Origin of the sequence: Allobosea spartocytisi (assembly GCF_014764685.1) — a bacterium.
GTDB lineage: Bacteria > Pseudomonadota > Alphaproteobacteria > Rhizobiales > Beijerinckiaceae > Allobosea > Allobosea spartocytisi.
In genome coordinates this window covers 165,387-221,120 of sequence record NZ_JACXWY010000004.1, presented here as the reverse complement: position 1 = coordinate 221,120, position 55,734 = coordinate 165,387, and the positions used below count along the sequence as shown (strand labels likewise).

The following is a 55,734-nucleotide window of genomic DNA, read 5'->3' as shown; positions in this document are numbered from 1 at the left end:
CCTCTTCATCGGCGACGGAATGTCGGTTGCCAACCGCACCGCCGCGCGCATCCTGGCGAAGGGCTGGGAAGAAGGCCGCTACAATGGCGAGCTCGCGATGGACGACATGCCGAACATGGCGCTGATCTCGACCTCCGGCACCGATTCCATCGTGACCGACAGCGCCAATGCGGCCCATGCCTACACCACCGGCCACAAGTCCTGTGTCAACGCGCTCGGCGTCTACTGCGCCAAGAACGCGCTGACGCTCGACCACCCCAAGGTCGAGACCATCGCCGAGCTGGCCAAGCGTCGCACCGGCATGGCCGTGGGCGTCGTTACCAATTCCGAGATCGAGGACGCGACCCCGGCCTCGATGGTCGCGCATACCCGTCGCCGCTCCGACTACAACGACATCGTCAAGATGTTCTACGACGTGAAGCCGGACGTGATCATGGGCGGCGGTTCGCCCAACTTCCTCGCCAAGACGACGCCGGGCTCGAAGCGCACCGACGGCGAGGACTTCATCGCGAAGTTCAAGGAGGCCGGCTACACCCTCGCCACCACCAAGGCCGAGATGAACGCGGCCGCCGCCGGCGGAACCAAGAAGCTGCTCGGCCTCTACAATACCGGCAATATCGACGGCGCCTTCGACCTGCGCCTCGCCAAGAAGGGCACGCTCTCCAAGTTCCCGGATCAGCCCGATGTCGTCGAGCAGACCAAGGCCGCCATCGACATGCTGAAGGGCAATCCCGAAGGCTTCCTGCTGATGGTCGAATCCGCCCGCATCGACAAGTACAGCCACTCGCTCGACTGGGAGCGCTCGGTCTTCGACACGATCATGCTCGACAACGCCGTCAAGGTCGCCAAGGACTTCGCCGGCGACCGCAACGACACGCTGATCATCGTCGTGCCGGACCACGCCCACCCGATCTCGATCATCGGCACCTATGACGACGACCGCCCGGGCCAGCTCCTGCGCGACAAGCTCGGCGTCTACGCCGACTCCGTGCCGCCGAACTACGGCCCGGTCGATGCCGAGGGCTATCCCACCAAGGTCGACACCTCGCGCCGCCTCGCGGTGGTCTACGGCTCCTACCCCGACACCTGCGACACCGGCCGCCCCGCCATGGACGGCGAGCGCGTCCCGGCCGTGAAGGGTCCGGACGGCAAGACCAACATCGCCAACGAGAAGGACTGCTCCGGCCCGCTCGCAGCTCGCAAGACCGGCAACCTGCCCTTCGACGCCAATAGCGGCGTGCACTCCGCCGACGACGTCATCCTGACGGCGATGGGCCCGGGCGCGGAGAAATTCCGCGGCCACAAGCCGAACACCTACGTCTTCCGCGTGATGGCGGAAGCGCTGGCGCTCGGCGGCAAGTAAGCCGCGAGGCGCAAGACCGCACACCGACGTGGTACGGTCCCGAGGGCCGTACCACCTTAGCCAGACGAGGTCGCGATGCAGCGCATCCTCCCCCTCCCGTCGTTCTCCCGCCGCGAAGCCCTGCTCGGCCTCGCGGCGGCAAGCCTTTGCGGGCAGGCGCACGCCGCCACGGAGGCCGAGGCGATCGCCTTCGACGGGCTCTACAAATCCTTCGGGGTGCTGGGCTTCCAGTTTTCCGATCGCGTCACGGCGCTGCGTGGCCACGCCGTGCGCATGCTCGGCTACATGGCCCCGCCGCTGAAGGCGGAAAGCCATTTCTTCGTGCTGACGCGCGAACCGTTGGCGATCTGCCCCTTCTGCCAGTCGGATGCCGACTGGCCGGTCGACATCGTCGTGGTGTTCATGAAGGCCGAGACGCCGATGGTCAGCGCCGGACGCAAGGTCGCGGTCACCGGCCGGCTCGAGATCGGCTCCGCCACCGACGCCGAAACCGGCTTCGTCAGCCAGATCAGGATCGTGGATGCCGGCTTCACCCTCGCCTGAACCGGCCTCCGGGCGCCTGACGCTGGAGAACCTTGCGCTCGACCATCGCGACGCCGACGGCCGGCCCTTCCGCCTGATCGACATCCCCCTGCTCGCCATCGAACCGGGCAGCCGCTTCGGTGTCAGCGGCCCTTCGGGCTGCGGCAAGAGTTCGCTGCTGCATCTGGTGGCCGGGCTCCTGCGCCCCTCCCGAGGCCGCATCCTCTGGAACGACCGCGCCGTTTCCGAGCTGTCCGAATCCGGCCGCGACCGCTGGCGCCGTGAGACCATCGGCTTCGTCTTCCAGGATTTTCACCTGATCCCAGAGCTCGACATCGCCGCCAACATCGCGTTGCCGGCGAGCTTCTCCGCCTGGCGGCTGAGCGGCACCGAGAAGGAACGCGCCGCCGCTCTCGCCCACCGCATGGGCCTGCCCGATCCGCGCCGCCGCGCCGCCCTGCTTTCGCGCGGCGAGCAGCAGCGCGTCGCCATCGCGCGCGCCCTTTTCAGCCGGCCGGCTCTGATCCTCGCCGACGAGCCGACCGCGAGCCTCGACGCCGCCCACGCCGCCGAGGTCGCCGACCTCCTGCTCGAAACCGCCACCGAGAGCGGCGCCACGCTGCTCTGCGCCACGCATGATCCGGCGCTGCTCGCGCGCTTCGGCCAGCGCCTCGACCTCTCCCGAACCGCACAGCGCCAAGCCGCCTGATGAACCCTTTCCCCATGATGCTGGCCGATCTGCGCGCGCTGCGCTGGACCGCTCCGGCGATCGTCCTGCTGATCGCGCTCGCGATCGCCACCGGCGTCGCCATCGGCGCGCAGGAACGCGCCCTGCGCCATGGCTCGACCAGCGCCGCCAATGACTTCGACCTGATCATCGGCGCGCCCGGCAGCCAGACGCAGCTCCTGATGTCGGCGGTCTATCTGCAGCCGGACGCGCTGCCGCTGCTCGACGGGCGCCTGCTCAACACGCTGTTCAAGGACGAGCGCGTGGCGCAGGTGGCGCCGATCGCTTTCGGCGACGTCAGCCGCGGCTATGCGATCGTCGGAACGACGGCCGCCTTCGCCGGTCGCTGGGGCTGGATCGCGCCGAGCGAGGGCCGGCTCTTCGCGGCGGAGGGCGAGGCCGTGCTCGGCGCCGACGTTCTCTACAGGCTCGGCGACACGATCACCCCGTCCCACGGCGTCGCCAGCCACGCCGCCACGCCCGGTCAGGCCGACGCAGAAGAGGACGGCCACAAGCATGAGGGCCATGGCTACACCGTGGTCGGGCGGCTGCCCCGCCTCGGCTCTCCCTGGGACCGCGCCATCCTCGTGCCGATCGAGAGCGTCTGGGAGGTCCACGGCCTCGGCAACGGCCATGCCTCCGAGGAAGCCGCGAGCGACGCGCCATTCTGGAAACAGGGCTCGGTGGCCGGCAGCGGTCCCGCGAAGGCGGAAGACAGGATCGGCCCGCCCTTCGACGGCAAGCGCGTCCCCGGCGTGCCGGCGATCGTCGTCAAGCCGAAGAGCGTCGCGGGTGCCTATCAGCTGCGCGCGCAATATCGGCAGGGCGGCACCATGGCCTTCTTTCCCGCCGAGGTGCTGGTCTCTCTTTACGGCGCGCTCGGCGACATCCGCGACATCCTCGTCATCGCCTCCGCGCTGAACACGGTCCTGATCCTCGCTTCCGTGCTGCTGCTCCTGCTCGCCGTCGCCGGGCTGCGCCGCCGACGCTATGCCGTGCTCAGGGCGCTCGGCGCGCCGCGCGCCTATGTCATGCTCGTCGTCTGGCTCGGCATGGTCGCGCTGATCGCGCTCGGCTGCCTGCTCGGCCTGGGTCTCGGCGCGCTGGCGACGCAAGTCCTCGCCGGCTTCGTCGCGCAGCGGACGGGGCTTATGCTCTCGCCGGCCATCGGCCTCGGCGAAATTCTGCCGGCGCTCGGGCTCGCGGCCATCGGCGGCCTGTTCGCCGTTCTGCCGGCCGCCCTCTCCTATCGCCGGCCGGTGGTGGCGGGGCTGCGCGGATAAGGCGGCGCGGACGGAAAGCTGTTCGCGACAGCTTGTATAGCGAGGTCCATGACCTTCGCTTTCGGCACGAGAGTCGCCGCTCACATCACTCGGTTTGTCGCGGCGTGCCCGTATTGCCTTGCGTGATGAGCCGGGCGCTGCGGTGGCCGGTGAAGTAGATCCACAGCCAGTTGAGCGACACGGCGATGCGGTTGCGCAGGCCGATCAGGAAGAAGATGTGGGCGACGCCCCAGATCCACCAGGCCAGGCGGCCCCTGAGCTTGATCCAGCCGAAATCGACGATCGCCGCCCGTTTGCCGATCGTGGCGAGGTTCCCGGCGTTCTTGTAGGCGAAGGGCGGCAGAGGAGCCTTGCCGGCGAGCCGCGCCTTGATCACGCCAGCGACATAGCCGCCCTCCTGTTTCGCGGCCGGAGCGACGCCTGGAACCGGCTTGCCATCCGCCCCTTCCACGGCAGCCGTGTCGCCGATCACGAAGATCGCCGGATCTCCCGGCACGGACAGATCGGGCTCGACGCGCACCCGTCCTGCCCGGTCCGCCGGCGCCCCGAGCCACTCGGCCGCGGGCGACGCTGCCACGCCGGCCGCCCAGAGGATCGTTTTGGCGGCGAGGAATTCGCCGCCGAGCTCGACACCGTCCGGCCCGCATTGGGAGACCGGATGGCCGAGCCTGATCTCGACGCCGAGGCGCGCAAGCGCCCGCTCCGCATAAGCCGAAAGATCGGGCGTAAAGCCCGCCAGGATGCGCGGGCCGGCTTCGATCAGCACGACGCGGGCGCTGCGCGTGTCGAAATTGCGGAAATCGCCGCGCAAGGTGTCATGCGCCAGCTCCGCGATGGTGCCGGCGAGCTCCACCCCGGTCGGCCCCGCGCCGATGATCGCGAAGGTGAGGAAGGGCGCGCGGGCAGCCTCGTCCGGCTCCCATTCGGCCTGCTCGAAGGCCGACAGAATACGGCGCCGAATTCGCGTCGCATCCTCCAGCGTCTTCAGGCCCGGCGCGTAGGGCTCCCATTCGTCGCGGCCGAAATAGGCGTGGCGGGCGCCCGTTGCGACGATCAGCGTATCGAAGGCGATGGGCTGCTCGCCCTCGAGCAGCACCGTCTTCCCCGCCTTGTCGATCCCGACGACGGTGCCCAGCAGCGTGGTGACGTTCTTGTATCGGCGCAGCAGCGAGCGGGCGGGCCAGGCGATCTCGGAGGTCGGCAGCGAGGCCGTCGCGACCTGATAGAGCAGCGGCTGGAAGAGATGGTGATTGCGCCGGTCGATCACCGTGATGCGCAGGCCGGTGGGCGCAAGATGGCGTGCGGCTTCGAGGCCCCCGAAACCGGCCCCGACGATGACGACATGATGGTCCGCGGCGGCTGTCATCGCTGGGCCGGCGCAAGCGCGACGGCGGCCTCCGAGGTGAGCATGCGGAAGGTGAAGCTCTCCTGGAGATAAAGCTCGACCGTGGTCGCGGAGTGGCTGAGATAACCGATCGAGAGGTCCTGGCCGATATCGAGCGCGAAATCACCGCCGCGGGTGGTGAGCAGGAAGCCGCCCTCGATCGCCGGCGCCCAGATCACCCCGCCATCGACGATGCGCTCGAGATGGTGGAAGATCGGGTAGCCCTCCTCGTTGCCGCCGCTCGCCGCCCGATAGGCCTCGCCGCCCAGCACCAGCGCATAGGGACCGTTGCAGCCGGCGAGCTTGAGGTCGCTCAGCGCCCTGGCAACCGCCTCCGGATAGTCGTCGAGATCGGCCGGGAGCGGTACCGCGGCATGGCTGCTGCCGGCGCGGATGCCGCCGATCCCGGCCGCGGCATAGCCTTCGAAGACGGCATGGTCCTCGGCGAAGGCGATCGTCCTGGCCGCATCCTTCAGCGGCTGCCAGTCGGAATCCTCCGAGCCGCGCTCGACATCGTCGATCGCCTGTCGCGTCAGCGTGAACGGAACGCGCAGTTCGACCAGCGGCTGCGCCTCGCGCAGCAGGGAGCGGATGCCCTCACCCGGCGCCTCGATCGGGCGCGTATGCCCGGTCCCGACAGCGGCGTAAGCCGTTCCCTTCGGCCCGTCCACGTCGACGACGCGCCGCGCCGCCAGATAGCGCTTCAGCGTGCGCGACGCCTCGTCTTCGATCTCCGCCCAGGCGGCATCGGAGATGGGCGCGAGGTCCCGGTGCAGATTATTCATGGCCTGCCTCTTCCTTCAGGGAGCCGATGCCGAGCGAGCCGTCGCCGGATGGTCTGGATGGAGCGGGCGCCGGAACCGGTTCGGGAGCGGTCAGTTCGGCCTCGGGCTTCTCCGCCGTGACGGCATCGAGAAAGCTCGCCGTCGGCACGAAGAACAGCGAGCCGGTGACCGCGCGGCTGAAATCGAGCAGCCGGTCGTAATTGCCCGGCGGCGACCCGATGAACATGTTCTCCAGCATGCGCTCGATCCGGCGCGGCGTGCGGCAGTAGCCGATGAAATAGGTGCCGAACTCGGCCGTTCCGACTTTGCCGAAAGGCATGTTGTCTCGGAGGATGTCGACCGGCTCGCCATCCTCGGTGATGCTGGTCAGGACGTTGTGGGCATAGGGCTTCTTGACCGTGTCGGCCTGCTCGATGTCGGAGAGCTTGTAGCGGCCGACGATGTTCTCCTGCTGCTCGACCGGTACCTTCTCCCAGCCTGCCAGGTCATGCAGGTATTTCTGCACGATGACATAGCTTCCGCCGGCGAAATCGGCGTCCTCGTCGCCGATGATGGCAGCCTTGAGCGCGTCCGGCCCGGCCGGGTTCTCGGTGCCGTCGACGAAGCCGATCAGGTCGCGATCGTCGAAATAGTTGAAGCCATGGACCTCGTCGATCGCCGTGACCGCGCCATCGAGCCGGAGCATGATCTGCCGTGCCAGCTCGAAGCACAGATCCATCCGCTTGGTCGCGCGGATGTGGAACAGGATGTCGCCGGGTGTCGAGACGGCGTGATGCACGCCGCGGATTTCCCGGAAAGGATGCAGCTCCTTCGGCCTTGGCCCGTCGAACAGCCGGTCCCAGGCGACCGAGCCGAAGGCCATGACGCAGGACAGGTTGCCCTCAAGGTCCCGGAAGCCGACGGCCCGCAGCAGCGCGGACAGATCGGCACACAGACCCCGCACCGTCTCCTCGGGCCCGCTGCCGGGATTGATCGTCACCACCAGGAACATCGCGGAACGCGTCAGGGCTGCCACGACCGGCTGCGAGATCACGGATGGAACGCTCAAATCCATGGAAGACCCGCTCGACAACCTTACGCGAAACAACCCCGGTCGCCCGGATGGTCTTGCCGATGATTGCGCGGAGCGGCGCTTATGGGAAGAGCGTCGGCAGCGTGCCGACCTTGCCCTGGCGCGGAAGGTCGGGGCCGCGTCGCTCCCGGCAGGTCTCAATCCATGTCGCGGAAAGCATGGCCGGCGCTGGCCACGCCCTCGATCACGCTCGGCGGGAGCAGGTCCGCGGCGGCAGTTCCGTCGAAGATCCATTCCTTCGGATCGGCGAAATCCGGAAGTTTCGCGCCGCTGGCGACATAGAGGCCGACCGCGGGCTTCCCGGCATTGATGTAGAGGTCGTATTGCTGCATCGCTCCCGATCCTCCCAAAGTGCGGCGGCCGCAGCCGGCTTGCGGTCGCGGCCGGCGCCCGTCACAGATCGACCGGTTTTCCCGTCGCTTCTTCTTCGAGCGTCACGGCGATATCCGCATTGGCGGAGAGGCGGACCTTGTTGCCTTCGACACCGGCAACGAAACCGAGCTCGATATAGTGATGGTGGCCCTCATGCCGGCCGTAAGCATCGCTCTTCTTGAGCTTGATGCGTTGCGCCTCGACGCGATCGACCGTTCCGACATGGACGCCGTCCGCGCCGATGACATCCATGTTCTCCCTGACCTTGTCGTTCATCTCGAGCGTCCTTCTGGGTTGAAGTCTGTCCCCGCTCAGGCCAATCGGCGCGCCACGACGGACAAGGGCCATAACCGCCTGTCCTGCAGCTCTGTTCCATCCCGCCGCCAGCTTTCGGCGCCCGCACCGCCTGGCACGGGTGGGTGCCTGCCATCCCGCTAGTCCTGCCGCCCCTTCATGCCCTCGCGCAGCTCGACAAGGACGCGCCGCAGGCCATGGACCTGGTCGACGAGATGCAGGATCACGTCGATGCCCGCATCATTGGCGCCGAGATCGTCCTTGAGCTGCCGGATGAAGTGTGCGCGCGCCACATCGGTCTCGCTGAAGAACATCCCGGCCTCGGCCTCCTCCGGGAGGAGCCAGCGCTGCTCCAGCCAGAACTCCAGCACCTGAACCTGCAGCCCCGAGGAGGTCAGGAACTCCTGCTTGGTCATCCTCATCACGCCCTCGCCTCGCGCGGATCGTAATCCCTGTCCTTCCAGCTCGACACGAACGCCTCCAGTTCCGGCCCCGGCGATTTCGGCAGGACCACCTTGAGCGTGACGAACTGGTCGCCCTGGCCGCCGCCGCGCCGTGGCGCGCCCTTACCGCGCAGGCGCAGCTTCGTCCCGGTATTCGAGCCCTTCGGCACCGACATCGTCACGTCGCCCGTCGGCGTCGGCACCCGCACCTGCCCACCGAGAACCGCCTCCGTCAGCGAGATCGGCAGCTCCAGCGTGATGTCGTCACCCTCGCGGGTGAAGCGCCGATCAGGCCTGACCTCGACCTCGATCAGGGCGTCGCCCGGCCCACCCTTGCCAGTGCCGGGCGCGCCCTTGCCCTTGAGCCGCAGTGTCTGGCCGTCGACGAGACCCGGCGGGATCGTCACGTCGATCGTGCTGCCATCCGGCAGATTCAGCCGCTTGGTCGCGCCGGCGATCGAATCTGCGAAGTCGACGGCCAGATGGTAGTGCAGATCCTGCCCGCGCCGGTTCGCCCGCGCCCGCTGGCTGCGCCGCAGAAGCTCGGCGAAGGCATCGTCCTCGTCGATGAAATCGGCGAAGCCCGACGCATCGGCATAAGGATTGCCCTGGTCCGAGGTCGCGAAATCCCGGTAGAAGTGCTGCTGCGGCCGTTCCGCCCCGGAGGCGTCGATCTCGCCGGCGTCGAAGCGCTTGCGCTTATCGGCGTCGCTCAGCAGGTCGTTCGCACTCGCCACCTCCTTGAACTTATCCTCCGCCGCCTTGTCGCCGGGGTTGAGATCCGGATGCAGCTTTTTCGCCAGCTTGCGATAGGCGCTCTGAATCTCGGCGGCCGAAGCCGTCGGGGCGACACCCAGAACCTCGTAAGGATTTCTCACGGGCTACTCCGCAAACATCTCGTCGACAGCGCTATCGCATCGGACCGAGAACCGGAATCCACGTCTCGAAAGAATCCGATGCGATAACAGATACATGGACCACCGTTACCGCGTCCGGCAGGACGCGCGACGATCCGGGCGCGAGCGCAATTTCTGCACGGAAGGGCGCGGTTTCAAAGCCTGTTCTGCCGGATGGGGGCCAAGGCCTCGTCATGAGCGGCCATTGACGCGTCGTGCCTCAACCCGGAGGCGCCCCAATCAGGACTTCGCAGCCCAAAAGCACCCGTTGGAAAATCCGCTGCCGTCAGATCATCCCTTGCGCAGGCGATTCAGTCATGGTCCAGCCGCGGAGGCTGGGCGGAAGCGACCTGGGCGCGGGCGACGGCATAGGCTGCGCGCAGGCAGATATCCTCGCGCCAGGGCGCCGCGATGAGCTGAACGCCGATCGGCAATAAGCCCCCGAAGACGGGCACGGCCGCCACCGGCAGCCCGACGCAGGAGATCGGCTGCGTGAACAATCCGATATGGGGCCTGAGCGGCACCGTGTTGCCCTGCAGCACCATGGCCTTCTGACCCAGTTCCGGCGCGGTGCAGGGGGTCGCCGGCGCGATGATCAGGTCGACGGTCTCGAACAGCCGCATCATCTCGTCGTGGAACCAGCGCCGCGCCCGCTGCGCCTGGAGATACCAGGCCGTCGGCTGCAGCGCGCCGGCCAGGAAGCGGTCGCGCGTCTCGGGGTCGAAATCATCGGCGCGCTGCTGCAGCCGCTGGAGATGGAAGGCCGAACTCTCGCCATTCGTGATCAGGAAAGCGGCCGCACGCGCGATGCCCGCTCCGGCGACATCGATCACGCGCATTGCGCCGAGCGCCCGGGCGACCGCGGTGACGGCGGACTGCGCTTCCGGCATCGCATCCGTCGCGAAATACCCTCCGGCGATCGCGATGCGCAGGCCGGATACGCCGTCCTTCAGCGTCGGCAGCGTTGGCTCGATCGTCCGGACCGCACAGGCCGGATCATGCGCGTCGTGGCCTTGCATCAGGTCATAGGCCATCGCGAGGTCGGTCACGTCGCGGGCGAAAGGGCCGAGATGGTCGAGTGAGTCGCAGAATGGAAAGCTGCGCGTGCGCGGCAACCGGCCATAGGTCGGCTTCAGTCCAAAGACGCCACAGAACGAGCTCGGCACGCGGATCGAGCCATTGGTGTCGGAGCCGAGCGAGATGGGCGCCAACCCCGCGGCCGTCGCAGCACCCGAGCCTGATGAAGATCCCCCCGCCATGCGGGCGAGGTCGTGAGGGTTGCGGCAGGGACCGTCATGGGCGTTCTCGCCGGTGAAATCATAGGCGTATTCGCCCATGTTGAGACCGCCGAGCAGGATCGCGTCGGCCTGGGTCAGGCGCTCGATCAGCACCGCATCGCGTTCAGAGGGCAAACGTGCGCGGTTGATCTTCGAGCCGGCCCGGGTCGGCAGACCCGTGATGTCGAACAGGTTCTTGGCAGCGAAAGGCACGCCGGCGAGCGGCCCGAGCGTTTTGCCCGCGGCGCGGCGGGCGTCGATGGCTGAAGCCTGCGCGAGGGCGCGCTCGGCTGTGACGTCGGTAAAGGCGTTGAGAGCTGGGTTGAGCTTGTGGATGCGCTGGAGAAAGCCGCCGACGACCTCCTTCGCGCTGATCGCGCCCTCTCGGATATCGGTGGCGATACGATGGGCCGGAGCGAAGGCGTCGAAACTCACGCGGGTTCTCCGCCGCCGGAACGCCCGGCACGGAACACGCCGGCCGGTTCGAAGGCCGCCTCGTCGAGCGGAGCGCGGAAGACGATCGCGGCCATGGCCTCGGCGATGGTCAGGAATTGCAGCACCGCCGGGCGCTGATCCTCGGTGATCGTCAGACCGAGCGCGGGCGCCATCGCATCGCAATGGCGCGCCGCATCGAAGGCCGGCTTGGCGTCGTTCATTCGGCGGGCTCCAGCTTGCCATGCGGCTCGGTGGTCAGCAGGTTGACGAGGATATGGGGGCCCAAGCCGAACAGGGCGTTCCAGTCGCCCGGCGTCCAGAGCTTCGGTGAAGAGCCTGTCGTCGCAGTCGCCGCCATCGTACCCTCCGGTCCCCGTTTTTCAGCCGTGGTTCACGCCGCCTTCATCGTCCGGGCGAGCGCCGTCAGCACCTCGCCGGTCGTCGAGACCCAGCCGAAGATGCCGCCCTGGGCCGCGATCATACGCAGGCCCACCTCATGGAACTCGGGGAAATACGAAGCGCAGGCATCGCCCAGAACGAGGCAGCGATAGCCCCGGTCGTTCGCCTCGCGCACCGTCGTATGGACGCAGACCTCGGTGGTGACGCCGCAGACCAGCAGCGTCTCGATGCCGCGGTTGCGCAGGATCAGGTCGAGATCGGTCTGGTAGAAGGCGCCCTTGCCAGGCTTGTCGAGCACGGGTTCGCCGAGCAGCGGCGCCAGTGCCGGCACGATGCCGTGCCCGGCCTCGCCGCGGATCAGGATGCGCCCCATCGGCCCGTCGGCACCGATGCGCTTCTCCACCGGTCCGCGCTGCACCTTGGCCGGCGGCGCGTCCGAGAGATCGGGCCTGTGCCCCTCGCGGGTGTGGATCACCAGCAGGCTGGCGGCGCGCGCACCCTCCAAAATTCGGCGGCAGGGCGCGACCGCCTTGACGAGCAGCGAGACGTCGTTGCCCAGCACCGCGCCGAAGCCGCCCGGCTCTAGGAAATCGCGCTGCATGTCGATGATGACCAGGGCCGTGCGAGCGAAGTCGACAGGCAGAGCTCTCGGCTTCGCGGCAATCTCGACGGCTGGCATCAGGCGGCGCTCCCCGCAAAGCGAACGGAACAGGCTTTGCAAGGGCTGTGCCTGCTCCGGCTCGCAACGCGCGGCCACCATCGGAAGGAGCAACGGCGACGGGCGGGCCGCTTCATCATGCTGATCTGGAAAGGAAACTTGCGATCCCGAAGATCATTTCCGCCCGCAGGACCTGCGGCGGACAGCCCTGCCTTTCCCGGGAAAGCTCCAAGCGGAGGCTCATTGCATAATCCTTGCATGCAACGACGCGCCGATTGATCAATTTTTAGCCAGCCAACCCATCCCATCAAATGGAAAGCCTGCCCGTGCGGACCCTGAGCGACATCCTCTCCGCCCATCTCGACGGGAGCCGCGACCTCGCGGAGACCATCGCCGCGAGCTATGCCCGGTTGCGCGCGGTCGACGATCCGGCGATGTTCATCGCGCTCCGGCCCGAGGCCGAGGCGCTCGCCGAGGCCGAGCGGCTGCAGGCGGAGGGGCCGCGCGGCCGTGCGCTCTGGGGCGTGCCGGTCGCCGTCAAGGACAATATCGACGTCGCTGGCCTGCCGACCACTGCGGCCTGCCCGGCCTTCGCCTACACACCGACGCAGGATGCCGCCGCGGTCGCCCGGCTGAGGGCCGCCGGTGCCATCGTGATCGGCAAGACCAATCTCGACCAGTTCGCCACCGGGCTGAACGGCACGCGCTCGCCCCATGGCACGCCGCGCAATGCGCTGCGGGTCGATCTGGTGCCCGGCGGTTCCAGCTCCGGCTCCGCCAGCGCGGTCGCTTCCGGCATCGTCCCCATTGCGCTGGGCACCGACACCGCCGGCTCCGGGCGCGTGCCGGCCGGCCTCCAGAACCTCGTCGGGCTCAAGCCGAGCCTCGGCCTGGTTTCGACGACGGGCGTTGTGCCGGCCTGCCGCACGCTCGACTGCGTCTCGGTGTTTGCACTGACGGTCGACGACGCGACGGCGGTTCTGGAGGTGATATCGGGCGCCGATGCCACCGACCCGTTCTCCCGGCCTGTCGCGCTTGGGCAATCCGGCGCATTGCCGCCGCATCAGAAGATTGCCGTCCCGCGATCCGCCGATCTCGATTTCGACGGCGATGCGACGGCAGCCGCCAGCTTCGCGCTGGCGGTCGAGCGTGCGCAGGCCTTGGGCGCGACGATCGTCCCCCTCGATATGACGCCATTCTACGAGACGGCCCGTCTGCTTTACGACGGCCCCTGGGTGGCCGAACGCTTCCTCGCGATCCGCGAGCTGCTGACGCGTGACCCCGAAGCGATCCTGCCCGTCATCAAGCAGGTGATTGCCGGCAAGCCATTGCCCGATGCGGCCGAGACCTTCGCGGCGCAATACCGGCTGGCCGAGCTTGCACTCGCCGCCAGGGCCGCGCTGAAGGGTATCGACGCGATGATGGTGCCGACGGCGCCGCGACCGGTCACTCTCGCGGAGATGGCCGCCGACCCGATCGGCAGGAACTCGCTGCTCGGGCGCTACACCAATTTCGTCAACCTGCTCGACATGTGCGCCCTCGCCGTGCCGGTGAGCCTGGCGAAGGATGGCACTGCGGCGGGCGTCACCCTCATCGCGCCGTCCGGCCGCGATGCGGCGCTGGCCACGTTCGGCCGCGCCTTCCATCACGCCTCCGGCTTGACGCTCGGGGCCTTGGACGCGCCGATGACGCCGCTTGCGGATCTTCCGATGGCCGCTCCACAGGGCACGATTGAGATTGCGGTCGTCGGTGCGCATCTGTCGAGCATGCCGCTCAATGGCGAGCTGACCGGGCTTGGCGCGACATTCCTGCGCGCGACCACCACGACGGCGGACTACCGGCTCTTCGCCTTACCCGGCGGCCCGCCGGCGCGGCCGGGCCTGATCCGCGTTCGCGAAGGCGGGGCAGCCATCGCGCTCGAGGTCTGGGCGCTGCCTGCCGACGGCTTTGGTCGCTTCGTCGCAGGCATCCCCTCCCCGCTGGGCATCGGCACGCTGGCACTGGCCGACGGCACGCGGGTCAAGGGATTCCTCTGCGAACAGATCGCGACCGAGGCTGCGCGCGATGTGACCGAGTTCGGCGGCTGGCGGGCTTTCGTCGCGGCGCAGGCCAAGCCTCAGGACGCTCCCGCATAGGTCCTGAAAGCGTCGCGCACGATGCCGATATGGGCGCGCATCGCCTCTGCCGCACCGGACTGGTCGCCCCGCAGAATCGCCTGCACGATCAGGTCGTGCTCCTGATAGGAGCCTCCCAGGCGCCCGGCCGCCCGGAACTGCGCCCTGCGAAACGGCGCGACCCGGGCGCGCGTCATCAGGGTCAGTTCGGCAAGGTAGCCATTGTGCGAGCCCGAGTAGATCGCGGCGTGAAAAGCCTCGTTGGTCTCATGATAGCGCAAAGGATCGCCTTCATGGACGAGCGCGCGCAGCACCTGATGCAACTCCTCCAGACCGCGCCGTTCGGGCACGGTCATGTTGCGGGCGGCGAGTCCCGCACAGAGCGCCTCAAGCTCGGCCATCGCCTCGAACATGTCGTCGAGCTGCGTCGGAGTGGGCAAGGCCACGACCGCGCCGCGATGCGGCCGGACGCTGACGAGACCCGAGGCCGAGAGCTGGCGTATCGCTTCGCGCACCGGAGTACGCGAGACGCCGAACCGCGCCGCAAGCTCCTGCTCGTCGAGGGGCGTTCCCGGTTCGAGCGCGCCCGACACGATCTCGTCGGCGATCTGCAGACGAAGTGCTTCGGTCCGCGTCCGCGGTGGCGCTGCAGGTTTGGATATCGCCAAAGTGGCGGCAGGGCGCGGCGGCATGATCAGGATCGGAAGGCAGGTGGGATCGCCGATGCCTGCATAGCAGGCAGAGCGATGCCGGTCACGGCGTCATGAAGAATGCGCCGCCGCCTGCCGTTCATTCGGGGATGATGCTGACATGGGCGCTGACGATGCGCCAACCTTCCGCAAACTTGACCCAGGTCTGGCTCTGCCGACCGACCTTGCCGACCATGCTGTCGCGCCGGAACATGGTGTTCGCCGTGGCCGCTGTGTCGCCATAAGTCGTGATGACGGTGCGTTCCAGCGTCCGTTCGAGTCCGACCGGCGAGCGCGCCGAGCGGAAGGCGGCGATCTCGTCATGGCCGTAGAGGTTCTCGGCGACGCCGTAACGCAAGGTCTCGGGCGCCTTGCGGAAGATCGCATCCAGCGTTGCGACGTCGTTGCCGGTAAGCGCGGCCTCATAGGCTGCGAAGGCGGCTTCCACCTCGGCCAGCACGGCAGGGTCGTTGATCTTCATCTGCAGGCATCTCCAGAGAACTATCCCGCGATGGCGATCGCGGGCAGGACGCGCTTATAGCGGCGGGTGCGGAATCGCGGTCAGCAATTCCCTCGTATATTCCGCCTTGGGATCGCCAAGCACCTCCTCCGCCGTGCCTTCTTCGACGATCGAGCCCGTCTTCATCACGATCACCCGGTCGCAGAGCAGCCGCACCACGTTGAGATCGTGCGAGACGAAGAGATAGCTCATGCCGAGCCGTCCCTTGAGCTCTTCGAGGAGATTCAGCACCACCGCCTGGACGGAAACGTCGAGCGCGGCCGTGGGCTCGTCGAGAATAACCAGATCCGGGTCGAGCGCGATCGCGCGCGCAATGCCGACGCGCGCCTTCTGCCCGCCGGAAAGCTGGTGAGGAAAGCGGTCGATCAGTTCGACCGGCAGGCCGACGAGCCTCGCCAGATCCTCGCAGCGCGCACGCAGGGCATCGCGTCCCTTGACCGCACCCATCCGCATGATCGGATCGGCGATGGCGCGCTCGGCGGTGAAGCGCGGATTGAGGCTGTCGGTCGGGTCCTGGAACACCATCTGGATGCGCCGGCGATACGGCGACGCGGCGAACTGCTTGGCGGGAATCGCACCGATATCGATACCGTCGAAGACGATCTTGCCGCCGCTGGGGTCGATCAGTCGCGTGACCATCATCGAGGTCGTCGATTTGCCGCAGCCGGATTCGCCGACGAGCCCCAGCGTCTCGCCCCTGGCGATACTGAAGCTGATGCCATCGACGGCGCGGAAGGCCGGCTTTTCCGGCTCGGCCTTGCCCATCAGCTTGGCGAGGAGCGCACCGGTCGCGGCCCGCGGATATTCCTTGACCAGATTCTCGACCTGCATCAGGGGACCGGCCTCGGCCGCCGGTTTCGGCTCAGTCACGGCTGTCCTGGCTTCGGCGGGCACGGTTTGCGGCGCGTCGAGCAGCAAGTCTGCGAGGCTCGTGCCCAGTCGCGGCGTCGCCTGCATCAGCCTGCGGGTGTAGGGATGCTGCGGGTTGCGGAAGATCTCGCTGGCCAGCGCGGTCTCGACCACCTTGCCCTTTTCCATCACGACGACCTTGTCGCAATAGGCGGCGGCGAGGCCGAGATCATGCGTGATCAGGATCGTCGACATGCCGCGCTCGCGGGTCAGCTCGACGATGAGATCCATCACCGCCTTCTGCGTGGTGACGTCGAGGCCCGTTGTCGGCTCGTCGGCGATCAGCAATTGCGGCTGGCAGGCCAACGCGAGCGCGATCACGACACGCTGGCACATGCCGCCCGACAGCTCGAACGGATAGGCGTCATAGCGCTCCTCGGGGCGGGCGATCTTGACCTTGGTCAGCGCCTCGACAGCCTTCTCCTTGGCCGTCGCACGCGTCGCCTGGACATGCTGCAGCAGCACGTCCTCGATCTGCTTGCCGACCTTGCGGATCGGATTGAGCGCCGCGCGCGGGTTCTGGAAGATCATCGAGATCTCGCGCCCGCGCAGATCGCGCATCTGGGCCTCGTCGGCCGCGACGAGATCAACGCCCGAGAACGAGATCGTGCCTTCGGCGACGCGGCCGGCGCGATCGAGAATGCGCACCACGGCATAGGACGTGACCGACTTGCCCGAGCCGGACTCGCCGACGATCGCCACCGTCTCGCCCTTGGCGACGCTGACATCGATCGATTTGACCGCCTGCACCGCGCCGCGCCGGGTGGCGAATTCGACGGTGAGGTTCCTGATCTCGAGCAGAGGGACTGCCGTCATGTCAGTTCCTCCGTTGGGGGTCGACGAGATCGCGCACGCCGTCGCCGAGCAGATTGAAGCAGAACACGGCGATCATCAGGGCGAGACCGGGGAAGAAGGCGATCCACCACTCTCCGGAGACGATGAAGCTCGCGCCCTCGGCCACCATGATCCCCCATTCCGGCGTCGGCGGGCGCACGCCGAGCCCGATGAAGGAGAGGCCTGCCGCATTCAGGATCGCGTAGCCCATGGTCAGGGACATCTGCACCGCCATGATGGGCATGATGTTGGGCACGATCTGGGTGAGGAGCAGCCGCCAGTCGGAATTGCCCGAAAGTCGCGCCGCCTGCACGAAGCCGGCATCGCGGCGCACATTCGCCTCGGCACGCGCGACGCGGGCATAGAGCGGGAAATTGATGATCGCGGTCGCCAGCACGATGTTGCCGACCGAGTTGCCCAGCGCCGCCACGATGCCCATCGCCAGCACGAAAAGCGGGAAGGCCATGATCGTGTCGGCGACGCGGCCGACGACCTTGTCGATCCAGCCGCCGTAGAACCCGGCCATGACGCCGGCAAGCCCGCCCATCAGGAAGACCAGCGCCACCGAGAAGATCGCGATCGAGAAGTCGAGCCGCGTCGCAGCCACCACGCGGCTGAAGATGTCGCGGCCAAGCTGGTCCGTGCCGAACCAGTGCGCCCGGCTCGGCGCCTGCAGGGCGGCGTTGGTGTTGCTCGCGAGCGGATCGTAGGGGACGATCGAGGGGCCGAAGATTGCCGCCAGCAGGATCAGCGCGAACAGCCCGAAGGCGAGCCCCGTCACCGGGTTCTCGGCGACGATATGGCGCGCATGCGCCCACAGGCTGGTGGAAGGCGGCGCCTCGAAGCGCAGCGTCGGAGCGGGTTCGGCAGGGATTGCCTGGGCGGGTGCCGGCTCGACCTTGGCCATGTCGTTCACGCTCTTCAACCCTCCAGCCTGACACGGGGATCGATGACGCCGTAGAGCACGTCGATCATCAGGTTCAGGGCGACGTAGAGAATCGCCATGGTCAGGACGAAGCCCTGGATCGGCGCGTAGTCCGACGCGATCAGCGCCTCGACCGCATAGGAACCGACGCCGGGCCAGGCGAAGACCTTCTCGACCAGCACATTGGCGCCGAGCAGGAAGGAGAACACCATGCCGAGCGTCGTCACCACCGGCAGCATGGCGTTGCGGAAAGCATAAGTGCCGATGACCTTGCGGTTCGTCAGGCCGCTGGCGCGGGCGGTGCGCACGAAATCGGCGCCGAGCACGGCCAGCATCGAGGCCCGCGTCATGCGGGTGATCGGCGCCAGCGAGAAGATGGCGAGCGTCACCGCCGGCAGGATCAACTGAGCGAAAGCGCCCCGGAAGGTCTCGAAATCCCGCGCCACCAACGTGTCGATCAAGAGCAGGCCGGTCACGCGCGGCGGCTCGGAGGCGAAGACGTCGAGCCGCCCAAGCGGCGCCGGTGACCAGCCAAGTAAAAAATAGAAGACATAGACGAGCAGAAGCCCGGTGAAGAACACCGGCAGCGAGACGCCCGCGGTCGCCACGACGCGGCAGAGATGGTCGATCCAGGAGCCCTGCTTCACAGCCGCCAGGATGCCGAGCGGCAAGGCGACCGCCATGGCGAGCAGCAGCCCGGCCAGCGTCAGTTCGGCGGAGGCTGGCAGGCGCGCGGCGAGGTCGGCCGTCACCGGCTGGCCGGTGGTCAGCGAGGTCCCGAGATCGCCCTTCACCAGCGCCGTGACATAGGACACGAACTGCACGGGCAGCGGCTGGTCGAGCCCGAGCTTGGAGCGGATCTCGATGATCGCCTGCGGCGATGCGGCAGGGCCTGCGAAATAGGCCGCGGTGTCGCCCGGCAGCACCCGCGTCAGCAGGAAGGTGACGATGATCACGCCGATGACCGAGGGGATCGTCGTCATCAGACGCTGGCCGATCATGCGCAGCATGGGAGAGCCTCCTTCGTGGCGTTCGGCCTCGTCCTCATCATCGGGCGGAGCGAAGCGTAGGCCCCAGTATCCTGGGCGGGAGATGCTCGGGTCTGCGCCCGAGCATCATGCATCGCGGTGCGACGGTGCCGCCTCACCCCTTGGTCAGGTAGCGGAAGTCCGGCTCGCGACAGGGCTGGAACTGGTAGCCGCCGATCGCCTTCTGCAGCGCGACGTCATGGGTCGGCTGGTTGATCGGCACCATCGGCACCTCGTTTTCCACCAGCTTGACGAAGTCGATGACGTTGGCGTCGTAGGAGGCCTTGTCGGGCGCGAAGCGCGCGGCATCGACGAGCTTGTCCAGCGCCGGATTCTGGTAGGCGGCGATGTTGAAGATCGAGTTGTTGCCGTGCATCGTCCAGAACAGATAGTAATCGGGATAGTCGAGCCAGCCGGCGAAGCGGTTCAGCACCATCGGGTTGGTCTTCTTGGCGATCTCGGTGCGGAAGTTGGCGCCGGGCACCTTGTTGATCTCGACGGTGATCCCGATGCCGGCGAGCGCTTCCTTGATCAGCACCGCCATCGGCTCGGCAACGGTCGCGTTGCCGGCGTCGAAATACAGCGTCGTCGAGAACGGGCCGCCGGCCGCATCGACCAGGGCCTTCGCCTTGGCAACGTCGGAGGTGTAGGGGAAGGGCTGCGGCCAGGCGACCTTGGGATCAGTCCCGCCCGCCATCGAGACGCCACGGCCGAACAGCGAGGCCTGGAGGATCTTCTCATAGGGCATCACCCAGGCCACGGCCTGGCGCAGGCGCACGTCCTTGAACGGGCCGACCTGCGTGTTGAGATAGCAACCCCAGACGCCGTTGGGGATCGGAACGCCGACGACATTGACCTTGCCGGCATCGAGCAGGTCCTTGAAGTCCTTCGGCGGCAAACCGTACGAGACATCCGCGTCGCCGCGCTCCATCAAGGCCCGGCGGGTCGAGGGCGAGGCGATGTCGCGCGCGATGATGCGGCGCAGCTGCGGCAGCTTTCCGCATTTCCAGTCGTCATTGCGGACGTAGATGGTCTCGACACCGGGCTTCCAGCTCTCGACCTTGTAGGCGCCGGAGCCGGCGATGTTGTTCTTCAGCCATTCCTTGGCATGAGGGTCGCCACCGCCATTCTTGATGGCGAGCTCGGAGTCGAAGACGAAGGGGATCGTGACCGCGAGGTTGGGCAGCGTCATCTTGTCCTTGCGGATGAAATCGACGCGAAACGTCTTCTCATCGACGACGACGAACTGCTCGGGTTTTTCCAGCGAGCCGGCATTCATCTGCGTCGTGGCGAAGCCGCCGATCGTGCAGGCGCGGTCGAGCGACCATTTGACGTCGGTCGCCGTGACCTTGCGGCCGGAATGGAAGGTGGCGTCGCGCAGCTTGAAGGTGCAGCTCATGCCGTCGGAGGCAACCTGCCAGCTCTCGGCCAATTCGCCTTCGAGTTCGCCCATCGAGATGGTGTTCCCGCCGCCGCCGGGGATCGGCACCGGCTTGAAGCGCAGCAGGCGGTCATAGCAATTCAACGCGACGCCATTGACGGGCTGCGAGGAGCCGATGCCCTGCATGTCGAGGCTGTTCGGCCCGTACTCCTGAACCAGCAGCAGGGTTTCGGCCCGGCCCACGGCCTGGGCTCGTGCCTGGCTTCGCGCCACGAATGGCGCCGCGAGACCTGCAGCGATAGCGGTGCGGCGTGTGATCATGACTCGGAAACCCCTGATTTTGCCAATCGGATGTCGTGACGCGCCGGATCTTCGGAGGCGGGCCCGCAGACCGCGCTTTCGGCTGTCGCGAGAGCGCGGTCGCGGCGCATGGCGGCTCTGACGGGGCTCGGGCGTGAAGGCGGTTCAGCGGCGGCGCACATGGCGCTGCCGAAGCACGTAGCGTGCCAGCAGATAGTGAATTGAAATCCCTTGGGAAAAACGCGCTTTGGCGAGCGCTTCATCCCACATTGTATGCAATGAACAAAAAATGCCTATGGAATAGGCGATCTTACGATCGACTCAAGCGGCATGGGCCATAAGGTCGCCAGCGATCAGATTCCAGACCTGTCGCTTGAGCGCGGCATAAGCGGGGAGCGACTGAGCCTCGATGTCACGCGGGCGCGGCAGGTCGTTGTCGATTACCGCGGCGATGCGGCCGGGACGCGGCGACATCACGACAATGCGGTCGGCCATCACCAGGGCCTCGTCGATGTTGTGCGTCACGAAGACGATGGTCTTGCCGCTCTGGGCCTGGATGCGCATCAGCTCACCCTGCAGCACCTCGCGGGTCATCGCGTCCAGCGCCGCGAAGGGTTCGTCCATCAGCATCACCTCGGGGTTGGCGGCGAGGCAGCGCGCCAGCGTGACGCGCTGCTGCATGCCGCCGGAGAGCTCGACGGGATAATGCCCGGCGAAGCCCGACAGCCCGACCATGGCGAGGAACCGTTCGGCGATGTCGCGCCGCTCGCCCCGGCCGATGCCCTTCATCTTGGGGCCGAAGGCGACGTTCTCCCGCACTGTCTTCCAGGGAAAGAGCGCATAGGACTGGAAGACCATGCCGCAGCGCGGGTCGATGCCGGTGATCGCCTCGTCGCGCAGGCGGATCTCGCCGCCGCTCGGCGCGACGAAGCCCGCGAACATATTAAGCAGGGTCGACTTGCCGCAGCCGGACGCGCCGAGCAAGCAGAGGAATTCGCCCTCGCGGACCTCGAGCGAGATGGCATCGAGCGCCAGCACGCCGCCGCTGCCCTGGTGGCCGGCGAAGCGCTTCGAGACGCCGCGTGCGGACAGGATCGTGTTCATCTCTGGTCTCCCTTCCGTATCTCTCGCTTCAGTTCAGCCGCCGGTGGCGTTCCCAGGGCAGAAGCCAGGCCTCCAGCCGGTTCGCCAGGAGATCGGCGATCAGGACGGTCGCGGAGATGCAGACCATGCCGACCAGGACGAGCGGCATGTTGCCCCAGTCCTTGGCCGACCAGATCAGCGCGCCGAGCCCGGTCTGGGCCGCGACCATCTCGGCCGAGAGCACACAGGACCAGGCGATGGCGAGGCTGACCTTCAGTCCGGCCAGGATGCCGGGCAGCGAGCCCGGCAGTACGACCTCGCGCATCACGGCGAGATTGCCGGCGCCGAGATTACGTGCGGCCTTCACCAGCAGCGGATCGACCCGCTTGGTGCTCTCGACCGTGTAGAGCAGGATGTAGATCCAGGAGCCCATGAACACGATCGCGATCTTCTGGCCCTCGCCGATGCCGAGCCAGAGCATCGTCAGCGGAATCCAGGTGATCGAGGGCAGAGGACGGAGCAGCGAGATCAGCGGGTCGATCACGGCCTTGGCCGGCCACCAGGCGCCCATCAGGATGCCAAGCGGCACGCCGACGAGCGCCGCCAGCCCGAAGCCGATGAAGACGCGCCGGGACGACGCGGCGATCGACATCCAGAGATCGGCCGTGCCGGCGATGCTCTGCGCCTCGGCCGCCACCATCGAGGGCGAAGGGAAGAACAGGGGCGAGACGAGGCCGGACTCGGTCGCCAGCGCCCAGAGCCCGTAGAGCGAGAAGATGCCAAGCAGGTTGAGCAGCAGGACCGGCCGGCCGAGGCGCGGCCAGCGCCATTTCGGGCGTTCGCCGGGGCTGGCGGCGGCGGGCAAGACGAGATCGCTGGTGGCTGGCGTCGACATCGGCACGGCTCCTTGCTTTTGGATCAAGGCTTCGGCACGAAGCTGGTGTTCTCCCAGGCCTTCACATCTGGCTTCATCGGAATCTTGCCGTTCTCCGCAAGCCAGCCCGCGAGATGGTCCATCTGCGCGCCATGCCTGCGCATGTGCTCGGGCCAGTCCTTGGTGCCGTAATAGGTAAAGCCCCTGATGCCGGCGAGGACGGTCTCCGGCGGTTGGCGGAAGTAGTGGGCGACCGTCTTCGCCGTCTCTTCCGGGTTGGCGTTGACGAAGTCGGCCGCCTTCATCACGGCGGCGGCGAGCTTGCCGGCCGAGGCCGGATCCTCCTGCACCAGCTTGCGCGAGATGATCATGATGTCGGGCGCCGACATCGTGCCGAAGCGCTGGAACATGTCGGTATCCCTGTCGGTGCCGAGCAACACGCCGTCCGGCACGGCCTTCTTCAGCCCGTCGAGGATCGGCTGCCATATGCAGGCGGCATCGACATCGCCACGCGAGAGCGCGAGCTGCATCTCGTTGGGTGGCAGGTTGACGTAGGAGATGTCGGAGGATTTCAGCCCGACCTTGGCGAGCAGCCCCGCCATGGTGATCTCGGCCGAAGTGTTGGCTGCGACCTTCCTGCCCTTCAGATCGGCGAAGCTCTTGAAGCCCGAGCGCGCCCAGCAGCCTTCGCTGCCGGGCGAATCGTCGATATTGGCGAAGTAGTAGAAGGAGGTGTTGCCGCGGGCCATTTCGCTCAGCACCGTGGTGCGGCCAAGATTGCTGAAAGCAACGGAGCCGGCGGTGAGCGCGCGCACCCGGTCGCTCGAATTCAGCACCACCTGCAGGCTGACATCGAGTCCGGCCTCGGTGAAATAGCCCTTGTCGACGGCGAGCAGCACGGGGACCATGCCGAGCCAGGTCACCGAGCCCGCGAAGTCGAGCTTGGGCCGTTTGGCCTCCTGGGCGATGCCAGCGGCAGGGACGGCGGCGAGGCCCAGGCCGAAAGCGGCCGTGAACGCTGCCTTGGCGAGGAAACGCAGTCTGGTCATGGTCGCTCTCCTGTCGTGCTGGTGTGCGGGGTGGAGTTCAGTAGCCGGCGACGGTGTCGACCTCGTTCAGAAGCTCGGCCCCGGCGCGGAAGCGGCGGACGTTCTCGGCAAAGGTGTCGACGATGGTTGCCAGGCTCGCCGTCGATGAGCAGTGCGGGGTGACGTAGAGGTTCGGCGTCTTCCAGAGCGGGCTGTCCTTCGGCAGCGGCTCGACGGGAAAGGCGTCGATCGTGGCGGCGCGCAGCGTTCCGTCGTTCAGCGCGGCGAGGAGATCGGCCTCGACGAGATGGCCGCCGCGTCCCGCCGAGATCACGACGCCGCCCGGCGGCATCTGCGCGAAGGTCCCGGCACTCAGGATGCCGCGCGTCGTCTGCGTCAGCGGCAGCAGGTTGATCAGGATTTCCGTCCGCGCGAGAAACGCGCCGAAGCCCTCGGAGCCGGCGAAGCAGGTGACGCCCGGCACTTCGTGGAGCGAGCGCGACCAGGCGGCGGTGTCGTAGCCGACGCCGGCCAGGCGCTCCGCCGCCAGCCGGCCCATCTGGCCGAGCCCCATCACGCCGACGCGGAGCTCATGGGCCGAGCGCATGATCTTGTAGGCCCAGTCATGGCGCGACTGGGCGGAGAGGAAATGCGCGACGTCGCGATGATGGAAGAAGGTCCAGGTCAGGACGTAGTCGGCCATGCGCGCGGCGAAATCCTGGTCGACGATCCGCACCATCGCGATCCCTTTCGGGAAGTCGGGATCGAGGAGGTAGTGGTCAATGCCGGCGCCGGTCGCCGACATCAGCTTGAGATTGCGGAACGGCTTGAGGAAGCCATGCGGCATGCGGAAGATGAAGCAGATGTCGATCTCGTCGGGGTCGCCGGCATCGGGCCATTCGCGGATGTCTTCGCCCGGCAGCGCGGCGCGGACGCCCTCGATCAGGTCGCGCCCATAGGCGTTATGGAGCCAGGTGAGAATAGCCATCAGGGTCGCGGTCCGTTGCTGGTTGGAAGCCGTGGGGCGTCGGCCTGGCGCGCCTGCCAGGCGTCGATGCGGCGGATCGAGGCCGCGGCTGCAGCGACCGCGAGGCTGGAACCCGGCAGCCAGCGCGGCGGCCGGCCGGCCATGCCCGGAAAGGATGTCTCATCGGCTCGGCTGCCCAGGGCACGTCGCGCCAGGGCCTGGCCGAGCGCGGTGCCGAGCCCGAGGCCACGCCCGCTGAGGCCGTAGCCGACGAAAAGGCCGGGGCGCGGCTCGACGAGGCGCGGATACTGGTCGGGCGCGAGATCGACCCAGCCGGACCAGCTCTCCGCGAAGGCGGTGACGTCGAGGCGGGGAAACAGCGCGCGAAGCCGCGCGAGCCCGCCCCCCAGATCGCCGGCTCGTCCGCCGCCCGCAGGCCCCGACAGCGTGACGACGAGGCGGCCGTCGCCGGTGCGCCTGACGCCGGAAGGGAGCCGGCGCGTGTCGGTGAGCGCGCGCTGGCGCGGGAGGATACCCGCGAGCGCATCGGCCGAGAGCGGTGCGGTCGCCGCCTCGTGAACGCGGAAGGGCAGGATGCGGCGGCGCAGCTCCGGCAGGATGCCGCCGATCGCGACACCGGCCGCGACGACCAGCGTGTCGCAGGCGATGCGTCCTTCAGTCGTCTCGACCCTCCAGCCGCCGTGGCTGCTGGACATGTCGACGACGCGGCTGCGCTCGTGCAGCGTCGCACCGGCAGCCGAAGCGGCGCGCGCAAGCCCCCGCGCATAGGCGAGCGGATTGAGCGAGAGGCCGCGCGGCTCGACCAGGGCTGCACGGTAGCTGCCGCCTCCGATCGCGGCGAGAGTCTGTTCCATGTCGAGCAGGGGAAGCGCGACCCCGCGAGCCGCCCAGACATCCCGCCGCTCGCGCAACACGACGGAGCCGCCGGCGGAATGGGCGGCAAAGATCAGGCCGCTCGCATCGAGATCGCAGGCAATGGCGTGGCGGGAGACGAGTTCCGCGACGAGGGCGGGCGTCCCGGCTGCCGTCGCGATCAACCTCTCGCCGGCTTCGGTTCCAAGATCCGACACGGTCCTCGCGGGCTCCGTGCGCAGATAGGGCACGACCTGTCCGAAGGCACGGCCGCTGCCGCCCGCGCCGACCCGCTCGGCCTCCAGAAGGCGCACGCGCGCGCCGGCTTCGGCGAGATGGAACGCCGCGCTCGCACCGGTGATGCCGGCGCCGATGACGACGACATCGGCTCGCGCTTCGCCACGCAGCGGATCGCCGGCAAATGCCGGCTCGCCGCAACCCGCATAGGCGAGCGGCAGCGAAGTCGCGAGGAGGTCGTGACGCCGCGCCATGATCATGTCTCCGTCACGGGCGGCAGGCCACGCCGGCGGAGCACGGTCTCGAGCCGCATCAGCAGCAGCGGGGCGGTCCAGGACGCGGCGATGGCAAGCCAGGCGACGCGGTCCATGCCCGCGAGCCGGCCATCGGGCCTGATGCTGAGCAGCAGCGGCGCCGTGCCGGCGCCCACAGCCTGGGCGAGATTTGTGACGGCGGCCGCGAGCGACTGGAAGGCGGCGCGCTCCGCGGGAAGCGGCACGCGGGTGGCTGAGCCCTGGCTGACCGTGCTGCGCACGAGCTGCATCACCAGAACCATGGCCAGCACCGGCAGGGCCGGCAGCAGCGGCGCCGCGCCAAGGAAGGCTAAGCCGAGCACGAGCGTCGTCGCGAGCGCAGCCGCCACCGCGACCGGCAATGCGCCGAAACGGTCGCTCGTGCGGCCGGCCAGAGGCACGACGGCCAGGGTCAGCGCCCCGCCCAGCAGATAGACGGCTGAAAGGCCGGTAGCGCCGAGCCCGGTATTGCCCAGCACGAAGACTGGCAGGTTGGGCGAAACCAGCAGGGCCGAGAAGGACGAAGCGGCGATCAGCAGGAAGGCGATCAGGCTCGGCTCGCCGGCGATCAACCGCAGGACGCCGCGCCAGGCCAGGCCGGACGGTCGCGCCTTGGCTGCGGCGAGATGCTCGCGCCGGGGGCCAATCGCGATCGCGGTCACGGCCGAGATCGCGCCGCCGCCGATCGCCAGGGCCAGCAGTGCCCAGCGCCAGCCGCCGGGAAGGGCCGCGAGCAGCGTCCCCACCGGAAGGCCGAGCACGAGTGCCAGCCCATAGGTACCGACGAGGCGGCTCATCGCGAGGCCGCGTCGCTGCAGCGGGACGACGTCGCTGGCGATCGCGACCAGCAGGCCCCAGAGCGGCCCGGCTGCGAAGCCCGCCACGGCGCGCGTCGCCATCAGCGCCACCATGCCGGGGGCGGCGGCGCTCGCGACTGTTGCGAGCGTGAACACGACGGCGCAAGCCGCCAGGGCCTCGCGGCGATCGAAGCGATCGAGCACGAAGGACGCGACGAGGCCGCCCAGGGCCGCCGACAGCGAATAGACCGCGCCGAGATAGCCGAGCGCATCGGCCCTGCCGCCGATCTCCGCCACCAGGAAGGGGCCGAGCGGGAACATCACGGTCGCGTTCAGCGCCACGACGAAGGCAACTGCCGCGAGAAGCGCGACGAGGCTGCGTTCCGACAATTGGCATGGCGAAGCTGGCACGGGCTCGTTTCCCAAGGGCTCGTCTGGTCGGGCTCAGGCACGCGCCCGCATCGGCGGGGCAGGCTGGAGTGCGGCGCATGCGGTTCCGATTCGCTCGATGGCGCGGTCGAGCATTTCGTCGGGGGCCGCATAGGAGAGCCGGATATGGCCGGGGCAGCCGAAGGCCGAGCCATGGACCAGCCCGACACCGGCGGCGTCGAGCAGATAGAGCGCGAAATCCTCGTCGGTCGCGACGAGGCGTCCGTCCGGGGCCTGCCTCCCGAGCAGCGCCTCGCAGGACGGGAAGGCATAGAAGGCCCCCTCGGGCACACGGCAGGACAGCCCCTCCACCGCGTTCAGCCCGGCGACGATCCTGTCGCGGCGGCGCTCGAAGGCAGCGACATGGCCCGCGATGAAATCCTGCGGGCCCTCAAGGGCCGCGACGGCGGCGGCCTGGCTGATCGAGCAGGCGTTGGTGGTGGAATGCGACTGGATCGCCGACATTGCCCGGATCAGCGGCTTCGGCCCGCCGGCATAGCCGATGCGCCAGCCGGTCATGCAATAGGTCTTGGAGACGCCGTTCATCGTCAGCGTCCGCTCGCGCAGCCGCGGCTCGATGGCGGCGATGGTCGAGAAGCGGAAGCCGCCATAGGTCAGGTGTTCGTAGATGTCGTCGGTCAGGATCCAGACCTTGGGATGGCGCATCAGCACGGCGGCGAGCGCCGCGAGTTCGTCATGCGAATAGGCCGCGCCGGAGGGGTTCGAGGGCGAGTTCAGAATAAGCCAGCGCGTGCGATCCGTGATCGCGGCATCCAGCGCCTGCGGATCGAGTCGGAAGCCGTTTTCGGCCAGGCACGGAACGATGACTGGCGTCCCCTCGGCCAGCAGCACGATCTCCGGATAGGAAACCCAGTACGGCGCGGGGATCACCACCTCGTCGCCGGCCGAGAGGGTGGCCATCAGCGCGTTGTAAACGATCTGCTTGCCGCCCGAGCCGACGATGATCTCGTGTGGCGCATAGGAGAGCCCGTTCTCGCGCTCGAACTTGCCGGCGATCGCCTTGCGCAGCGCCGGCGTGCCGTCGACGGCGGTGTATTTGGTCTCGCCGCGATCGATGGCGGCCTTCGCCGCCTGCTTGATGTGATCGGGCGTGTCGAAATCGGGCTCGCCGGCCACGAGGCTGAGCACGTCGCGGCCCTGCGCGGCGAGCTCGGCGACCTTGCCGTTCAGGACGACGGTCGGGGAGGCCTTCACCCGGCCGAGGCGCTCAGCGCTCTGGAACATGTTCATCAATCCTAAATCAATGCCATCCAAATGCTTGCATATGCGAGATCAGAGTCAATGAACCGGTTCCAAATCCGCTGCGCAAATGTCTTGCAATCGCTGCCTCAACAGGCAGCCTGACGCGCGGGATTAAGGCAGAGGGACGCTTGGGCCGGACTCCGCGCCCGTGTCAGGATGGCGGCGAGAGACGGGGCGAGGCGATGACGGGCATCAAGAAGGCGACGATCCGGGACGTGGCGGCCAGGGCCGGCCTCGCGCTCGGAACCGTCTCGCGCGTCCTCAACGACCACCCCTCGGTGACGCCGCAGGCTCGCAAGAGCGTGCAGGAGGCGATCAAGGCACTGGGCTATCAGCGCGACGCGGTCGCCGGCAGCATGCGCAACGCCCGCACGAAGATGGTCGCCTGCGCGATCCGCGACTTCGATATTCCCGCCTTCGCCAGCTATGTGAAAGCGGCCGAGGGGGTGTTCCGCCGCGCCGGCTACACGCTGCTGCTGGCCAGCACCTCGAACGAGAAGGATGTCGAGCTCGCCCTGCTACGTGGCTTCGCGCAGCGGCGCGTCGAGGGCGTCATGATGACGATGAGCGACGAGGCCGATGCCGAACTCGCCGAGACGATCGCCGGCGCACCGATGCCGATCGTCCTGATCGACCGCGAATTGCTGCCAGATGTCGACCGCGTGATGGCCGACCATCAATCGGGCGCCGAGCAGGCCGTCCAGCACCTGATGTCACTGGGGCACAGGCGCATCGGCATGATCGTCGGCGACCCGGCCGCCTATCCCTCTCGCAGCCGCATCGCCGGATACCGACGCGTGCACGCGCAGCGCGGGGTCGCGGTCGACGAGGCTCTCATCCGCGACCATGCCCTGTCCAACGAGATCGCCTTCCGTGAAACCTGCGCGCTTCTCTCGACGGCCGACCGGCCGACCGCGCTGTTCGTCGCAGCGATGGACATGCTCGCCGGCACGCTGCGCGCGCTGCGCAGCAACGGCCTGCAACCGGGGCGGGATATCGACCTCGTCGCCGGAAGCGATTCCGACCTTGCCGAACTCGGCACGCCGCCGATCTCGGCCCTGTCCTGGGATCGCGCAGAGATGGGTCGCCACGCCGCCGAGATGTTGCTCGACCGGATACGCGATCCCCAGCCAAGAGCGCCGCGCTGCGTGCGCCTGCCGGTCTCGCTCGTGGTCAGAGGTCGACCGTATGACGGGCTCCCGAGGCGTTGACGTCCCGGTCAACCGGCATCCGGCAGAGGAACACCGACTGTGCGCTTGGCCCACCTGGCAAAACGAGACCGGCAGGAGACGCGTTATTTTTGGAGAGCGTCTGCAAGCGCAGCAAAGAAGGCGTCGTCGTTGATTTCGAGCCGCTGTCGGAAACTCGGCTTCGAGCGAGCGCAGAGCACAACGACGACAAGGCGTTCGCGTGGGTTGATGTGGATATGCTGGCCGTAGATGCCCTCAGCCTGGAAACTGCCTGCGAGACGCGCGTCCGGGAGCACGGGGATCCACCACATATAGCCATAGGGGATCGTCTTATCCCCTATGTTGAAAGCAGCACCGGCCTCCGCATTCCAGTTGTCGGGCAGCAATCTGTCATCGCCGATGCGGCCCTCATCCAGCACGAACTGGCCGAAGCGGCCGTAGTCTCGCAAGGTCGCGTGCATGCCGCTGCCGGAGATCGTCATTCCCTCCGGACTTTCCGACCACCAGCTCGCATCGGCCTCCATCCCGAGCCGCGACCAGAGCTTCTCGCTGCAGTAGTCCGCGAGGTTCATCCCGGTCGCGTTCTGCATGAGGAGGCCAATCAAATAGGATTCGCCGGTGTTGTAGACCCAGGATTCTCCGGCCGGCGTTGCAGCCGGCAATGATGCCATGTGCCGGGCGATGCCGCCCTCTTCCCAGCGGCACTGGATATCAAGCAACTGCCGCCGGTCGGATGTCGGATCGGTATAATCTTCACGCCAGCGTACGCCGGACGCCAATCGCAGCAACTGCCTGATCGATACCTGCGCGTAGACTCCGCCGAGCGGCATGTAGCGCGTGACCGGATCGTCGAGGCTTTCGATCGCGCCTTCCTTCAGCGCGATACCCACCAGCGTCGCGGCGACGGATTTCGCGAGCGAACAGGAGTTCCATTGTGTCTCCGGCCCGATGCCGAGCCCATAATGCTCCGCGACGACTGCGTCGTCCTTCATGACGAGCAAGCCGGCGATCCGGTTGACGGAGAGGTAGTCGTAGAGGTCGAAGCTGCGGCCATGATCTTGAATCGCAAGCGGCGGCAACCCGGACGGCGCGCGCTTCAACGCCCTCACCTCGCCGCCACGCCGTATGACTCGCGATGGGAACCAACCCTGGTCTGCTGACATGGTTGCAACCAACTCGTCCGGAAGCAGGGTTCCATCGAAGAAGCGCATCAGCTGACTGCGTTTTGTCTCGTCGATGCTCATGGGTGTTCGTCCACTGTAAAATGCGAGACAGGAATGCCCGCCGGACCGCCGTTGTGATTCAGCCGATAGCCGGCGACTTGAGGCTGATCCAGCTCGTCTTCGTCTGGAGATACTGCGCCATCGCCTCGGTGCCCTTGTCGCGAGCAAGCGAGCCGGATTGCCGATAGCCGCCGAAGGGCGTCTTGATATCCCCCTCGGTGAAGCCGTTAATCGCAACCGTCCCGCAGGCGAGACGCCGCGCCATGAACAGCGCGCGGTCAATGTCTCGGGTGAACACCGTCGCGTGGAGCCCGTAGGCGCTGTCATTGGCGATGGTGAGCGCCTGTTCGGGCCCATCGACCGGCAGCACGCCGAGCACGGGGCCGAAGATCTCTTCCCGTGCGATCGTCATCCCGGGCGAAAGCTCGGCGAAGACCGTGGGGCCCAGAAAACTGCCCGGCCGGGTCGCAAGAGCTGGATCGGCGGGCAGGACACAGCGCGCACCGTCGCCCGTGCCCATCTCGATGAAATCGAGCACGCGCGCCCGATGCTCTGCAGTGACCATCGGGCCGAGATCCGTCGCGGGATCGAGCGGGTCGCCGACGACAAGCGCCCGCGCCCGTTCCGTGACGAGCGACAGAAACTCCTCCTGCCGGCTGCGGGCGACGATCTGGCGCATGTTGGCGGAGCAGTTCTGCCCGCCATTCCAGAAGGCGGCGGTCACCGCATGCTCGATCAGTTCCGGCGTCAGATCGGCATCGTCGAGGATGATGAAGGGGCTCTTGCCCCCCATCTCGAGCCCGATGGCCTTGAGGTTGCTGTCGGCGGCATAGCGCAGGAAGAGCCTGCCGACCTCGGTGGAACCTGTGAAGGAAATCGCGTCCACGTCTGGATGCAGCCCGAGCGCCCGGCCGGCCGTCTCGCCGAGACCCGGGACGATGTTCAGCACGCCGTCCGGCAGGCCGGCTTCCGCTGCGAGCTCCGCGAGTTTGAGGGCCGAGAGCGAAGTCTGCTCGGCGGGTTTGACCACGACGGAGCAGCCGCTGGCCAGCGCCGGGCCGAGCTTCCAGGCCGCCATGAGCAACGGGAAGTTCCAGGGAAGGATCACGCCGACGACGCCGATCGGCTCGCGCGTTATGAGGGCGAGCGCGTCCTCGCCCGTCGGGGCGACCTTGCCGAAGCTCTTGTCGATCAGCTCGGCATACCATTGCAGGGTATCCGGGACCTCGATGCTGATCTCCTTCACGCAGTCCCGGATCGGCTTGCCGCTGTCGAGGCTCTCCAGAACGGCAAGCTCGGCCGCGTTGGCACGGATGAGGTCAGCGAGCCTCAGAAGCACGGCCTTGCGCCGTTCCGGTGCAGAGCGCGACCACGCCCCGTCGCGAAACGCCGTGCGAGCCGCCGCGACCGCACGGTCGATATCCTTAGCCTGGCCGCTGGCAACAGACGCAAACGCCTCACCCGTCGCGGGGTTCACCGTCTCCATCATCTCGCCGCCCGCGGCCGCGACGAAGCGGCCGGCGATGAAGACACGTCCCTCGAAGGAAAGTCCTGCTGCGATGGCGCGGTGATCGGCGGTCGTTGCAAGCGTCATCGGCGGCTCCAGGGTGGCTTTCGAAGGTGGATTGTTCAGAGCGGCGCGTGGGCGCGGGCATAGGTGCCGCGGGTGAAGCGCTCCAGACGCAAGGGAGTGAGGATGGCGTCGGGCTTCTCACCTTTCGCGAGCCGCGCGACGTGCCGGCCCACGGCTGGCCCGAGGCCGAAGCCATGGCCGGAGAAGCCGGTCGCGACAATCAGGCCGGACAGGGCATCGGGTGCGTCCAGCACCGGCAACGCATCCGGCAGCACATCGATCAGTCCGGCCCAGGACTTGACGATGGTCAGCCTGTCGTCCGTCCCGAAAATGTCCTGCACGGCTTCCCGCGTCCGGTCTGCGCGGTCACGATTGGCAGGGATCCATGGCCGGCGCCCAGCCGCCGCGCGTTCCGACGGCGGCACGACGAGCCGCTGATGCAGATCATCGAGGAAGGGACGGCCCAGCCGCAGGGAAAAGCCGCTGCGATGACGCATGAACTCCGGCAGGAAGAAGCGCATCGCCCGCATGGAATCGAGCGTGATGTCGATGTCGGAGCAGGAATCGGCTGCAATGATGCAGGAGCCATCCGCCCGCTGCCGCAATCCGATGCCGTAACCGCAGAAGCAGGGGTCGCTGAGGGGCGGCAGGGGCGCCGTCAAAGAGACAGTGCTGCGCACGGTCTGCTGCGGAAGGCCGAGGCCGAGTGGCGCCAGCAGGCGATGGCTCTGCGCTCCGGCCGCGCAGACCACGATGTTGGAAGCGATGCGGCCATGCTCGGTCAGGACGCCGGTCACGCCGCCCGCGGCACGCTCGACCGCGAACGCACCGCAATTCTCGACGATCTGTGCGCCAGCCCGGATCGCTGCTCGCGCGAAGGCGGTTGTGGCCATAGCCGGCTCGGCTTGTCCGTCCGTCTCCGTGAAGAGCGCGCCTTTCGCAGGCTTCGAAAGTGCCGGCATGAGCGCCTTTGTCTGCCGGGACGAAAGCATGCGCGCCTGACCGGAAACCGACCTCGTTTTCTCCACCCAGCGTTCGAACGTGTCGTTCTCGGCTTCCGTTTCGGCGACGAAGACGCAACCGGTCCGGCGCCAGCCCACGGGCTCGCCGAGTTCGGCCTCGAGATCAGGCCAGATCGTGAGCGCCTCTATGGCGAGAGGCAGTTCAAGCGGATCGCGATACTGCGTCCTGACGAAGCCCCAGTTTCGGCCCGACTGCTGTGAAGAGACAGCGTCGCGCTCGACCAGCGCGACCGAGAGCCCGGCACGCGCGAGATAGTAGGCGGAGGCGCAGCCGACAATTCCGCCGCCGACCACCACGGCATCGACCCGGTCCGGCAAGGCGGCACGCCCAGGCGCAAGCTGCGCGAGCACGTCGTCCGGCACATGGGCAGTGAGACTAAGCAGCGACATCGAGCAAGGCGTCCATGTCCATCTCCACCCGGATTTCCGGATCGAACAGGCCAGCCTGGACGGTGGTGCAGGCCGGGTCCACGCCTCGAAATGCCTCGGTGAACACCGCCATCACGGCCTCGTAGTCCTCGGGCCGCGCAATAAACATCCGGACGCGGACGACATTGGCGAGCGTTGCTCCAACCTGGGCAAAAGCCAGCTCGGCATTGCGGAAAAGCTGGCGGGTCTGCTCGGCGGCGGCGCCTGCCAGGGTTTCGGCGGCATAATCGTAGCCGGTGGTGCCCGACAGCATGATGTGGGAGCCGACCACGACGGCGCGGCTGTAGCTATAGGCAGCCTCGAAACTGCTGCCTGAGGAGATCAGGCGCCGGCCATGCCGCTGGGTCGTGGTGAATGCCATGGTCGCTCTCGCCTCGGTTGTCGTGACGTCTCAAAGGCAACGGAGGCAGGGGCGCTGTCGATTTCAATAATTCGAGGCGGAGGCCGAGGAATTCGGGGGACGCCGTCGTTTTTCAGGGTTCGGCTTCTCAAAATTGAAATCGACAAGCGGGGTTCGCGGTGACGTTGTCGATACGGGCAAGAACCGGATCTGGCTCTCGCCCATTCCGAAGCGGGAGTGGCATGGGTTCGATGCGGGTGGACGTCGCAATCGTCGGAGGTGGAATTGCCGGGGCTTCCGCCGCCTATTTTCTGGCTCGGCACGGCTCGGTCGCGCTGATCGAGCGGGAAGAGCATTTCAGCTATCACAGCTCCGGCCGCACCGCCGCACAGTTCACGGTCGGCATCGGCGCCACGACGATGCGGCGGATGGCGCAGGCGAGCCGAGCCTTTTTCGAGGCGCCGCCGGAAGGCTTCTCCGAGCAGCCGATTTTGTCTCCGCGTGGCTGCCTGACGGTGGGGCGTCGAGAGCAGGAGGCGACGCTCAGGCGGCTTGAAGCCAACCTCGCTTCCGTTGGCGCCCGTGCCGACCGCCTCGGCCGGGACGAAGCGCTCGCCCTGTTTCCTGCGCTTCGGCCCGAAAAGCTCGATCTCGGCGTCTACGAGCCGGACGCAATGGATATCGATGTCGACGTGCTGCTGCAGGGCTACCTCCGGGGCGCCAAGGCTGCCGGGGCGGTTCTCGCGACACGCAGCGATATCCGGGCGATCGTACGCGAGGGAAATCGTTGGCGTCTGACCTGGGCCGGCGGCGACATCCTCGCCGACGCGGTGGTCAATGCAGCCGGCGGCTGGGCGGATGAGGTGGCTGCCATGGCCGGGCTCGCCCCGCTGGGCATCGTCGCGCATCGGCGCACCGCGTTCACCTTCGCCCTTCAGAAGGATTTCGACACGCGTAGCTGGCCGCATGTCGGCTCCGTCGACTACGACTGGTATGTGAAGCCGGAGCCGGGCTGCCTGATGGGCAGCCTTGCCGACGCGGTGCCCGTCGCGCCGTCCGACGCCTATCCCGAGGACATCGACGTCGCCCAGGCGATCGAGAATATCGAGCGCGACACCCGCTTGAGCATTGGCCGCCCGATCAGCCAGTGGGCGGGGTTGCGCAGCTTCGCCAGGGATCGCAATCCCGTAGCCGGCATGCGCGAGGACGCTCCCGGTTTCTTCTGGCTGGCGGGCCAGGGCGGCTGCGGCATCCTGACTTCCCCAGCCATGGGGCAATCCATCGCTGCCCTCGTCACCGGGGCACCGTTGCCGGAAGCGATCACGCAACTGGGCGTCGCCAGTGAAGACCTCTCGCCGGAACGCGAGAGCTTGAGGGTTATCGCGACATAGGACCGGACATGCGGCCGACCCGCGCCGTCCACGATCACGAGGCTGAAGACAGCCCGTCAAAAACGAGGGGATATCATGACCGAATACGACTCGCGTGGAATGACATTTCGCCGCCGCGATCTGATGGCGCTGGCTCTCGGCGCCGGCGCGGGCGCCGTGCTGGCGCCAAACGCCGGTGCGCACGCTCAGGGCAAGGGCGCCGCGCCGCCTGCCAAGCCGCGAGGCCAGGTGATCGCCGGCATTTCCCAGGAACCCACGGTCTTCAATCCGCTGATGCCCGGCAGCGAGGTCGATCAGGGCGTCTGGTGGCAGCTCTTCAGCCCGCTCTGGTTCATCGACCCGGCAGGCCGCTTCGTTCCGGATCTCGCCCGCGAAGTGCCGAGCGTCGCCAATGGCGGCATCTCGGCCGACGGGCTGACCTGGAAGATCAAGCTTAGAGGCGACGCGAAATGGCATGACGGAACGGCGTTCACCGCCGAGGACGTCAAGTACACGCTCGACCTGATCAACACGCCCGGTTTCCGCGCGCGTAACCGGGTCGGTCACAGCCTCGTCAAGGACATCGTCATCGTCGCGCCCGACGAGATCCATTGGCGCATGGAGCGCGCCTACTCACCCTATCTGTCTATCCTGGCGCTGACCTTCATCACGCCTGCGCATATTCTCGGAAAGGCAAGCGATCCGAATACCGCGCCCTTCAATAACGCGCCCGTCGGCACCGGCCCGTTCCGCTGGGGCGAGCGTGTTGCTGGCGACCGCGCGCTGCTGCACGCCAACCCCGCCTATCATGGCGCCGGCCCTTACCTCGAACGTATCGTCTTCAAATACATTCCCGATCTGACTGCGCTCTACACCCAGTTCAGGACCGGCCAGGTCGATTATCTCGGCATTGGCGGCATTCCCGCTCACTTCGCCAAGGAAGCCGAGGCGTTGAAGGGCCCTCGCGTGATCCGCTCGCCGACGCCCTTCATCGAGCACATCGCGCTCAATCTCGAATTCGGTCCCTTCGCCGAAAAGCCCGTCCGGGAGGCCCTCTACCTGGCGATGGACAAGCAGGCCCGCATCGACGCCATCTATTATGGGCTGCCGGTTGCGACCGAATCCTTCCTGCCTCGCGAGTCATGGGCCTTCGAGCCCGATCTTCCGGCGCACAAGCACGACCCAGCGAGGGCCAACGCGCTGCTGGATGCGGCAGGCTGGAAACGCGGCGCGGACGGCATCCGGCAGAAGAACGGGCAGCGCCTCTCCTTCTCCAACTCGACCACGACCGGCAATCCGGCGCGCGAGCAGTCGCAGCAGCTCCTGCAGCAGGACTGGGGGCAGATCGGCGCGGAAATGCGGATATCCAACATGCCGGCGGCCGTGATCTGGGGCGAGTTCTGGCAGAAGTCGAAATTCGAATCCGTGACTGTCGGCTCCAACTTCATGATCGGCAACGATCCGGACGTGACGCCGCGCTTCGGCAGCCGCTCGATCCCCGCCAAGCATGGCGCCGGGCTGAATACCTACCAGTATCAGAACCCGGAACTCGACCGGCTCTTGGAACTCGGCTCCAGCCAGTTCGACCAGCAGGAGCGCAGGAAGACCTACGGACAGGTCCAGCGCATCGTTCGCGACGATCTCGTCTTGCTGCCGGTCTATCAGTCGGTCATGGCCGAAGGGGTCAAGGACGGGCTGGCCGGCTTCGCGGCCAACATCAATTGCTCGTCCAATTGCTGGAACATGCGCGACTGGTACTGGGCTGGCTGAGCCCGTATCTGACCGGACCCGCGAGGATGACAAGATCTTGAGCGCCTTTCTTCTGCGCCGTTTCGGGCAGGCCGTGCTGTTGCTCTTCATCGTCTCGATGATCGGCTTCGCCATCCTGCATCTGGCTCCGGGCGGGCCGTTGTCGCAATTCGCCGCCGGCGGCGACATGTCGCAAGAGGATCTCGACCGTATTGCCGAGCAGCTCGGCCTGAACCGGGCTTTGCCGATCCAGTACGCCGAATGGCTATGGCGCATGCTCGCCGGCGACTGGGGCCGCTCCTATCGGGACGGCCAGCCGGTGCTGCACATCATCGGCTCGCATATCGGCGCGACGCTCGAATTGATGCTGACATCGACGCTGCTCGCCATGCTGATCGGCGCATGGATCGGAATCCTCGGGGCAATCCGCCGCTACTCGCTCTTCGATTCTCTCGCCACCATCGGCGCCATGATCGCGCTGTCGATCCCGACCTTCTGGTTCGGCCTGGTCGTGATCTACGTTTTCTCGGTCGGGCTTGGCTGGCTGCCATCCGGTAACCGCTACACCATCGGGGACGGCTCCCTGCTCAACCAGATCCACCATCTGATCGGGCCGGTCATGGTGCTCGCGCTGGTCTCCACCGCGGTCTGGAGCCGGTATATGCGCTCCTCCATGCTCGAGGTGATCAATCAGGATTACGTCCGCACCGCCCGCGCCAAGGGCCTCTCCGAGCGCTCGATCCTGGTCCGCCACGCCTTTCGCAACGCATTGCTGCCCATGATCACCATCACTGGCCTGCATGTGCCGATGCTGCTCTCCGGTGCCCTCGTCACCGAAACCGTCTTCACCTGGCCCGGCATGGGGCGGCTCTTCCTCGATTCGATCAGCTACCGCGACTATCCGGTCGTGATGGGCGTCTTGATGTTGAGCGCCGTGCTCGTCCTGCTCGGCTCTCTGATCGCCGACCTGCTCTACGGCATCGCCGATCCCCGCATTTCGAGGAGCGGTTGATGAGCGTCAGTGATCTCGACCGGGCCGCCGTGCTGCCGCCCGAGCGGCCCTGGAACAGTCCGGGCTTCAGGCGCTTCCGCCGCCACAAGCTCGCTGTCTTCGGTGCAGCAGCGATCGTCGCCCTCACGCTGGCCTGCGTAATCGGGCCGTGGTTGCTGCCTTACACCGACACATATATCGACATTCGAGCCCGTTTCGCTCTGCCCTTCACGGGTCCGCACATCCTCGGGACCGATCCGCTCGGTCGCGATATCCTCGCACGCCTGCTCATGGCGGGGCGGATTTCGCTCGCGGTCGGCTTCTCGGCCATGATGATCGCCATGGCAATCGGCATTTGCATCGGCCTTGTCGCGGGCTTCTACGAAGGCGTGGTGGGCGCCGCGCTGATGCGCTTCGTCGATGCGATGCTGTGCTTCCCCTCGATCTTCCTGCTGCTCGCCATCTCGGCCTTGATCCAGCCCTCTGTGGCCTCGATCGTGATACTGATTGCGGCAACCTCCTGGATGGAAGTTGCTCGCGTTGTCGAGGCGCAGATCCGTGCGTTGAAGACGCGCGAGTTCGCGCAGGCCGCTGTCTCCTTTGGCGCATCGCACAGCCGCATCATGTTCCGCGAACTGCTGCCCAATGCCATCGCCCCGATCATCGTCGCGGCGACCTTGAATGTCGCCCACGCGATCCTCGCCGAAAGCTACATCTCCTTCCTCGGCTTCGGCATCCAGCCGCCGACGCCGAGCTGGGGCAATATGCTCGAAAGCGCGCAGAGCTATCTCACCAGCGCGCCCTGGCTCGCCATTTTTCCCGGCATCGCCATCACGCTCGCCGTGACGTCTTTCAATTTCGTTGGCGACGGACTGCGCGACGCGCTTGATCCGAGAATGGATCTGCCCTGAAAAGGATGGCTGAAGTTCCGCTGAGGAGGCCGAAATGAGCCGCAGATTGCCGTCCCTGAACGCACTGCGCTGCTTCGAGATCGTGGCGGCCCAACTCAGCATCAAGAAGGCCGCGCTCATCCTGAACGTCAGCGAGAGTGCCGTCAGCCGTCAGGTCAAGATCCTGGAGGACCAACTCGGCGCCCCCCTCTTCATCCGGAGCCACAACGGGCTCGAGATCACCGACGAGGGCCGCAGGCTCGCACTCAGCGTGAAAGAAGCGTTCGACCACATCGCGAACGCCATCGATCCGTTCCGGAACGAGCGCAACGCGGTCACGATCAAGGTGCTGCCGACCTTCGCACTACGCTGGCTGCTGCCGCGGCTCAGGACGTTCCAGGAGCGGCACCCTCTGATCAAGGTGAATGTCCATACGCGTCTCAACGACATGACGCTCAACGACAATGATGCCGACCTCGGCATTCGCTACGGCATTGGCAACTGGCCTCAGGACTGCGCGACGGAACTCTATCAGGAATGGATCCTGCCGGTCTGCGCGCCGGATTACCTGGCGGGGCATGCTGACGGCGAGACCGATCTGGCAGGCGCGACCCTGCTCCATCCCCTGCCGGACCGGCAGGACTGGGTGACGTGGTCGGAGAAATCGGGAACCGGCCTCGATGCACGTGGCGGCCTCGACTTCGATGCGTTGGACATGGCGTTGAGCGCGGCCGAATGCGGCCTTGGGGTCGCCATGACCGACGTCGTCCTGGCGCACCAGGCGATCCAGTCCGGCCGGCTCGTCACGCCGATGCGCAAGGCCGTCCCGACCGGCTTTTCCTATTATCTGGTCCGGCCGCCCGAGATGCGCCGCCGGCGCGAGGTCGTGGTGGTCGAGGACTGGATCTGCAGCGAGATCGAAGGCGCCCGGGAGCTGGTTCGCCGTTACGCGTCGTGAACGGCCTGCCTCTGATCTTTAGAGGCGAGCTTCGCAAAACGGCCATCGACGACAAGGGGGATCGGGCAGCTATCTGACCGTCAGGACAAGTTTGACTGACCGAGGTGGCTCCGATGGCTTCTGCCCGTTCCCCGCTGGAAGGCGTTCTCGTGGTGGCTATCGAGCAAGCCGTCGCCGCCCCGTTTTGCACCTCGCGCCTCGCCGATGCGGGGGCACGCGTCATCAAGATCGAGCGGCCGGAGGGCGATTTCGCCCGACGCTACGATGATGTCGCCAACGGTCAAAGCAGCTACTTCGTGTGGCTGAACCGGGGCAAGGAATCGCTCGTCCTCGATCTCTCCGCGCCGGAGGACAAAGCCAAGCTCGCGGGACTGATCGCACAGGCCGACATCCTCGTGCAGAACCTGAAATCCGGTGCGCTCGCCAGGCTGGGTTTCGCGACCGAAGAGCTGCGTGTGCGACATCCCGGCCTAATCTGCTGCTCGATCACCGGTTATGGCGAGAACGGCCCACTCGCGGATCGCAAGGCCTACGACCTGCTGATCCAGGCCGAATCCGGACTATGCTCCATTACCGGCGGCCCCGAGGAGCCGGCCCGCGTCGGAATCTCCATCGTCGATATCGCCACCGGCGCCACCGCGCACGCCGCGGTCCTGGAAGCCCTGATCGCGCGCGGCAGCACTGGCGAGGGTGCCGATATCCACATCTCGATGTTTGACGTGATGGCGGATTGGTCGACCGTACCGTTGCTTCACCAGGAAGGCGGCAGACCGCCGCAGCGCATCGGCATGGCCCATCCTTCGATCGCACCTTACGGCGCCTTCGCCACCCGCGACGGCAGGCCGATATTGATGTCGATTCAGAACGACCGGGAATGGGCCAAGTTCTGCGAACTGTTCCTCCGGCAGCCGGATCTGGTTACCGACCAGCGCTTCGCAACGAATGTCGACCGCGTCCGCAACCGGCTCGAGACCGATCGGATCGCCGCGGAGGCCTTCGCAAGGCTCGATGCACGCGAAGGGGGCCGGCTCCTCCTCGAAGCCGACATCGCCTTCGCCAGCGTCAACGACATGGCCGGGCTATCGCAGCATCCGCATCTGCGGCGCATCACTGTCCAGACGCCGGCGGGGCCGGTTGAACTGCCTGCCCCTGCCCTGGTCCTGGCGGGCATTGGACGTGAATACGGCCCGGTTCCCGCCATCGGCGAGCATAGGGTGCTGCAGGATTGAGACGAGGCGCGGCCGACATTTCAGCCGGGTGAATCGCGGCGTTGGCCGACGCCATTGGCCATCAGGACGCAAGCGGACTGCCCTGCCTCTCTTTTTTAGAGGCTGGCCTCTAGAAAAAGATATCGACGCCAAGCCTACCCCTCTGGATACAACAAGTATCGTAGATCGAGGGGCGCCTTGTCTCCTCTTCTGTGCGTCGTCACAAGTTTTTGATGGTTTGTTTTGAGTAATTAAAATGTATTAGTTGCATTATTGCTACAAGTAATTTTCATTATTCATTTTCATTTACAGCCAGATTGACGCCTAAACATCAATTACCTCAAGCATGCGGCGAAGATAACGTCGTTATTCTCGCTGAATTATTGAGGCAAAAATGAAGGTCGATCAGCTAACGAGGGCGTCAACCGCGCTCGCCGAGCCCAGCCATGTGAAAGCCGCGGCAACCGGTGCGTGTCTGATGACCGCCCTGGTTATCGTGAGCGTTCCGCTGGCAACGATCGCCGCCCGGGCTCAACAAGGGCAGAGTCAGCTCCAGCTCGACGAGATCGTCGTGGAAGGGGCAGGCACATCGCAGGTGCCGCCAGCTTTCGCAGGGGGGCAGGTCGCAACCGGCGCCCGCCTCGGCCTGCTCGGCAATACCGACATCCAGAAGTCGCCGTTCAACGTCACCAGCTATACTGATCAGTTCATCCGTGACCGCCAGGCGCGGACGGCCTCCGAGGCGCTCGCCCTCGACCCATCCGTGCGCGCGACCCAGGGCACCGGCGCGCCATTCGACTCGTTCTATATCCGCGGCTTTCCCGCGAACGAGGGGACGAGCGGTGAAATCGCATTCGATGGCGTCTACGGCGTGGCACCGAGCTTCCGCATTTTCTCCGATTATGCCGAGCGCATCGAAGTCTTGAAAGGGCCTTCGGCAGCGATCACCGGGGTTTCGCCGAATGGCGGGATCGGCGGCGTCATCAACATCGTCCCGAAACGCGCCGAAGAGGACCTGACGCGCGTCACGCTAAACTATGCTTCGAATGCGCGGCCCGGCGGTCAGCTCGACTTCGCCCGGCGCTTCGGTGCCAATCGGGAGTGGGGCCTGCGGGTCATCACCAGCCTGAGCGACGGCAGGACAGCTCTCGATCATCAATCGGAGCAAAGCGGCGTTGGCGCGCTCGCCCTCGACTATCAGGGCGAGCGGTTCCGCGCCTGGGCCTATTTTCTGGCCCAGACAGATCGTTTCAATGCGCCTGCCCGGCCCTTCTTCATGCAGGCCGGGGTGCCGGTTCCGAAGGCGCCTGATGGCCGCCGCAATGTGACCCAGCCATGGGAATATTCGGACGTCGATGATCGCGGCGGCTTGCTGCGGATGGAGTACGACGTCGCCGACGGCATCACACTGTTCGGCAATGCCGGGGCCTCGCATACCGGCGTCGAACGCTATTTCGCCTCGGCCGCGACGATCACCAACCTGCGCGGCGATACCGTTACGGCACCGCAATTCTACGGCCTCGGTGTCGACCGTCAGACCTTTGAGGGCGGTGTACGGGCAAAATTCGAGACCGGCTTCATCAGGCATGCACTGACCGTGCAGCTCTCTCGATACCATGAAGAGACATCGCGCGAGTTCGCCGCTGCCCGTGGCTCCTACGCCTCGAATATCTACAACCCGGTGCGCGTGCCGGAGATCGCGCCGCTGCGTATCGGCTCGCAGGCGCGTCTGTCCGACAGCACGCTGACGGGCGTCTCGGCGGCGGACACGCTCTCGGCTTTCGACGAGCGCGTTCTGCTAACGGTCGGCGTGCGCCGGCAGAATGTCGAGGCCCGCAACTACGTCTCCAATGTCGGTGCCTTGGCCTCTTCCTACGATAAGAGCGCCACGACACCCTTCGTCGGCCTCGTCGTCCGGCCCTGGGAAAACGTCTCCTTCTACGGAAACTATGTCGAGGGGCTGAGCCGCGGCGACATCGCGCCGGTAACCGCGAGCAACGCCGGCGAGATCCTCGCCCCTTATGTCGCCCGTCAGGTCGAGGCAGGCGTCAAGCTCGACTACAGCGGCTTCGGCGCCTCGCTCGCCGCGTTCCAGATCACGCGGCCGATTGGCGAACTCAGCCCGGCGCGCACCTTCGCTGAAAGTGGAGAGCAGCGTGTTCGCGGCCTCGAGCTCAATGTTTTCGGCCAGATCACATCGCAATGGCGGGTGCTGGGCGGCCTGACCCTGCTCGACGGAGAACTCACACGCACAGCGGCTGCGGCCAATATCGGCAATACACCGATCGGCGTGCCTCGCATCCAGCTCAATCTCGGCACGGAATGGGATGTGCCTTGGGTCCCCGGTCTTACCCTCAACGCGGCCGTCATCCATACAGGCAAGCAGTTCGTCGATGCGGCGAACAGCCAGGCCTTGTCGGATTGGACTCGCCTCGACCTGGGGCTGCGCTACGCGACGCAGTTCAACGGTCGCAAAACCACCTTCCGTGCTAATGTCGTGAACGTGACGGACGCGAAATACTGGGCTGGCGCGGCGTCCTTCGGCACCTTCACGCAAGGCGCTCCAAGAACCTATCTCCTGTCGATGTCCGCGGATCTCTGATGACGTCATGTCTTCGCCCGTCCCGCCGGAATCTGCTGGGGGCTCTCGGCATCGGCTTGCCGCTCGCGGCAGCTTGTCGGACCTCCGCAGCGCCGATCACCGTTACCGATGTGCTCGGCCGCAAGGTCGCTGTCGAGTTGCCCGTTCGGCGTGTCCTGCTCGGCGAAGCGCGGCAAATCCACGCCATCGCGGCCTTGGACCGTGACAACCCTTTCGCCCGCATCGTCGGATGGGGAGAGGATTTCGAGAAGGCTGACCCCGACAGCTACCGCATCTATGTCGAACGCTACCCGCAAGCCGCCGCGCTGCCAAAGTTCGGCAGCGCGGCGGCAGGAAGCTTCGATATCGAGAAGGCGATTTCGCTTCAGCCCGATGTGCTGATCCTCAACTTCGAAGCGGAGCGCGCCAGTGCGGAGATGCAGCTCGTCGAAAAGCTCGCCTCGGTTGGTGTCGCGGTGCTTTATGTCGATTTTCGGCACGCGCCGCTCCGCAACACCGAGCCTTCGTTACGCGTGCTGGGGCAATTGTTTGGACGCGAAGACGTCGCTGAACGACTGATCGCCTTCCGAGCGGATCAGATCGCGCGTGTGACGAGCCCGATCGCAGCGATGCCGGACTTGAAGCGCCCGCTGGTCATGCTGGACCGCATTCCAGGATACTCCGACGGCTGCTGCATGAGCTTCGGCCAGGAGAATTTCGGCCTCATGGTCGAAATGGCCGGCGGCCGCAATCTTGGTTCGGAACTCCTTCCGGGAACCTTCGGTACGATCAACCCCGAAACGATCATCGCCCGAGACCCCGATGTCGTCATCGTGACGGGCGGCAACTGGGACACGCTTGCGCCAGGCGGCGAATGGGTTGGCCTTGGCCCGGGCGCTGATCTGTCCGTAGCCCGTCGCAAACTCGCAGCCCTCGCGCAGCGCCCGGCATTCATGCATGGCAAGGCGGTCGCTGAGCGGCGCGTCTATGCCATCTGGCACCAGTTCTACAACAGCCCGTACCAATTCGTGGCGCTTCAGCGCATCGCACGCTGGCTGCACCCCGAGCTTTTTGGCGATCTCGATGCAGATGAAACGCTGCGCGAACTTCACGAGCGCTTTCTGCCAATCCCCTATCGACCTGGCTATTGGGTGGAGTTGAAAGGCGACAATTGATCAAGCGTCGCGCCAAGCGAACCCTGCGACCTCTGGTCCTTGTATTTCCCGTGCCCAAAGAGAGAAGGCAGGGCCTCCGACGCCGAACTTGAGGCCATTTTCGGTTGGCGTGGCGGCCGGATGGCATCGCTCGACACCTTCCAAGCGAATCGCGAACGGCTGGCGAAACAGGCAGCGGCGAAGCTCTTGCCGGGACGGGATTAGAACAGGCTATTCCCGTACCTTGAATTCCGGTGCGAGATTTCGTTAATTTAGCTGAAGAAAATCAGACGTTTAGCAATTATAATGGTGGGCCGGGCCGGACTCGAACCGGCACCGGCGCTGTTATGAGCAGCGAGCTCTAACCATTGAGCTACCGGCCCGCCTCTCGCCTACAGCATCGGGCCGAAAAGTGGAATCCGCTTTTTCCGAAAAGCCGATGCTGCGTCGGACGTCATAGCGGGACGGGCTAGGCCGCCCGGCGTCTCCGGCGCAAAACACGAAAAAGCCCCGCGGATCGGTCCGCGGGGCCTTTCAGATCGTCCGGTGTCCCGACGTTCGCGCTCAGGCGGCCTCGTGCAGGGAGGCCTTGCCGCCATGGCCGCCCGCATGCCCTTCCCGGAACTGGAAGCGGGCGATGTGCTCGGTCAGGGCCCGCGTCTGCTCGTCGGTCAGCGCCAGCGCCGCATTCGTCTCCTCGACCAGCGCCGCGTTCTGATGCGCCATGGTGCCGATGCCGTCGATCTCGGTGTTGATCGTCGAAACGTCGGTGGCCTGGCTCTTCGCCGTCTGGGCGATGCCGTTCATCAGCTTCGTCAGCTCGTTCACCGAGCCCATGATCGCGCCGAACATCGCCGAGGTCTCCTCGACCAGGCCGACGCCGACCCGGACGTCGCCATGGGCCGCCTCGACCAGCTTCTTGACGTCGTTGGACGCATCGGCCGAGCGCTTGGCGAGGCTGCGAACCTCGGTCGCGACCACGGCGAAGCCCTTGCCGGCATCGCCGGCCCGCGCCGCTTCCACCGCCGCGTTCAGCGCCAGCAGGTTGGTCTGGAAGGCGATCTCGTCGATCATCGCGATGACCTCGGAGATCTTGCTCGAGGACTGGCGGATGCGCTGCATCGCTTCCAGCGCCGAGGCGACGACCTTCTCGCCCTGCTGCGCGCGCTCCTCGGCGCCCTGCGCCATGCCGGTCGCCTGCGCCGCCTCGCTCGCGGTCTTCTTCACCGTGCCGGCGAAGGCACCGAGCTGGTTCGTCGCCATCGAGACGGCATTGCTCTCCTCGCTGGTACGCTCGGCGAGGTCGGTGACGCCGTCGAGGATCTCGCTGGTCGCGCTGCGCACCGCCGAGACGGTCTCGGAGAGCCGCGCCAGCGTGCCCTCGAACTCGTCGGCGAGCGCGTTGGTGCCGTCCTTGAGCTCGGCGAAGGCGCCCTGATAGAGCCCCTCGATACGGGCCGAGAGATGGCCGGCCGAGAGCTCGGCGAGCACCTCGCAGGTCTCGGACAGGCCGGTCTGCACGGTTTCGAGCAGGGTGTTGACCGAGTCCGCCAGGGCGTTGAGTTCCGCATCGGCGAACTGCGCGGCGACACGCTGGCTGAAATCGCCGGCCGCGGCGGCGGCGACGACGACGCCGAAAGCCTCGCCCAATTCCTGCATCATCTGGCGGCGCTGTTCCTGCGCCTGCTTCTGGTCCTCGACCTTGGCAATCTCGGCGGCACGCAGCGCGACCGCATTGTCGCGGAAGAGCAGCACGCTCTTCGAAATGTCCGAGATCTCGTCGTTGCCCTTGGTATCGACGGTCGTCTCGAGCGCGCCGTCGGCGATCGCCTTCGTCGCGCCCCAGAGCCGATTGAGGCGGCCGACGATCATCGGGCGGACATAGAGGAAGGCCAGCGCCAGCGCGATCAGCAGCGAACCGCCGCCGATGCCGCCGAGCCAGAGCCGGCTCTGGTCGATCAGCGTCCCGGTCGAGGTGCCGGCGGCCTCCGCCCCGTTGCGGGCCGTCGTGACGAGCTCGTTGACCTCGCGGCGGACCGCATCGGCGGCCTGCTGCGTCTCCTTGAGCCCGGCCTGGATCGCCGCGCGCGTCTTCAGCTCGCGCTCGCGGATCGCGATCACGCTTTCATTGCCCTCGCCGAGAGCGATCACCGCGTTGACGGCATCGGCGCGCGCCGGATTCGCCTGCAGCTTCTCCGCCTGGGCGAGGAAGCCGCGGACCTGATTCAGGGTGGCGTTGAACCGGGACTTGCCGGTGTCGAGCGCCGCGCGGTTGTCGACCTGCGAGATTTCGCGCAGCAGGCCGACCATCTCGCTGATCTGGAGCTGGAGCGCCTGGGCCGTCTGCAGCGTGGCGAGATCCTTGTCGATGATGTTGGCCAGCGCCTCCTCGACCTCCTTGCCGGTGAGCTGGGTCGCGCTGGCGATGTTCATCTTGACGTTGAACTGGGCGTCGCCCGTCTCGAAATCGGCGAGCGCGGTGAATCCTTCGCGGGCCTTCGACAGCTTCTCGAGCGTCTTGGCCTGCTCGGCCGCGTTGCGCAGCCTGTCGCCGGTCAGGTCGTTGATGTCGTTGATCTGGCGCGAGAGCGTGTCGATCGCCTGCTGGGCCTTCCCCTGATCGACCTTGCCCTGCTGCGCGATGCGCCGCAGCAGGTCCATCTGCCGCCCCTCGACCTTGTCGAGATCGGCGGTCAGCGCCGAGCGATCCTGGATGGACTCGACCTCGCTGAAGCGGGCAGCGAGCGCCGTCGACTGCGTGGCGGCCTGCGACAGTTCGAGCGCCAGCTCCACGACCGGCATCTTCTGCCCGACGAGGTCGTCGACCGTCGCCTCGACGCGGTTATAGGAGAGCCACGCGACGGAGGAGGATACGAGGGTCAGCGCCGTCAGCGTCCCCAACGCGGCATAGATCCGGGCGGCAATGCCGATCCGCATCGGCTTGCGCTCGCGCGCAGGCTTGGCTTTCGTCATGAAGTCGTTCTCCGGATCTCACGCAACGCTGGAAAAGGATTTCAGAAGCGGAAGCCTGGCCCGGTCCATGTCGCGTCTCCCATGCGGCACAGAATCCGCTGCCCGGCCGGCCGGATGGCCGGTTGGCAGGTAGGCCTTGCGAGATCGGACGGACATGCATCTACCCCGGACCGGTGTTCCGGTCTTGTCGGGGCGCACTATGGCGAAGTGCCTTTTAAGGAACGTTTAAAGTGGATTCTTTTGAATCACCGCGTCCGAGATCAGGTTCATCAGCCGTTAGGATTTTCAATCCGTGCGGGGCACCGGCCGGGGGCGGCCCTCCTCATCGATCGCCACGAAGGTGAAGGTCGCGTCGGTGACCTTTTCGTGCAGCGTCGTCCGGAAGCGCTTGGCCCAGGCCTCGACGTGGATCTTCATCGAGGTCCGGCCGATCGACTCGATTTCCGTATAGACGCTCAGCACGTCGCCGACCTTCACCGGATGGATGAAGGTCATGGCATCGACCGCGACCGTCACCACGCGTCCCTGCGCCCGGTCGACGCCGGCGATGCCGCCGGCCTGGTCCATGCGCGACATCACCCAGCCGCCGAAGATGTCGCCATTCGAGTTGGTGTCGCTCGGCATCGCGATGGTGCGCACGGTCAATTCGCCGCGGGGCTGCTCTTCCGGTGCATCGGCCGCTCGGGTCATGGTCGCTCGTCGCCTTCGTGATCGGGAATCTGTCGGCGATGATGGCGGGCGGGAGCGAGCCCGGCAAGCGGGGCGAGCCTTTACCCCTCGCGTCTTTGCGGGCGAGGATGATCGCGAGGCGTCACGGAGGAGAACGACCATGCCCGGCCAGAAGCCGCTGATCTGCATCTCGCTGCGTTATCTCGACGGCCCGCGCATGGTGGATTGGCTGATCGAGGCCTTCGGCTTCGAGAAGCATGCCGCCTATTATTCGGAGGATGGCAGGACGCTGCTCCATGGCGAATTGCGCATGGGCGACTGCTTCGTCATGCTCGGCTCGTCCGAGGGCAACGAATTCGGCAAGCTCGTCCCGCGCCCGGCCGAGCTCGGCGGCACGACCGCCTCGCCCTATATCGCCACCGACGACATCGACGCCCGCTGCGAGCGCGCCCGCAAGGCCGGCGCCGAGATCTGCATGGAGCCAACAGACCAGCCCTATGGCAGCCGCGACTTCATCTGCAGGGATCCGGAGGGCCATCTCTGGTGCTTCGGCACCTATCGCCCCGCGACCTGAACGCGCTGCTCCGATTGCTGGCGTGTCCGCAGGATCAGCCAGCAGGCGATCGCGAGATTGACCAGGTTCCAGGCCAGCCCGTTGAGGAAGGCCATTCGGTAGGAGCTGAAATAATCGAAGATGACGCCGGAGAGATAGCCGCCGGCCGCCATGCCGAGCACCGTGAAGGACATGACGAGCCCGATGCGCATCCCGGCCTGCCGCGCCGGCAGGTATTCGCGGATGATGACCGCGTACATCGGCACGATGCCGCCCTGGAACAGGCCGAACAGGGCGCTGACGATGTAGAGCGACGAGAGCCCGTCGAACCAGAGATAGAGGAACAGCGCTACGCCCTGCATCAACGAGCCGATCAGAAGCGTCGCCGTGCCGCCGATGCGATCGGCCACGAAGCCGGAGCCGACCCGGCTGACGATGCCGAGCAGCATCATCAGCGAGAGCATCTCGGCGCCGCGCGCCACGCCGTAGCCGAGATCGCCGCAATAGGCGACGATATGGACCTGCGGCATCGCCATCGCCACGCAGCAGGCAAAGCCGGCGACGCAGAGCAGGGCCTGGAGCTGATTGGCGCTGAGGCCGAGATCGCCGCGCACGCCGGCGCTATGGACGTCGGCGCTGGCGAGCGTGGCGGCCGTCGGCTGGCGGCGGAAGAACGGCGCCAAGGACAGCATGATGACGAGCGCCGTCACCGCGATGCCGAAATGGGTGACGCGCCAGCCATGATGCGCGAGCCCCCAGTTGATGACCTGGGGCCAGACCACGCCAGCGAGATAGCTGCCCGAGGCGCCGCAGACCACCGCGAGCCCGCGATGCCGGCGGAACCAATGCGACAGGTCGGAGATCAGCGGCGAGAAGCCAGCGGCGCTGCCGATTCCGATCAGGAGCCCATGCGCCGCCGCGAACTGCCAGAGCGAATGCGAGAGCCCGGCTGCGGTGTATCCGGCCGCGAGCAGCAGCCCCCCCACCACGATGGGAACCATGATGCCGTAGCGATCGGCGATCCGGCCCATCACGACATTGCCGGCCCCGAAGCCGAGCATGGCGCAGGTATAGGGCAGCGTGGCGCCGGAACGCAGCGTATCGAACTCGCCCTGCATCGCCGGCAGCACCACGACGACCGACCAGGAGCCGACGCAGGCGACGGTGCCGACCACCAGCGCGAGCACCAGGCGCAGCCAGGCATAGGGTGAATCGGGCTCGTAGCGCCCGGCATCTCGAAGGGAACCTTGGGTCATGCGTCCTCGATAGCCGGTTCTGATGCGGCCTTGTGGCAGGATTAGCAGCAAGCGCCGGCCGAACAAGCGCAAGCGGCACAGCCCCGCCGCGCGCCGGGTGGAGGTGTCGTACCCGCTGTCTCGCCCGCGGCTTGACCCCAGCCCATGGCCGCGAACAATGCGCAACGTTCCGGAGCGCCCGACCATGACGAGGATCTGCATCTACGGCGCCGGCTCCATCGGCTGCTATCTCGGCGGGCGCCTTCTCGCCGCCGGCACCGATACCCGCTTCGTCGGCAGGCCGGCGGCCGGGGCTGCGCTGCGCGAGCACGGCCTCACCGTCACGCACTATGACGGTCGCCGCTGGACCGTTCCGCCGGGCAGCATCGCCTTCGCGACCGAGCCGGAGGGTGCCGCCGGGGCCGATCTCGTCCTGCTCACCGTCAAGTCGGGCGGTACGGCCGCCGCAGCGGCCGAACTGGCTCCTATCCTCGGTGCCACCGCCACCGTCGTCAGCTTCCAGAACGGCATCGGCAACGGCGATATCCTGCGCGCCGCGCTGAAGCAGACGGTGCTCGACGGCATGGTGCCGTTCAACGTCGTCAACCCTGCGCCGGGCCAGTTCCACCAGGCTTCACAAGGCGACCTCGCCTTGCAGGCAAGCCCGCCGGGGCAGCCCGATCTCTCGGCCTTCGCGCAGGCAGGCCTGCCGTTCCTCCGCCACGCCGAGATGGCGCCCGTCCAATGGGCGAAGCTGCTCCTCAACCTCAACAACGCCGTCAACGCGCTCGCGGACAGGCCGCTGCGGGAGGAGCTGTCGCAACGCGATTACCGCCGCTGCCTCGCCTTGGCGCAGCGCGAGGCGCTAGGCCTGCTGCGGCACGCGGGGATCGTACCGGCGAAGCTGACCCCGCTGCCCGCGAGCTGGATTCCGATACTGCTTGGATTGCCGGACGCGATCTTTGCCCGTCTGGCGAAGCGGATGCTCGCCATCGACCCGCAAGCCCGTTCCTCGATGTCGGACGATCTCGCCGCCGGCCGGGCGACCGAGATCGATTGGATCAATGGCGAGATCGTCAGGCTTGCCGGGCGCCTCGGCACCTCTGCGCCCGTCAACGCCCGGCTTTGCGCTCTCATCCGTGCGGCCGAAAAAACGCATCCGCGGCCTCATTGGACCGCGGATGCGCTTCTGGCGGAACTCGAGGCCGCCGCAGGTTGAGGCGTGTCAGGCTGCCCTGCGCTCATGGCGCCCTTCCCTGACCTCCTCGATGATCTTGGCGACGAAGGCCGGGAGATCGTCGGGCTTGCGCGAGGTGACCACGCCCTTGTCGGTGACGACCTCGCGGTCCTCCCACAAGGCGCCGGCATTGAGCAGATCCTGCTTCAGGGTGGGCCACGATGTGAGCTTGCGCCCCTTGGCGATGCCGGTGTCGATCAGCAGCCAGGGGCCGTGGCAGACGGCCGCGACGATCTTGCCCTGCGCGAAGAATTCCTTGATCAGCGCGAGGGCCTTGTCGTTGCCGCGCAGCGTATCCGGGTTCATCTGCCCGCCCGGCAGCACGATGGCGTCATAGTCCTTGGCGCTGACCTGATCGAGCGTCTTGTCGACCTTGACCGGCGTACCCCAGTCTGTGTGCTTCCAGCCCTTGATCTCGCCGGCCTCGGGCGCGACGACATGCACCGTCGCCCCGGCCTTCTTCAGCTCCGCATGCGGCACGTCGAGCTCGGATTGCTCGAAGCCATGCGTCGCGAGAATCAAAATCGTCTTTCCGGCCAGATTGCTCATGGCGTTCTCCTTCATCTCGGGGTGAGATCAGGAAACCGCTCGGGGCCGGCATCGTTCCCGGAGCCAGCCGCGGCAAAACCGCTCAGCGGAAGATGCGCTCGCCTTCCATGTCGACGATCTGCTGCCCCTTGATCAGCGTGAAATCGGCGGCTTCCGCCTGCCCCGGAAAGCGGTCGGCGCGAACGAAGCGGTGAGTCTTCGTCTCGCCGTCGATCGCCTTCTCGATGATGCCGCAGAGCTGGTACTGCCCGCCTTCCTGATAGGGCGTGGCGTGGATGGTGAAGCCGTTATGCTCGATGCTCTTGACCGGACCCGCCGGCTTCTCCTCGGCCTGCTTGCCGCCACCGAACAATGTTTTGAAGAAAGACATGGAACCTCCGCACGCGTTGGGCCTGATATAGAGCATTTTCGAGCGAAGTGGGTACCGGCCCGCATGAGGAAAATGCGACGGGGCAGCGAGCCGGGGCAGCTCAACAATTCGGGCGAACGCGGAAGCGCCCAGGGCAGGAGACGTTCCGGGGAGAACTTCGTTTGCGCCCGTCCCGAACCGGCCCCCCTGCCCGCCCTCCGGCTTGAACCGCGTCTCGCAGCTTCCCACATCAGATATGTCCAGGGCAGTCGCAAGGCTTCCCGACATGATCCCGCCCAGCGGCCGCTTCCGGACAGGGAGAATGGCCATGACACTCATCAAATCGACACTCCGCAAATTCCTGGTCGTCGCGGGACTGGCCGGCACGCTTCAGGCCTTGCCTGCCCTTGCCCAGCAGCCTGCTCCGCGCGGGCCGCCCTGCGCCGAACGCACCCACATCGTCGAGAAGCTCCAGGAGACCTTCCGCGAGCGCATCGTCGGCAGCGGGCTGGCGGATAGCGGTCTCCTGTTCGAGCTTTATGTCGGGCCGGCCGGCACCTGGACGCTGCTCGTCACAACGCCGGGCGGCGTGAGCTGCCTCATCGGTGGCGGCGACTCCTGGGAGCCGCTGCCGACACCGGAAAGCTTCGCGGCGCAATAGATGGCTCGATCGGAGTGTCCGATACGCGAGCCTCAGGCGGACAGGTGCAAAACGATCTCGCGCCGGTGCGGGCTCGCCCGGTGCTCGAACAGATAGATGCCCTGCCAGGTGCCGAGCGCGAGGCGCCCGCCCATCACGGGAATCGAGAGCGAAACCGCAGTCAGCGCCGCCTTGATATGTGCCGGCATGTCGTCCGGCCCCTCGGCGCGGTGAACGAGATAGCCCATCGCCGGATCGTCCGCCGACGGCACCAGCCTTCCGAAAAACGCATCGAGATCGCGCCTGACATCCGGATCGGCGTTTTCCTGGATCAGCAGCGAGCAGGAGGTGTGACGCACGAACAGCGTCAGCAGCCCCTCCGGCTCGCCATGGGCGCTGACAAAATCCGCCGCCTGCCGAGTGAACTCGTAGAGCCCCGCCCCTTGCGTCGCGATGGTGAGGATCCGCTGGCGGGACATCGCGCTCAACGCTCGGTCAGCGCGAGCTTGGCGCCGAGCGCGACGAAGGCCGCCGCGAAGCTGCGCCTGAGCCAGGCCATCACGGCCGGGCGGCTGACAACCTTGTCGCGCATCGCCGCCGCGAAGAGACCGTAGAGCGCGAAGACGACGAAGGTCATCGCCATGAACACGCCGGAGAGTTCCAGCATGCGCGCCAGCGGATGCGCCTCCCCGGCCGCGATGAACTGCGGCAGGAAGGCGACGAAGAAGATCGAGAGCTTCGGATTGAGCAGGTTGATGGCAACGCCGTCACGCAGCACGCGCCAGGCCGAGCGCGCATCCGGCTTCGCCTCGACGGTCAGCGCGCCATGTTCCTTCAGCGTCTGCCAGGCCATGTAGAGCAGATAGGCGACGCCGGCATATTTCACGACCGCGAAGGCGAGCGCGCTCGCATGCAGCACCGCCGCGATCCCCATCAGCGCCGCGACCAGGTGCGGCACGATGCCGAGCGTGCAGGCGAGCGCCGCAATCACGCTCGCCCGCGCGCCGCGCGTGAGGCCGGCGGCGATGGTGTAGAGCGCGCCGGTACCGGGCGATGCGACGATGATCAGCGAGGTGAGCAGGAATTCGATCGACATGAAGGGAAAGCCTCCCGAACGGCGTGCCGGTCCAGCAAGCCTCCTTGCGCCGTCGAGATCAAGCTCTCACGCGCGGGAATACGGCGGGACACGACCCGTTAGAGCATTTTCGAGCGAAGTGGATGCCGGTTCGCGTGAAGAAAATGCATAAAAGCAAGGAGCTAGGGCATTTCCGCGATTCAGAGAAACGCGGAGATGCCCTAGCGCGCCTGCCAGAAATAGAGCTGGCCGCCATGCCTGTTGCCAGCCAGCCTGTCCTCCTGCGCGACGATCGTGGTGCCGTCGAACAGGTCCCAATGGTCGCCACTTGTCCATTGGAAGAACAGGAAGGAGTGTTTCTTGTCGCCGCTCGTCTGGTAGCAGTTCTCCAGATAGAGCACGCCCCTCCGGCCGAGCACCTTGGGGGTGACGTCCTTGCAGACGCCCTCGATATCGGCCGGGCCAAAGGCCCGCTGGACGCGCGGCAGCAGTTCCGAAGCGCGGATGAAGAACAGCTGGCTGAGCCCGCCGAGCGGCCGCCCCGAGCCGGGCAGCACGCCCGGCTGCGGCCCGCCTGCCAGCGGCGGAGCGCCCTGGAAGGATGTCTTGAGATCCGCATTCATAATGGTCTGGATCGTCGCATCGTCCTGCGACGGCGTCAGGCGCAGCGTATAGCCCATACAGATGGCGCAGCGATTGGTGGCATCGCCGATCGCGTTCTTGGCCCAGGGTCGGATCGTGGCAAAGCGCTCGGCAAGGGCGTCATAGGCGAATGGCAGCATGAAATCTCCGAAATAGACGAAGAATAAGATTTCAACGGGCCACCGGTCGGCGGGCGGCCGACCTTCACGCTGGCCGGCGCCAGGGCCGGGAACATCCTTCATTCGTGGGAGAAATCGCGGCGTATCGGCGCCAACACACGGCAACCGGCAAGAAAAAGGGCGCCAGCGGCGCCCTCTTCATCGTCTCAGTTATCGAGGAAGCTCCTGAGCTTCCGCGAGCGGCTCGGGTGCTTCAGCTTGCGCAGCGCCTTCGCCTCGATCTGGCGGATGCGCTCGCGGGTAACGCTGAACTGCTGGCCGACCTCTTCGAGCGTGTGGTCGGTGTTCATGCCGATGCCGAAGCGCATGCGCAGCACGCGCTCCTCGCGCGGGGTGAGCGAGGCCAGCACGCGGGTCGTCGTCTCGCGCAGGTTCGACTGGATCGCCGCGTCGATCGGCAGGATCGCGTTCTTGTCCTCGATGAAGTCGCCGAGATGCGAATCCTCCTCGTCGCCGATCGGCGTCTCAAGGGAGATCGGCTCCTTGGCGATCTTCAGGACC

The 55,734-nt window shown here is 66.7% G+C and carries 54 protein-coding genes and 1 tRNA gene (2 of these 55 running past the window's edge); 17 read left to right on the top strand and 38 right to left on the bottom strand.

Features of this window, described 5'->3' with window-relative positions; translation table 11 throughout:
- The 4 genes from IED13_RS08590 to IED13_RS08575 form a co-directional block, all read left to right on the top strand.
- Nucleotides 1-1,363 carry the 3' portion of an alkaline phosphatase gene (locus tag IED13_RS08590; protein ID WP_191123927.1) on the top strand. The gene continues 383 nt to the left of window position 1, outside the view, so only the last 1,363 of its 1,746 coding nucleotides appear in the window; its start codon lies beyond the left edge, outside the window; it ends in the stop codon at nt 1,361-1,363.
- Nucleotides 1,364-1,438: 75 nt separating this feature from the next.
- The gene (locus IED13_RS08585; protein WP_142021772.1) at nt 1,439-1,906 is read left to right on the top strand and encodes a hypothetical protein; all 468 of its coding nucleotides are present in this window, start codon (nt 1,439-1,441) and stop codon (nt 1,904-1,906) included.
- On the top strand, nt 1,884-2,594 hold the full coding sequence (locus tag IED13_RS08580; RefSeq protein WP_191123926.1) for an ABC transporter ATP-binding protein: 711 nt from the start codon (nt 1,884-1,886) through the stop codon (nt 2,592-2,594). Before IED13_RS08585 ends, IED13_RS08580 begins: the two co-directional genes overlap by 23 nt.
- On the top strand, nt 2,594-3,895 hold the full coding sequence (locus tag IED13_RS08575; RefSeq protein ID WP_191123925.1) for an FtsX-like permease family protein: 1,302 nt from the start codon (nt 2,594-2,596) through the stop codon (nt 3,893-3,895). Before IED13_RS08580 ends, IED13_RS08575 begins: the two co-directional genes overlap by 1 nt.
- Before the next feature lie 85 nt (nt 3,896-3,980).
- On the opposite strand, the gene IED13_RS08570 is transcribed toward IED13_RS08575, so the two are convergent.
- The 11 genes from IED13_RS08570 to IED13_RS08520 all read right to left on the bottom strand — a co-directional run bounded on the left by IED13_RS08570 (nt 3,981) and on the right by IED13_RS08520 (nt 11,931).
- Entirely contained in the window at nt 3,981-5,261 is a 1,281-nt protein-coding gene (locus tag IED13_RS08570) for an NAD(P)/FAD-dependent oxidoreductase (protein WP_191123924.1), read from the bottom strand.
- Nucleotides 5,258-6,064: a family 1 encapsulin nanocompartment shell protein gene (locus IED13_RS08565; protein WP_191123923.1), complete on the bottom strand. Its 807-nt coding sequence runs from the start codon at nt 6,062-6,064 to the stop codon at nt 5,258-5,260. The genes IED13_RS08570 and IED13_RS08565 overlap by 4 nt, the downstream gene beginning before the upstream one ends.
- Nucleotides 6,057-7,118, bottom strand: coding sequence for a Dyp-type peroxidase (locus IED13_RS08560; protein ID WP_191123922.1), 1,062 nt, complete (start codon nt 7,116-7,118; stop codon nt 6,057-6,059). The genes IED13_RS08565 and IED13_RS08560 overlap by 8 nt, the downstream gene beginning before the upstream one ends.
- A gap of 155 nt (nt 7,119-7,273) precedes the next feature.
- Entirely contained in the window at nt 7,274-7,468 is a 195-nt protein-coding gene (locus tag IED13_RS08555; RefSeq protein WP_191123921.1) for a hypothetical protein, read from the bottom strand.
- A 61-nt stretch (nt 7,469-7,529) separates the two neighbouring features.
- Complete coding sequence (locus tag IED13_RS08550) at nt 7,530-7,784, bottom strand: DUF2171 domain-containing protein (RefSeq protein ID WP_038358963.1); 255 nt, start codon at nt 7,782-7,784, stop codon at nt 7,530-7,532.
- Nucleotides 7,785-7,942: 158 nt separating this feature from the next.
- Nucleotides 7,943-8,224, bottom strand: a complete 282-nt coding sequence (locus IED13_RS08545) for a chaperone modulator CbpM (RefSeq protein WP_318652236.1) — start codon at nt 8,222-8,224, stop codon at nt 7,943-7,945.
- A complete protein-coding gene (locus tag IED13_RS08540; RefSeq protein ID WP_112762657.1) occupies nt 8,224-9,123 on the bottom strand; it encodes a DnaJ C-terminal domain-containing protein in 900 nt (299 codons plus the stop codon). Before IED13_RS08540 ends, IED13_RS08545 begins: the two co-directional genes overlap by 1 nt.
- A gap of 329 nt (nt 9,124-9,452) precedes the next feature.
- Entirely contained in the window at nt 9,453-10,853 is a 1,401-nt protein-coding gene (locus IED13_RS08535; protein ID WP_191123920.1) for an AtzE family amidohydrolase, read from the bottom strand.
- Nucleotides 10,850-11,074 (bottom strand): DUF4089 domain-containing protein, encoded by a 225-nt coding sequence (locus IED13_RS08530; protein ID WP_038358969.1) that lies wholly within the window; start codon nt 11,072-11,074, stop codon nt 10,850-10,852. The genes IED13_RS08535 and IED13_RS08530 overlap by 4 nt, the downstream gene beginning before the upstream one ends.
- Nucleotides 11,071-11,211, bottom strand: a complete 141-nt coding sequence (locus tag IED13_RS08525) for a hypothetical protein (protein ID WP_191123919.1) — start codon at nt 11,209-11,211, stop codon at nt 11,071-11,073. Before IED13_RS08525 ends, IED13_RS08530 begins: the two co-directional genes overlap by 4 nt.
- A gap of 33 nt (nt 11,212-11,244) precedes the next feature.
- A complete protein-coding gene (locus tag IED13_RS08520) occupies nt 11,245-11,931 on the bottom strand; it encodes a cysteine hydrolase family protein (RefSeq protein ID WP_191123918.1) in 687 nt (228 codons plus the stop codon).
- Nucleotides 11,932-12,221: 290 nt separating this feature from the next.
- Here IED13_RS08520 and atzF point away from each other — a divergent pair, with 290 nt between their 5' ends.
- A complete protein-coding gene (gene atzF / locus IED13_RS08515) occupies nt 12,222-14,045 on the top strand; it encodes an allophanate hydrolase (RefSeq protein WP_191123917.1) in 1,824 nt (607 codons plus the stop codon).
- On the opposite strand, the gene IED13_RS08510 is transcribed toward atzF, so the two are convergent.
- The 13 genes from IED13_RS08510 to IED13_RS08450 form a co-directional block, all read right to left on the bottom strand.
- Nucleotides 14,027-14,716 carry a GntR family transcriptional regulator gene (locus tag IED13_RS08510; RefSeq protein ID WP_038358977.1) on the bottom strand — a complete coding sequence of 230 codons (690 nt, stop codon included), beginning with the start codon at nt 14,714-14,716 and terminating at the stop codon, nt 14,027-14,029. The genes atzF and IED13_RS08510 overlap by 19 nt on opposite strands.
- A gap of 97 nt (nt 14,717-14,813) precedes the next feature.
- Nucleotides 14,814-15,194, bottom strand: a complete 381-nt coding sequence (gene hpxZ, locus IED13_RS08505) for an oxalurate catabolism protein HpxZ (RefSeq protein ID WP_133563011.1) — start codon at nt 15,192-15,194, stop codon at nt 14,814-14,816.
- Between the two features lie 54 nt (nt 15,195-15,248).
- Nucleotides 15,249-16,958: a dipeptide ABC transporter ATP-binding protein gene (locus IED13_RS08500; RefSeq protein WP_191123916.1), complete on the bottom strand. Its 1,710-nt coding sequence runs from the start codon at nt 16,956-16,958 to the stop codon at nt 15,249-15,251.
- A 1-nt stretch (nt 16,959) separates the two neighbouring features.
- Nucleotides 16,960-17,883: an ABC transporter permease gene (locus IED13_RS08495; RefSeq protein WP_038360062.1), complete on the bottom strand. Its 924-nt coding sequence runs from the start codon at nt 17,881-17,883 to the stop codon at nt 16,960-16,962.
- A 14-nt stretch (nt 17,884-17,897) separates the two neighbouring features.
- A complete protein-coding gene (locus IED13_RS08490; protein ID WP_191123915.1) occupies nt 17,898-18,911 on the bottom strand; it encodes an ABC transporter permease in 1,014 nt (337 codons plus the stop codon).
- A gap of 133 nt (nt 18,912-19,044) precedes the next feature.
- Nucleotides 19,045-20,631, bottom strand: a complete 1,587-nt coding sequence (locus IED13_RS08485; RefSeq protein WP_112762661.1) for an ABC transporter substrate-binding protein — start codon at nt 20,629-20,631, stop codon at nt 19,045-19,047.
- A 300-nt stretch (nt 20,632-20,931) separates the two neighbouring features.
- Nucleotides 20,932-21,714 (bottom strand): ABC transporter ATP-binding protein, encoded by a 783-nt coding sequence (locus IED13_RS08480; RefSeq protein ID WP_191123914.1) that lies wholly within the window; start codon nt 21,712-21,714, stop codon nt 20,932-20,934.
- A 28-nt stretch (nt 21,715-21,742) separates the two neighbouring features.
- Nucleotides 21,743-22,588: an ABC transporter permease gene (locus IED13_RS08475; protein WP_112762663.1), complete on the bottom strand. Its 846-nt coding sequence runs from the start codon at nt 22,586-22,588 to the stop codon at nt 21,743-21,745.
- A gap of 23 nt (nt 22,589-22,611) precedes the next feature.
- Entirely contained in the window at nt 22,612-23,616 is a 1,005-nt protein-coding gene (locus IED13_RS08470) for an ABC transporter substrate-binding protein (protein ID WP_191123913.1), read from the bottom strand.
- Nucleotides 23,617-23,653: 37 nt separating this feature from the next.
- The gene (locus IED13_RS08465) at nt 23,654-24,583 is read right to left on the bottom strand and encodes a 2-hydroxyacid dehydrogenase (protein WP_191123912.1); all 930 of its coding nucleotides are present in this window, start codon (nt 24,581-24,583) and stop codon (nt 23,654-23,656) included.
- The gene (locus IED13_RS08460) at nt 24,583-25,926 is read right to left on the bottom strand and encodes an NAD(P)/FAD-dependent oxidoreductase (protein ID WP_191123911.1); all 1,344 of its coding nucleotides are present in this window, start codon (nt 25,924-25,926) and stop codon (nt 24,583-24,585) included. Before IED13_RS08460 ends, IED13_RS08465 begins: the two co-directional genes overlap by 1 nt.
- A gap of 2 nt (nt 25,927-25,928) precedes the next feature.
- Nucleotides 25,929-27,173 (bottom strand): MFS transporter, encoded by a 1,245-nt coding sequence (locus tag IED13_RS08455; RefSeq protein ID WP_191123910.1) that lies wholly within the window; start codon nt 27,171-27,173, stop codon nt 25,929-25,931.
- A 33-nt stretch (nt 27,174-27,206) separates the two neighbouring features.
- On the bottom strand, nt 27,207-28,436 hold the full coding sequence (locus tag IED13_RS08450; protein ID WP_191123909.1) for a pyridoxal phosphate-dependent aminotransferase: 1,230 nt from the start codon (nt 28,434-28,436) through the stop codon (nt 27,207-27,209).
- 200 nt (nt 28,437-28,636) lie between these two features.
- On the opposite strand from IED13_RS08450, the gene IED13_RS08445 reads away from it, so the two are divergent.
- Nucleotides 28,637-29,665 (top strand): LacI family DNA-binding transcriptional regulator, encoded by a 1,029-nt coding sequence (locus IED13_RS08445; protein ID WP_113252531.1) that lies wholly within the window; start codon nt 28,637-28,639, stop codon nt 29,663-29,665.
- An 83-nt stretch (nt 29,666-29,748) separates the two neighbouring features.
- Here the strand turns inward: IED13_RS08445 and IED13_RS08440 are convergent, their stop codons facing one another.
- Genes IED13_RS08440 through IED13_RS08425 form a run of 4 tightly spaced genes read right to left on the bottom strand, consistent with a single transcriptional unit; the run spans nt 29,749 to nt 34,252 of the window.
- On the bottom strand, nt 29,749-30,888 hold the full coding sequence (locus tag IED13_RS08440) for a serine hydrolase domain-containing protein (protein ID WP_133562994.1): 1,140 nt from the start codon (nt 30,886-30,888) through the stop codon (nt 29,749-29,751).
- 58 nt (nt 30,889-30,946) lie between these two features.
- Nucleotides 30,947-32,461, bottom strand: a complete 1,515-nt coding sequence (locus tag IED13_RS08435) for an aldehyde dehydrogenase (RefSeq protein WP_191123908.1) — start codon at nt 32,459-32,461, stop codon at nt 30,947-30,949.
- Nucleotides 32,462-32,496: 35 nt separating this feature from the next.
- Nucleotides 32,497-33,852 carry an NAD(P)/FAD-dependent oxidoreductase gene (locus tag IED13_RS08430; RefSeq protein ID WP_191123907.1) on the bottom strand — a complete coding sequence of 452 codons (1,356 nt, stop codon included), beginning with the start codon at nt 33,850-33,852 and terminating at the stop codon, nt 32,497-32,499.
- A complete protein-coding gene (locus tag IED13_RS08425) occupies nt 33,839-34,252 on the bottom strand; it encodes a Rid family hydrolase (protein WP_191123906.1) in 414 nt (137 codons plus the stop codon). Before IED13_RS08425 ends, IED13_RS08430 begins: the two co-directional genes overlap by 14 nt.
- A gap of 221 nt (nt 34,253-34,473) precedes the next feature.
- On the opposite strand from IED13_RS08425, the gene IED13_RS08420 reads away from it, so the two are divergent.
- From IED13_RS08420 to IED13_RS08385, 8 genes are all read left to right on the top strand, one after another.
- On the top strand, nt 34,474-35,622 hold the full coding sequence (locus tag IED13_RS08420) for an NAD(P)/FAD-dependent oxidoreductase (RefSeq protein ID WP_210323549.1): 1,149 nt from the start codon (nt 34,474-34,476) through the stop codon (nt 35,620-35,622).
- Nucleotides 35,623-35,697: 75 nt separating this feature from the next.
- On the top strand, nt 35,698-37,371 hold the full coding sequence (locus IED13_RS08415) for a peptide ABC transporter substrate-binding protein (protein ID WP_191123905.1): 1,674 nt from the start codon (nt 35,698-35,700) through the stop codon (nt 37,369-37,371).
- A gap of 37 nt (nt 37,372-37,408) precedes the next feature.
- The gene (locus tag IED13_RS08410; RefSeq protein ID WP_038359004.1) at nt 37,409-38,362 is read left to right on the top strand and encodes an ABC transporter permease; all 954 of its coding nucleotides are present in this window, start codon (nt 37,409-37,411) and stop codon (nt 38,360-38,362) included.
- Nucleotides 38,362-39,252, top strand: coding sequence for an ABC transporter permease (locus tag IED13_RS08405; RefSeq protein ID WP_191123904.1), 891 nt, complete (start codon nt 38,362-38,364; stop codon nt 39,250-39,252). Before IED13_RS08410 ends, IED13_RS08405 begins: the two co-directional genes overlap by 1 nt.
- Nucleotides 39,253-39,286: 34 nt before the next feature.
- Nucleotides 39,287-40,189: a LysR substrate-binding domain-containing protein gene (locus tag IED13_RS08400; RefSeq protein WP_051987509.1), complete on the top strand. Its 903-nt coding sequence runs from the start codon at nt 39,287-39,289 to the stop codon at nt 40,187-40,189.
- A gap of 113 nt (nt 40,190-40,302) precedes the next feature.
- Nucleotides 40,303-41,418, top strand: a complete 1,116-nt coding sequence (locus IED13_RS08395; protein ID WP_191124030.1) for a CaiB/BaiF CoA transferase family protein — start codon at nt 40,303-40,305, stop codon at nt 41,416-41,418.
- Between the two features lie 457 nt (nt 41,419-41,875).
- Complete coding sequence (locus tag IED13_RS08390) at nt 41,876-43,999, top strand: TonB-dependent receptor (protein ID WP_191123903.1); 2,124 nt, start codon at nt 41,876-41,878, stop codon at nt 43,997-43,999.
- Entirely contained in the window at nt 43,999-45,153 is a 1,155-nt protein-coding gene (locus IED13_RS08385) for an ABC transporter substrate-binding protein (protein ID WP_191123902.1), read from the top strand. Before IED13_RS08390 ends, IED13_RS08385 begins: the two co-directional genes overlap by 1 nt.
- 286 nt (nt 45,154-45,439) lie before the next feature.
- Here IED13_RS08385 and IED13_RS08380 read toward each other — a convergent pair.
- From IED13_RS08380 to IED13_RS08370, 3 genes are all read right to left on the bottom strand, one after another.
- Nucleotides 45,440-45,515: transfer RNA gene (locus IED13_RS08380), tRNA-Ile, on the bottom strand.
- 181 nt (nt 45,516-45,696) lie between these two features.
- Entirely contained in the window at nt 45,697-48,105 is a 2,409-nt protein-coding gene (locus IED13_RS08375; RefSeq protein WP_113252540.1) for a methyl-accepting chemotaxis protein, read from the bottom strand.
- A gap of 285 nt (nt 48,106-48,390) precedes the next feature.
- Nucleotides 48,391-48,795: an acyl-CoA thioesterase gene (locus IED13_RS08370; protein ID WP_038359016.1), complete on the bottom strand. Its 405-nt coding sequence runs from the start codon at nt 48,793-48,795 to the stop codon at nt 48,391-48,393.
- Between the two features lie 139 nt (nt 48,796-48,934).
- Here IED13_RS08370 and IED13_RS08365 point away from each other — a divergent pair, with 139 nt between their 5' ends.
- A complete protein-coding gene (locus IED13_RS08365; RefSeq protein WP_191123901.1) occupies nt 48,935-49,348 on the top strand; it encodes a VOC family protein in 414 nt (137 codons plus the stop codon).
- Here the strand turns inward: IED13_RS08365 and IED13_RS08360 are convergent.
- Nucleotides 49,330-50,583 (bottom strand): MFS transporter, encoded by a 1,254-nt coding sequence (locus tag IED13_RS08360; RefSeq protein ID WP_142021741.1) that lies wholly within the window; start codon nt 50,581-50,583, stop codon nt 49,330-49,332. The two genes, IED13_RS08365 and IED13_RS08360, sit on opposite strands and share 19 nt — an antisense overlap.
- A 184-nt stretch (nt 50,584-50,767) precedes the next feature.
- Here IED13_RS08360 and IED13_RS08355 point away from each other — a divergent pair, with 184 nt between their 5' ends.
- Nucleotides 50,768-51,781 carry a 2-dehydropantoate 2-reductase gene (locus IED13_RS08355; protein WP_191123900.1) on the top strand — a complete coding sequence of 338 codons (1,014 nt, stop codon included), beginning with the start codon at nt 50,768-50,770 and terminating at the stop codon, nt 51,779-51,781.
- Between the two features lie 6 nt (nt 51,782-51,787).
- Here the strand turns inward: IED13_RS08355 and IED13_RS08350 are convergent, their stop codons facing one another.
- Entirely contained in the window at nt 51,788-52,348 is a 561-nt protein-coding gene (locus IED13_RS08350) for a type 1 glutamine amidotransferase domain-containing protein (protein ID WP_112762857.1), read from the bottom strand.
- 82 nt (nt 52,349-52,430) lie between these two features.
- Nucleotides 52,431-52,718 (bottom strand): HlyU family transcriptional regulator, encoded by a 288-nt coding sequence (locus tag IED13_RS08345; RefSeq protein WP_038359023.1) that lies wholly within the window; start codon nt 52,716-52,718, stop codon nt 52,431-52,433.
- Between the two features lie 307 nt (nt 52,719-53,025).
- Between IED13_RS08345 and IED13_RS08340 the strand changes: the two genes are divergently transcribed.
- Nucleotides 53,026-53,358 (top strand): hypothetical protein, encoded by a 333-nt coding sequence (locus IED13_RS08340; RefSeq protein WP_191123899.1) that lies wholly within the window; start codon nt 53,026-53,028, stop codon nt 53,356-53,358.
- 32 nt (nt 53,359-53,390) lie between these two features.
- Here IED13_RS08340 and IED13_RS08335 read toward each other — a convergent pair whose 3' ends face one another.
- From IED13_RS08335 to rpoD, 4 genes are all read right to left on the bottom strand, one after another.
- Complete coding sequence (locus IED13_RS08335) at nt 53,391-53,816, bottom strand: secondary thiamine-phosphate synthase enzyme YjbQ (protein ID WP_191123898.1); 426 nt, start codon at nt 53,814-53,816, stop codon at nt 53,391-53,393.
- Between the two features lie 5 nt (nt 53,817-53,821).
- Nucleotides 53,822-54,433, bottom strand: coding sequence for a LysE family translocator (locus IED13_RS08330; RefSeq protein ID WP_133562970.1), 612 nt, complete (start codon nt 54,431-54,433; stop codon nt 53,822-53,824).
- Between the two features lie 200 nt (nt 54,434-54,633).
- Nucleotides 54,634-55,194, bottom strand: a complete 561-nt coding sequence (locus IED13_RS08325) for a hypothetical protein (RefSeq protein ID WP_191123897.1) — start codon at nt 55,192-55,194, stop codon at nt 54,634-54,636.
- 185 nt (nt 55,195-55,379) lie between these two features.
- On the bottom strand, nt 55,380-55,734 hold the 3' portion of the coding sequence (rpoD, locus tag IED13_RS08320) for an RNA polymerase sigma factor RpoD (RefSeq protein WP_038359035.1). Its footprint extends 1,661 nt past the window's final position; the window shows 355 of its 2,016 coding nt (coding positions 1,662-2,016); the start codon falls outside the window, past its right edge — the gene reads right to left on this strand; the stop codon is at nt 55,380-55,382.

What these genes read in the sequence shown, in the direction of transcription:
- IED13_RS08375 (WP_113252540.1), bottom strand. Translation starts at nt 48,105, where the DNA reads ATGACGAAAGCCAAGCCTGCGCGCGAGCGCAAGCCGATGCGGATCGGC.
- IED13_RS08395 (WP_191124030.1), top strand. Translation starts at nt 40,303, where the DNA reads ATGGCTTCTGCCCGTTCCCCGCTGGAAGGCGTTCTCGTGGTGGCTATC.
- IED13_RS08345 (WP_038359023.1), bottom strand. Translation starts at nt 52,718, where the DNA reads ATGTCTTTCTTCAAAACATTGTTCGGTGGCGGCAAGCAGGCCGAGGAG.
- IED13_RS08405 (WP_191123904.1), top strand. Translation starts at nt 38,362, where the DNA reads ATGAGCGTCAGTGATCTCGACCGGGCCGCCGTGCTGCCGCCCGAGCGG.
- IED13_RS08485 (WP_112762661.1), bottom strand. Translation starts at nt 20,631, where the DNA reads ATGATCACACGCCGCACCGCTATCGCTGCAGGTCTCGCGGCGCCATTC.
- IED13_RS08495 (WP_038360062.1), bottom strand. Translation starts at nt 17,883, where the DNA reads ATGGCCAAGGTCGAGCCGGCACCCGCCCAGGCAATCCCTGCCGAACCC.
- IED13_RS08450 (WP_191123909.1), bottom strand. Translation starts at nt 28,436, where the DNA reads ATGTTCCAGAGCGCTGAGCGCCTCGGCCGGGTGAAGGCCTCCCCGACC.
- IED13_RS08335 (WP_191123898.1), bottom strand. Translation starts at nt 53,816, where the DNA reads ATGTCCCGCCAGCGGATCCTCACCATCGCGACGCAAGGGGCGGGGCTC.
- IED13_RS08475 (WP_112762663.1), bottom strand. Translation starts at nt 22,588, where the DNA reads ATGTCGACGCCAGCCACCAGCGATCTCGTCTTGCCCGCCGCCGCCAGC.
- IED13_RS08490 (WP_191123915.1), bottom strand. Translation starts at nt 18,911, where the DNA reads ATGCTGCGCATGATCGGCCAGCGTCTGATGACGACGATCCCCTCGGTC.
- IED13_RS08340 (WP_191123899.1), top strand. Translation starts at nt 53,026, where the DNA reads ATGACACTCATCAAATCGACACTCCGCAAATTCCTGGTCGTCGCGGGA.
- atzF (WP_191123917.1), top strand. Translation starts at nt 12,222, where the DNA reads ATGGAAAGCCTGCCCGTGCGGACCCTGAGCGACATCCTCTCCGCCCAT.
- IED13_RS08465 (WP_191123912.1), bottom strand. Translation starts at nt 24,583, where the DNA reads ATGGCTATTCTCACCTGGCTCCATAACGCCTATGGGCGCGACCTGATC.
- IED13_RS08330 (WP_133562970.1), bottom strand. Translation starts at nt 54,433, where the DNA reads ATGTCGATCGAATTCCTGCTCACCTCGCTGATCATCGTCGCATCGCCC.
- IED13_RS08500 (WP_191123916.1), bottom strand. Translation starts at nt 16,958, where the DNA reads ATGACGGCAGTCCCTCTGCTCGAGATCAGGAACCTCACCGTCGAATTC.
- IED13_RS08575 (WP_191123925.1), top strand. Translation starts at nt 2,594, where the DNA reads ATGAACCCTTTCCCCATGATGCTGGCCGATCTGCGCGCGCTGCGCTGG.
- IED13_RS08415 (WP_191123905.1), top strand. Translation starts at nt 35,698, where the DNA reads ATGACCGAATACGACTCGCGTGGAATGACATTTCGCCGCCGCGATCTG.
- IED13_RS08565 (WP_191123923.1), bottom strand. Translation starts at nt 6,064, where the DNA reads ATGAATAATCTGCACCGGGACCTCGCGCCCATCTCCGATGCCGCCTGG.
- IED13_RS08555 (WP_191123921.1), bottom strand. Translation starts at nt 7,468, where the DNA reads ATGCAGCAATACGACCTCTACATCAATGCCGGGAAGCCCGCGGTCGGC.
- IED13_RS08360 (WP_142021741.1), bottom strand. Translation starts at nt 50,583, where the DNA reads ATGACCCAAGGTTCCCTTCGAGATGCCGGGCGCTACGAGCCCGATTCA.
- IED13_RS08325 (WP_191123897.1), bottom strand. Translation starts at nt 55,194, where the DNA reads ATGCTGCCATTCGCCTATGACGCCCTTGCCGAGCGCTTTGCCACGATC.
- IED13_RS08365 (WP_191123901.1), top strand. Translation starts at nt 48,935, where the DNA reads ATGCCCGGCCAGAAGCCGCTGATCTGCATCTCGCTGCGTTATCTCGAC.
- IED13_RS08390 (WP_191123903.1), top strand. Translation starts at nt 41,876, where the DNA reads ATGACCGCCCTGGTTATCGTGAGCGTTCCGCTGGCAACGATCGCCGCC.
- IED13_RS08550 (WP_038358963.1), bottom strand. Translation starts at nt 7,784, where the DNA reads ATGAACGACAAGGTCAGGGAGAACATGGATGTCATCGGCGCGGACGGC.
- IED13_RS08420 (WP_210323549.1), top strand. Translation starts at nt 34,474, where the DNA reads ATGGGTTCGATGCGGGTGGACGTCGCAATCGTCGGAGGTGGAATTGCC.
- IED13_RS08435 (WP_191123908.1), bottom strand. Translation starts at nt 32,461, where the DNA reads ATGACGCTTGCAACGACCGCCGATCACCGCGCCATCGCAGCAGGACTT.
- IED13_RS08370 (WP_038359016.1), bottom strand. Translation starts at nt 48,795, where the DNA reads ATGACCCGAGCGGCCGATGCACCGGAAGAGCAGCCCCGCGGCGAATTG.
- IED13_RS08350 (WP_112762857.1), bottom strand. Translation starts at nt 52,348, where the DNA reads ATGAGCAATCTGGCCGGAAAGACGATTTTGATTCTCGCGACGCATGGC.
- IED13_RS08525 (WP_191123919.1), bottom strand. Translation starts at nt 11,211, where the DNA reads ATGGCGGCGACTGCGACGACAGGCTCTTCACCGAAGCTCTGGACGCCG.
- IED13_RS08545 (WP_318652236.1), bottom strand. Translation starts at nt 8,224, where the DNA reads ATGAGGATGACCAAGCAGGAGTTCCTGACCTCCTCGGGGCTGCAGGTT.
- IED13_RS08520 (WP_191123918.1), bottom strand. Translation starts at nt 11,931, where the DNA reads ATGCCAGCCGTCGAGATTGCCGCGAAGCCGAGAGCTCTGCCTGTCGAC.
- IED13_RS08530 (WP_038358969.1), bottom strand. Translation starts at nt 11,074, where the DNA reads ATGAACGACGCCAAGCCGGCCTTCGATGCGGCGCGCCATTGCGATGCG.
- IED13_RS08580 (WP_191123926.1), top strand. Translation starts at nt 1,884, where the DNA reads ATGCCGGCTTCACCCTCGCCTGAACCGGCCTCCGGGCGCCTGACGCTG.
- IED13_RS08425 (WP_191123906.1), bottom strand. Translation starts at nt 34,252, where the DNA reads ATGGCATTCACCACGACCCAGCGGCATGGCCGGCGCCTGATCTCCTCA.
- IED13_RS08480 (WP_191123914.1), bottom strand. Translation starts at nt 21,714, where the DNA reads ATGAACACGATCCTGTCCGCACGCGGCGTCTCGAAGCGCTTCGCCGGC.
- IED13_RS08430 (WP_191123907.1), bottom strand. Translation starts at nt 33,852, where the DNA reads ATGTCGCTGCTTAGTCTCACTGCCCATGTGCCGGACGACGTGCTCGCG.
- hpxZ (WP_133563011.1), bottom strand. Translation starts at nt 15,194, where the DNA reads ATGAAGATCAACGACCCTGCCGTGCTGGCCGAGGTGGAAGCCGCCTTC.
- IED13_RS08445 (WP_113252531.1), top strand. Translation starts at nt 28,637, where the DNA reads ATGACGGGCATCAAGAAGGCGACGATCCGGGACGTGGCGGCCAGGGCC.
- IED13_RS08560 (WP_191123922.1), bottom strand. Translation starts at nt 7,118, where the DNA reads ATGGATTTGAGCGTTCCATCCGTGATCTCGCAGCCGGTCGTGGCAGCC.
- IED13_RS08355 (WP_191123900.1), top strand. Translation starts at nt 50,768, where the DNA reads ATGACGAGGATCTGCATCTACGGCGCCGGCTCCATCGGCTGCTATCTC.
- IED13_RS08470 (WP_191123913.1), bottom strand. Translation starts at nt 23,616, where the DNA reads ATGACCAGACTGCGTTTCCTCGCCAAGGCAGCGTTCACGGCCGCTTTC.
- IED13_RS08570 (WP_191123924.1), bottom strand. Translation starts at nt 5,261, where the DNA reads ATGACAGCCGCCGCGGACCATCATGTCGTCATCGTCGGGGCCGGTTTC.
- IED13_RS08440 (WP_133562994.1), bottom strand. Translation starts at nt 30,888, where the DNA reads ATGAGCATCGACGAGACAAAACGCAGTCAGCTGATGCGCTTCTTCGAT.
- IED13_RS08460 (WP_191123911.1), bottom strand. Translation starts at nt 25,926, where the DNA reads ATGGCGCGGCGTCACGACCTCCTCGCGACTTCGCTGCCGCTCGCCTAT.
- IED13_RS08585 (WP_142021772.1), top strand. Translation starts at nt 1,439, where the DNA reads ATGCAGCGCATCCTCCCCCTCCCGTCGTTCTCCCGCCGCGAAGCCCTG.
- IED13_RS08400 (WP_051987509.1), top strand. Translation starts at nt 39,287, where the DNA reads ATGAGCCGCAGATTGCCGTCCCTGAACGCACTGCGCTGCTTCGAGATC.
- IED13_RS08510 (WP_038358977.1), bottom strand. Translation starts at nt 14,716, where the DNA reads ATGCCGCCGCGCCCTGCCGCCACTTTGGCGATATCCAAACCTGCAGCG.
- IED13_RS08385 (WP_191123902.1), top strand. Translation starts at nt 43,999, where the DNA reads ATGACGTCATGTCTTCGCCCGTCCCGCCGGAATCTGCTGGGGGCTCTC.